Source organism: Streptomyces sp. BK79 (assembly GCF_044142145.1).
Taxonomy (GTDB): Bacteria; Actinomycetota; Actinomycetes; order Streptomycetales; family Streptomycetaceae; genus Streptomyces.
In genome coordinates, this window is record NZ_JBHVOC010000005.1 from 112095 (window position 1) to 166967 (window position 54873).

Sequence of the window (54873 nt, forward strand, 5' to 3'; positions counted from 1 at the left end):
ATGGTCCGGCCCAGTTCCTCCACCGGCTGACGCACCGTAGTCAGGGGCGGGTTGGTGTGGCGGGCCAGGACGGAGTCCTCGAACCCGACGACCGCCACCTCGTCCGGCACCCGCCGCCCCTGCCGGCGCAACTCGGCCAGAGCGCCGACCGCCATGAGGTCGGAGGCGGCGAAGACGGCATCCAGATCGGGGGCGCGTTCAAGAAGCAAACGCATCGCGCGCCAGCCGCCCTCCTCGGTGAAGTCGCCCGCCTCGACCAGGAGTTCGTTCGCGGGCACCCCCGCCTCCTCGTGCGCGGCACGCCAGCCGGCGAGGCGGCTGCGGCCAACGTCCATGTCCAGCGGTCCGGTGATCGTGGCGACCCGTCGCCGGCCGCCGCCCAGCAGGTGCCGGACCGCCGCCGCGGCACCTCCGGCGTTGTCGGAGTTGACGTAGCTCAGGCGCTCGCCCGCGTCGCGGCGTCCGGCCATGACGGTGGGCAGGCCCATCTCCTCCAGCATGCCCGGCAGCCGGTCCTGGGAGTGCACGGAGACGAGGAGGACGCCGTCCACCCGGCGGGTGGCCACCGACTCGGTCAGCTGGTCCCGTTCCGCCTGGTCACGGACGAGCATCAGCTGCAACTGGGTCCGGCTCTCGGCGAGGGCGCCGCTGACGCCGCGGATCAGCGCGGCGAAGAACGGCTCCGAGCCGAGCCTGCTCTCCGACTCCGGGATCACCAGGGCGACGGCGTTGGTGCGGTTGGTCACCAGGCCGCGGGCGACCGAGTTGGGGACGTAGTTGAGTTCCTTGATCGCCGCGAGGACCCGGGCCCGCGCGTCGGCACTGACGAGATCCGAGCCGTTGACGACCCGGGAGACCGTGGTGCGGCCCACGCCGGCGCGGGCGGCGACCGTTTTGATCGTGGGACGGCGGTTGCCGGTCATGCACTCCCCCCTCGGCGGCCGCGGCGGCGCTGTCTGCCGCGGAGGTGACCTGCGGCAATTCTTGCAGACACGGCCGTCGGCAAGGCACCCCCGCGAACCCGGGAAGCGGGGGCGGTGACCGGAGTTCGGCGGCAACTTGCGTTCAAGTCATTGACAGATGGGCGCGCTCCCACGAGTCTTCGTTGCGCCGATGGGAACGTGCCCACCCACTGATGGGCACGTTCCCACCGTTCTCGGAGCCGTTGTAGTCATCGCTGCAGTCATCGCAGAACTCGTCACTCCGATGTGTCAGCGCCGTCGCTAGGAGGAGATCCATGGGCACTCTCGGTTCGTTGCGCAGGAAGGCGGTGGCGACCGTCGCCACCGCCGGTGCGCTGGCACTCGTCGTCGGCTGCGGCGGCAGCGACGACTCGGCCACCGGTGGTGGCAAGAAGGACGGCAAGACCACCATCACCATGGGCCTGTACGGCGTGATGGGCATCAAGGAGACGGGCCTTCTCGAGCAGTACGAGAAGGAGAACCCCGACGTCGACATCAAGGCCGAGATCGCCGGTGACGAGCAGACGTACTACACCGCGCTGCAGACCAGGCTCGCGGCGGGCAAGGGCCTGAAGGACATCCAGGGCATCGAGATCGGCCGGGCCAAGGAGATCACCGAGACCCAGGCGGACAAGTTCGCGGACTTCTCCGACGTGCCGGGCACCGACCACTTCCTGCCGTGGAAGGAGTCCCAGATCAGCACCGAGGACGGCAAGGTGCTGGGCCTGGGCACCGACATCGGGCCCATGGCCGTCTGCTACCGCAAGGACTACTTCGAGAAGGCGGGCCTGCCCACCGACCGCGAGGAGGTCGCCAAGCTGTGGGAGGGCGACTGGAAGAAGTACGTCGAGGTCGGCCGCACCTTCAAGAAGGACTTCAAGGGCGGTGACGTGGCCTACATGGACGCGGCCAGCGGCCTGTTCAACGCGATGGTCTACGGCTACCCCGAGCAGTACTACGACGACAAGGGTGAGCTGATCTACGACAAGAACCCCGCCGTCAAGGAGGCGTGGAACCTCGCCGCCGACGCCGGGGAGGACGGTCTGTCGGCCAAGCTCCGTCAGTTCCAGCCGGGTTGGGACCCGGGACTGGCCAACGGCACGTTCGCCACCGCCGTGTGCCCGGCGTGGATGCTCAGCCACATCAGCGAGAAGGCCGGTGCGGCGAACAAGGGCAAGTGGGACGTGGCCCGGGCCCCGAAGGGCGCCAACTGGGGCGGCTCCTTCCTCGGCGTGGTCGAGCAGAGCCCGGTGAAGGAGGAGGCCAAGAAGCTCGTCGCCTGGCTGACCGCGCCCGAGCAGCAGGCCCACATCTTCAAGGAGATCGGCAACATCCCCTCCTCGCGCGAGGCCCTGGACAGCCCCGAGGTGAAGGACGCCAAGTCCGAGTACTTCGCCGGCGCGCCGATCGGCCAGATCTTCGGCGCCGCCGCACAGGAGATACCCGACAAGCAGGTCCTCGGCCGCAAGGACGGTTCCATCAAGGACCTCTTCTCCCAGGGGCTGACCCTGGTCGAGCAGGGCACGGCGCGTGACGAGGCGTGGAAGACCACCGGGGAGCGCATCGAGAAGGCGGTCGGCTGACCGTCGACCCTCCGGGGCCGACCGGGTCCGCCGGCGCCACGCCGGCGGACCCGGGGCCCGGTCCATCCACCCGCTCTCAGGAAGGAAGTCCGGTGGCCTCCTCCACCACCAAGGCCCTGACCGGCCAGGAGCCGCCCGGCGGACCCGGCAGGACGGGCGGCACCGATGCCGCCCGGCGGCGCGGCGCGCTGCTGCACCGGCTTGACGTCAAGGGCGCCCCGTACGCGTTCGTCGCCCCGTTCTTCGTGGTCTTCGCCGCGTTCAGCTTCTACCCCCTCGTCTACACCTCGTGGATCTCCCTGCACGACGTGGAACTGGCCACCCTCGACGTGATGGAATGGGTGGCGTTCGACAACTACGTCGAACTCTGGGGCGACTCCCGCTTCTGGAACGCGCTGCAGAACACGATCACCATCGGCGTCATCTCCACGGTGCCGCAGCTGATGATGGCGCTCGGTCTCGCCCACCTGCTCAACTACCGGATGCGGGCCTCGCTGTTCTTCCGCGTCGCCTCGCTGGTCCCGTACGCCACGTCGGTCGCCGCCGCCGCCCTCGTCTTCACCATGATCTTCGAGCGTGACTTCGGCATGATCAACTGGGCGCTCGGCACGGTCGGCATCGACCCCGTGGACTGGGAGGCCGACAAGTGGCCCGCCCAGGTCGCGATCTCCACCATCGTCATCTGGCGCTGGACCGGCTACAACGCCCTGCTCTACCTGGCCGCCATGCAGGCCATCCCCGCCGACCGGTACGAGGCGGCCGCCCTCGACGGCGCCTCCCGGTGGCAGCAGTTCACCCACGTCACCGTTCCCGGGATCCGCTCCACCATCGTCTTCACCATCGTGCTCTCCACGATCGGCGCCACCCAGCTGTTCGGCGAGCCGCTGATCTTCGGGCAGGGTCCCAACGGCGTCACGGGCGGCGCGGACAACCAGTACCAGACGCTGGGCCTGCTGCTGTACGAGGAGGGCTGGAAGAACTACCAGATGGGCCGCTCGGCGACCGTCGCCTGGGCGATGTTCATGCTGCTGGTCCTCGTCTTCGTCGCGCAGCGCCTGATCAAGCGCCTGCGTTCCCGTACGTCCTGACCTGGAGCCGTCATGACCACTCAAAGCCTCCCGGCCCGGACGGACGCCCCGGGCCGGGCCCCCGCCGAGAAGCCGCCCGGCCGCGGCGGCCGCCGCCTGCTGCGTCAGCGCGCCGGCCGCCAGCACCACGCGGGCCCGCTCGCCTACGTCCTGCTCGCCGTCATGGCGCTGCTGTCCATCTTCCCGCTGTACTGGACGATGGTCGCCGCCTCCACCGACAACACCCGCGTCAGCCAGACACCGCCGCCCTTCCTGCCCGGACCGAACCTGTTCAGCAACCTCGCCCGGGCCTGGGACGAGGCGGCGATGGGCAAGGCCATGGTCAACAGCCTGATCGTGGCCGGCGTGATCGCCCTGTCCACGGTGATGTTCGCGACGCTGGCCGGGTTCGCCTTCGCCAAGCTGCGGTTCAAGGGCCGCAACGCCCTGCTCATGCTGGTGATCGGGACCATGATGGTGCCGCCGCAGCTCGGCGTCGTACCGCTGTTCATGATGATGTCCGAGCTGGGCTGGTCGCAGCAGTTGCCCGCCGTCATCTTCCCCACGCTGGTGAGCGCGGTCGGCGTCTTCTTCATGCGGCAGTACCTGTCCGAGGCGCTGCCGGACGAACTCGTCGAGGCCGGCCGCGTGGACGGGGCGCACTCGCTGCGGATCTTCTGGAGCATCGTGCTGCCCGTCGCGCGGCCCGCGATGGCCGTCCTTTTCATGATCACCTTCGTGCACGCCTGGAACGACTTCTTCTGGCCGTTCGTGGTGCTCGACATGACCAACCCGACGGTCCCCGTCGCCCTCACCCAGCTCAGCGCGGGCTACGTCCGGGACCAGTCGCTCATCATGGCGGGCGCGCTGCTCGGCACGCTGCCGCTGCTGGCGATGTTCATCGTCTTCGGCCGCCAGATCGTCAGCGGCATCATGGCGGGCGCCGTCAAGGGCTGACCCGGCCCCCGCACCCGTACCCATACCGCATCCCCTTCCGGCATGCGCGCGCTCGCGAACACCCTCTCCCGAAAGGACTCACGTGGTCACCGCAGCACAGCAGACCGCGTCCGCCCCGGACGCCGCCCGCACCTTCCCCAAGGGCTTCCTCTGGGGTTCCGCGACCGCCTCCTACCAGATCGAGGGAGCCGCCGGCGAGGACGGCCGCACCCCGTCCATCTGGGACACCTACGCCCGCACCCCCGGCCGGGTCCGCAACGGCGACACCGGTGACACCGCCACCGACCACTACCACCGCTGGCGCGAGGACGTCGCCCTCATGGCCGAACTCGGCCTGGACGCCTACCGGTTCTCCCTCGCCTGGCCCCGCATCCAGCCGACCGGCCGCGGCCCCGCCGTGCAGAAGGGGCTGGACTTCTACCGGCGCCTCGTCGACGACCTGCTCGACAAGGGCATCCAGCCCGTCGCCACCCTCTACCACTGGGACCTGCCGCAGGAACTCGAGGACGCCGGGGGCTGGCCCGAGCGCGCCACGGCCGAGCGGTTCGCCGAGTACGCGGCCCTCGCCGCCGACGCCCTGGGCGACCGGGTGAAGACCTGGACCACCCTCAACGAGCCCTGGTGCAGCGCCTTCCTGGGCTACGGCTCCGGAGTGCACGCCCCCGGCCGCACCGACCCGGTCGCCGCGCTGCGTGCCGCCCACCACCTCAACCTGGCGCACGGCAAGGCCGTACAGGCGCTGCGCGACCGCCTCCGCGCCGACGCCCAGGTCTCGGTCACGCTCAACATCCACCACGTCCGCCCCCTCACCGGCAGCGACGCCGACGCGGACGCGGTCCGACGGATCGACGCGCTCGCCAACCGGGTCTTCACCGGACCGATGCTCGAGGGCGCGTACCCGGAGGACCTGCTCAAGGACACCGCGGCACTGACCGACTGGGCCTTCGTGCGGGACGGCGACCTGGAAACGATCCACCAGCCGCTGGACTTCCTCGGCGTCAACTACTACACGCCCACCGTGGTCTCCGAGGCCGACGGCAGCGGCGCCCACTCCTCGGACGGACACGGCAACAGCGCGCACAGCCCCTGGCCGGGCGCCGACCGGGTCGCCTTCCACCAGCCGCCCGGCGAGACCACCGCCATGGGCTGGGCCGTCGACCCGAGCGGCCTGTACGACCTGCTGCGCCGGCTGTCGTCCGACTTCCCCCGGACGCCGCTGGTCATCACCGAGAACGGCGCGGCGTTCGACGACTACGCCGACCCGGACGGCCGGGTCAACGACCCCGCCCGGATCGCCTATGTACGCGACCACCTGGCCGCCGTCCACCGGGCCATCGTCGACGGCTCGGACGTGCGCGGCTACTTCCTGTGGTCGTTGCTGGACAACTTCGAGTGGGCCCACGGCTACAGCAAGCGCTTCGGCGCCGTCTACGTGGACTACCCGACCGGCACGCGCACCCCGAAGGCGAGCGCCCGCTGGTACTCCGAGGTCGCCCGCACCGGGGTCCTGCCCTCCGCGTGAGCGGGCCGGACCGCCACCCCGAGGGGGCGGGCGCACCACCGGCCCGCCTCGGCCCCGCTCACGCGGAAGCCGGGGCGGGCCGGCCGGTGGTGCGGTTCCGGTCAGTCGAGCGGGTCGAGGGTGAGCTGCGCCTGCGCCGGGTCGCCGTCGTGCACCAGCGACTCGTGGTGGCCGACGTCGTCGAAGGCGAAGGCGTACGCCTTCCCGTCGGCCATCCGGTCGTGGATGACCCGGGCGTAGTGGTTGGTCACCGAGTCCTGGTAGAAGTGCGCCGCCGAGGAGTCGGGCTGGGACGGGTTGCTCAGCAGCGTCGAGCGGTTGAAGCCGGCGCACAGGGTGCGTGAGATCGGCCCGCGCACCTGGTCGTTGGGAGCGTCCAGGAGCTTGTGGCAGCCGAAGACGCTGGAGGCGTCCGGTTTCTGGAAGCTGGTGACGACCGTTCCGGCGCCGTCGGTGAAGTTCATGACGCCGCCGGAGACGCGTCCGAAGTACTTCGTGCCCGGCCGGTCCGCGAACGGTGTGACGGTGAGCGTGTCCGTCGTGTACTTCTGCCAGACGCGGTTGACGTAGTCGTCCATGACCGACGCCGGCAACGCCCCGGTCTCCACCCCGTACAGCGGCGCCAGCGCGCGCAGGGCGGTGCCGTCGGGACGCGTCTGGATCAGTCCGCCCCAGCCGGGCTGCGCCCGCAGCGCGTCGAACACCCCTTTGTAGCCACCGGCCTTGAGCCGTCCCGCACTGGCCACGCTGCCGTCGGCGCGCTGCACGCCGACCGTGTAGGGCGCGGAGAACATGTCGACCTGGGTGCTGTTCAGCCACAGCCCGGAGTCGTTGAGCGTGTACTCGGACCAGTTGAACAGGGTGTCGCGGTTGGGGTCGCTCGGGTTCTGGACGGCCGGCTGCACGAGACCGCCCGTGGCCAGCCGGAAGTCGAGCTTTCGGCCGTACGAGAAGTAGACGCGTCCGGACAGCTTGGGAACGCGGATCGTCTTGGTCTGCCCGGCGGCCGGGCCCGGGATGGACGCGTCCGGGGCGGGAGTGGGGGGATTGCCGCCGGCGGGCCAGGGATGGAAGGTGCCGTCGGCGTCGGCCCAGCCCTGCTGACCCGTCGTCAGGGACGTGCCCAGGGTGTAGATGTGGACGGGCTCGCCGCGACCGGAGTTGTTGGTGATCTTCAGGGGGATGGTGGCCGGCACCGCGGCGTCGGCCGGGGGTGAGCCGCCGAACGTGAGCAGGGCGCCTGCCAGCCCGGCGGCCGTGGCCGCGGCGAGCAGACGGTGTCCGAGGCGTGAAAGCACTCTCCACCTCCGTGCGGGTGTGGGGGGATTGGTCCGTACCGCTTCTGAGAGCGCTCTCAGCGTCACGCTGGGGCGCGTTCATGTCAATGTTTGGGAGCGGGGAAATCCGGGCCGGGCGGCACCACGGGAACCGGGCACCCCGTCCGACCGTCCTCCGGAGGGACACCGCGAGGGGGAGAGGCTCATGGCCGGGGAAGCCGGAGAGGCCGGGGAAGCCGGAGAGGCCGGGGAAGCCGGAGAGGCCGGGGAAGCCGGAGAGGGCGGCGCGTGTCTGGCGTGCGACCTGATGCTGGGGCGGGCGCCGCTGCCGGGCGGGACCCTGCTGCGTACCGGGTCATGGGTGGTGGAGCACTGCGTCGGACCGCTGGGCCTCGGCACCGTGGTCGTCAAACCGGCCCGGCACGTGGTCCATGTCGCCGGCCTGACTCCGCCGGAGGCGGGCGAACTGGGGCCCCTGCTCCAACGGGTGAGCGCCGCCGTCGCCGAGGTCGTGGCACCGGAGCAGGTGTACGTGTGCCTGTGGTCGCACGCTGGAGGAGTTCCCGGCCACATCCACTTCGTCGTGCAGCCCGTGAGCAGGGCGGACATGGACCGGTTCGGCGCCTTCGGCCCCGCCCTGCAGGTGGCCATGGGACAGGCGGGGCGCCTCCCCGGAACGGCGGAGGTGAAGCGCGTCTGCGTCCGGCTGAGGGACGTCCTGGGCCGGACTCCCTCCGGCTGACGCGCCGCGGGCGCGCTCCGCTCAGCCGGGCCGGCCGGCCGTCGCGCCCACCGTGCCGTCTCCCGCCGCCACCGTGTAGTGACGTACGTCGGCCGCACCTCGCCGTACCGCGTCCGGCCAGAGGCAGTCCAGGACCGACGCGGACGGCGGGAAGAGCGAGGAGGGGACGGCCGCGCGGGCGAACCACTCCCAGCGCACGATCTTGTCCGGCTCGGTGACCCGGGGCGTGCCCGTCGCCCGGTCGGTGACCGCCGCGGCCGTCACCCGGGTCAGCCCGCCCCGGCCGTCGACGAGCACCGCGCACACCCGTACGCCCGAGGCGGGCACGGTGAGGCCGGTCTCCTCCGCCAGCTCCCGGGCGGCGGCCGTCTCGAAGTCCTCCCCGGCGTCGACCTTCCCGCCCGGCAGCTCCCAGCGGCCGTCGTGGCCGAGGCCGAGCAGGACCCGGCCGGCGGGGTCGAGGACGGCGAGGCCGACACCGGTGAGGCTGTGGGCGGTGGGGCGGGCGCGTTCGGGGCGCTCGGCGCCGGATGCTGAGGAGTTCACCCGCCCATTCCACACCGCGAAGACCGCCTTGGGCCACCGTCGGGCCTGCCCGGTCGTGTTCTGGTCGTGTTCTGGTCGTGAGCCGCTGCCGTGCCCTGGTCCGTCTCAGCGTTGGGTGAGGGTCTGGGGGTAGTCGGTGATGATGCCGTCGACGCCGAGGTTGGCCATGGTGCGGATGGCGCCGGGTTCGTTGACGGTCCAGACGTTGATGGTCATGCCGAGTTGGTGGATGCGGTCGACGAGGGTCTGGTCGGTGACGGTGTGCTGGGGGTTGATCTGGTCGGCCCATTGGCTGAGCTGGAGGAGTTCGGTGTCGGTGGGGCGGTCGGCGTCGAGGATGCCGATGGGGACGTGGGGGAGGTGGGTGTGGAATTCGTGGGCGTCGTCGGTCTGGAAGGACTGGACGGCGAGTTGGTTGCGGGTCAGGGCGTGGTGGAGGTAGCGGGGTTTGTTCTTGAGGTGGTGGGCGAAGTCGGTGGCGATGGTGGTGTGGTGGGTGCAGGGGCTGATTTCGGCGAGGAGTCCGGTGCGGGTGTGCTGGATGCGGTTGATGACGGTGTCGACGGTGATGAGGGGTTCGCCGGTGTATTCGGGGTGGAACCAGGAGCCGGCGTCGAGGTGGCGGAGTTCGGCCCAGGTGAAGTCGGAGACGCGGTAGCGGGGGCGGTCGGGGTAGATGTCTTCGATGTTGGTGGTGCGTTCCATGGTGCAGTCGTGGAAGTTGATGAGTTTGCCGTCTTTGGTGCGTTGGACGTCGATCTCGACGTGGTCGGCGCGTTGGCGGACGGCGAGGTCGATGGCGGCGGCGGTGTTCTCGGGGGCCATGCCCGAGGAGCCGCGGTGGGCGATGGCGTCGGGTCGTGGTGCGGTGCGGTCGGCGGATCGTGGTGCGGTGCGCTCGGCGGGTCGTGATGTGGTGGTGTCGTCGGCGTGTGCGGCGGTCGAGGACATGGTCAGGGTGATACCGCTGAGCGCGGCCACCACGACACCCGCGCGTCTGCTGCTCGCAAGCTTCACTACGGCCTCCCGGGACCGGCCGGCCGGCCGACGGGGTGGACCGCGCCGTCGGCGGGCGCGGGCAGTGCCCTCAGGACCGCGGTGGCCATCGCCACGGGATCGCCCGATGCCCTGACGGGGTACGGGTCGCGCTCGTGGTTCCAGGCGTTCTCCAGGGCGAACCAGTCGATCGCCACCGGCGGCCGGCCGGTGACCAGCGCCGTGTCGAGGGAGTCGAGGTACGTCGTCCAGCGCATCGCGTAGAAGTCGGAGACCAGCCCCGACCACTCCCGGTTGGCGTAGTCCCGCAGGCCACCCGCGTCGCTGCCGGAGCGGTGGCCCCACGTGGTGAGGATCGAGCGGGCGTCGAACTCGGCGGTGGCCCGCTCCGCCTCCGTGCGGCCCCAGGACTTGGCGTCCTCCAGCCACGGACCGAGGAGGAACCGGGGGTCGGTGGCGAGCAGCCGGTCCAGCAGGGCGAGGTCGCTCTTCCACTCGGCGGCCCGCTCCCGGAAGCGGCCCAGGTCCCCGGCGTCATAGGCGGCCTTGATCTGCGGGAGCAGGGTCCGGCTGCGGTTGGCCAGGGCCTGCCGGGCGACGTCGACCAGGTCGAAGCGGTAGGCGTCGGTGGTGCGCAGCGCCGGCGCGACCTTCAGCAGCTCGGCCAGTGCCCGGTGCACCGTGCTCGGGTCGTAGCGCATGGCGCCGGGACTCCAGCTGGCCGCGTTGGTGGCGGTCAGCCGGGGGCGGGCGGTGAAGAGGCTGTCCTGCGACTCGCTCCAGGTGCCCGACGGTGTGCTGTACGGGCCGGCGCGCAGCAGCTCCCACGCCCTCGCCGCGTGCGGGTCGTACCCTCCGTAACGGCGTTCCGCGTACTGGGCGAACCACGCCCTCTGGTCCAACGGGTCGCTCTGCCACGCGAGTTCAGTGAACAGCTCGTAGGCGACCGGATTGCCGCCCGTGCCCTCCGGCAGATACGCGATGCCCGCGAGGGAGCTGCCCGGTTCGGTGCGCCACCGGTCGAACCGCTCGGCCCACACGGCGGTGTTGGCGCCGATCGTGGTGTGCCCGCCGAAGTTGGGGATCGTGCCGAACGCGTACGGCGCGCCGTGCCAGGTGGCCTCGCGGTCGAGGCCGTCGTACCGGTCGGACAGGCCGTCGACGATGAGCAGCCTGCTCTTGTCGACCGCGTCGATGATCTGTGTGGAGGGGTTGTTCTGCCAGCCGATCAGCGTCCACACGGCGCCGGGCCGGGCCGTCTGGAGGGCGTTCATCACGGCGCGCGCCGCGTCCCCGACCGGTACGTCGCCCGGGCGCCCGCCCTCGTGCAGCAGGTCCATCTTGTACATCGTGGAGTCGCCGAACAGCCTCCGCTGGTGGCGGTAGAACGAGGCGGCCACCCTGGGGAACACCTCGCTGCGCGGGTCGAGCCAGTCGGGTCGCCGGAACCCGACCCAGTCACCCTGCGGGACCACCGGCCCGGTGGGGTTGCGCTCGGTGAAGCCGGGAGGCACGGTGCCGTAGTAGCCGGGCAGCACGGGAGTCATCCCCAGCTGCCGCAGCCGGTCGGCGATCCGGCGGCCGAGTTCCGCCCGCTCCTTCAGCAGCCGCTCGGAGACGGGTCCGCCGAAGCCGGACATGTTCTGCATCAGCCACCACGGCTGGTGCGCCGGGCCGGGGATCCACGACCTCAGCTCGTCCCCGGAGTAGCCGAACTCCTTAAGTGTCTCGTAGTAGACGGCGTCGGCACCCATCTGCACGAAGACCTCGTTCACGCCGTGCAGGGCCAGCAGGTCGATCTGCTTCTCGTACGCGTCCCAGTCGCGGTAGGCGCCGGAGTAGCCGTCGTCGGTGTCGTTGAGCGCGAAGCGGTGCGGGACCGAGGCGTCCTTGCGGACGCTGCCGGCGGGCGCGGGCAGGGTGCGGGGCAGCCTCGCCGTGCTCCGCCCGGGCCACCCGATGTCCACCTCGGCCGTGTACTTGAGATACCAGTTGACGCCGCTGAGGATCACGGCCGGGCTGGTGCCCTGCACGCGTACCCGTCCGGCCCTGCCGGAGACGGTGAAGTAGTCGCCGGAGGCGGGGCGGTCCGCCGCGACGAGCGAGAACTGCGAGACATGGCGCGGCAGCAGCCGGGCGAGGGCGGCCTCGGCGGGGCCGGTGGAGAAGGCGGGCCTGCCCGGTGGGAACGCGGACGAGGACGGAGAGGCGGAGCTAAGGGCCGTGGTGAGAAGGGCGAGGACGGTGGCCGCGCACAGGGCGGCCCAGGGTCTGAGGCCTCTCACTGGTCACCTCTGCGGGAGTTGTCGACGGGGTGCTGGTGAATATGGGGGTGGGCGAGTCACCAGTCAAGGTGGCCTCTCCGCGCGTGGGTGCCTCTTCGGCCACTCGGCGGCCGGGCGGCGTCGACCTACTGCCGGGGGCGGTGGCGGTGAACGGGACGAGGCCGGTGTGCTCCGTGCTGAAGACTGTGGGCATGGAGTTCTTCTGCTATCACCGTGACCGGCCCGGCTCCCTGACGCTGCGTGAGGAGTTGCTGGAGGCGCACTGGTCCTACATGGACGGGTACGCGCGGGAGATGATCGCCCGTGGCCCGACGCTCGCCGGTGACATGCCCACGGGCAGCGTGCACGTGCTCGACCTGCCGGATGTTGCCGCCGCCCGTGCGTTCGCCTTCGACGAGCCCGGCTATCAGGCCGGCGTGTACCGCGACGTGCTGCTGCGCAGGTGGCGCAACCTGCTGGGGCGCACCATGTGGGACTTCCCGGGCGGGCCCGAGGGCGGCGACAGGTACCTGGTGCTCGGCCTCGGTGCCGGCCGGCCCGCCGACCTGGCGGTGCCGCCCCGCCGGGACGAACTGATCGCGTACGGGCCCCTGCTGGCCGACGACGGCGTCACCTGGCTGGGTACAGCGGCGCTGGTGCGGGCCCCCGGCGGGGACGCGGCCCGCGCGGTGCTCACCGAGGACCGGTACGCCGACGTCGAAGTGCACGACTGGCAGTTCGGCGGGCGGTCCTGACCGGCCGCCGCGCGCGCCGCCCGCCCCACGTCATCGGCAGGGCGGCTCGGTCCGCCGACGTCCCCGAGGAGCTGGGGCTGGTCGGCGGCGGCGAACAGGACGGCGCACGCGGTGTGTGCTCGGGGAGGGGGTGAGAGATCGCTCTAAGGTGATTCGATGCGACATGTCCCCAGATGGGTCCTGCTCTCCTCGGGGTGTGCGCCCGTCCTGCTGATCGGAGGCTGGACGGGCGCGGCACTGTTCGAAGGACCCGCCTACGACCCCGCCACCGAGACCATCAGCGCCCTGGGCTCCTACGGAGCCGACGGTTTCTGGATCATGACGACGGCGTTCCTGGCGCTGGGCGCCTGCCACCTGCTGACCGCGTGGGGTCTGCGGGCAGCCGCCACCGCCGGACGGCTGGCACTGGGCGGCGGGGGCCTCGCGGCGCTGGCCGTGGCGCTGCTTCCCGCACCGAGCAGCGGGGGATCCCTGGGGCACGGCACGGTGGTGGCGGTCGGCTTCACGCTGCTGGCGGTCTGGCCGGTGCTGGCCGTCCACGGCGGCGCCGCCGCTCCCTGGGCTCTGCGGCTCGCGCCGTCGATCGGGGTGACCGTGCTGATGGCGGCCGGTGGAGCGTGGTTCCTGATCGAGATGCACCGGCAGGGCGGCGCCGGCGTCGCGGAACGGGTCGTGACGTTCGTGCAGTCGGTGTGGCCCTTCGTGGTCGCCGTGTCCTGTGTCCGCCGCTCCCAGGCGCGGGACGGGCGAGCCCTCGGGCGAGGGGACGACGCGTCCGCCGGGGACACCGCCGGGAGGCTCGGGCCACGGGACTGACCCCGCACCCCTGCCGGTCCAGATGCGGGGGGGGGGGGGGGCATCGGAGGCGTGCGTCCGGTGACCGGTCAGGAGGAGCCGGTCACGTACCGCGGCCGCCCGGCGGGCCGGTAGACCTGGATGGTGACGCCGCTCGGGGTGGAGCGCGAGTCGAGCAGGTCGAGCGCGGCGTCCGGCCCGGTGTCGGGGAACAGCCGTGTGCCCTGGCCGATCACCACGGGGTAGACGAGCAGGATGATCTCGTCGACCAGGCGACTGTCGAGCAGCCGGCGGACCAGGGCGCCGCTGCCGTGCACCTGCAACTCGCCCGTCCCGCCGGCCTTCAGCTCACCGACGGCCGTCACGAGGTCGCCGGACAGGACCGTCGTGTCCGCCCACCGCGGCTCGGTGAGCGTGGTCGATGCCACGTACTTGGGCCGCGTGTTCAACGCGTGGGCGATGGGGTTGTCCGGGTCCGTCACCGCTCCCCAGTGACCGGCGAAGATCTCGTAGGTCCGGCGGCCGAACAGGAACGCGTCGGCGCGCCCGTAGACCTGGCCCAGGAACGTCTGGGCCTCGTCGTCGAAGAGCGGCAGGGCCCACCCGCCCCGCTCGAATCCGCCCCTGCGGTCCTCGTCCGACGCGCCGAGCCCCTGCATCACCCCGTCGACGGAGACGTTGGTCGTGGTCGTCAGTTTCACGGGTCGCCCCTTGCCTCGTACGGTCTCGTGGTGGTGACCGGAACGAGGCGCACGACTCATCGGTCGCGGTGCCGCTCGGAGCGGGGCCGGCCGTCCCACCGCCAGGTGGTCCGGCGAGGGCGGCCCGGCAGTTCGGCGCGTCCGGTGGCCCACAGCAGGGTGGGCCAGGGATCCGAGGACGAGGGCGCGTCCGGGAAGAGCCGGGCGAGCACCCGCGCGCACAGGTCGGCGGGCGGTTCCCACGCGAGCGCCATGCCCTGGGCCAGGTCGTGCGTGTGCACCAGGGTCTCCACGACGCCCATCGCGGCGAAGCCCTCGGGGTCCGAGAGCCCGAAGACGTGGTGGGCGCGCGTGTCCGGATGCCGCGTGCGGACCATGGCGGCCAGCAGCCCCCCGCAGGACTCCAGGACCCGGAGCAGCCCCGAGGGCCCCGCCGCGCGGTCCGCGTGGATGACGTTCGCGGGCCCGCCGGGACGCCTGCTCTCCCACACGAACGGCACCTCGGCGTTCAGGGGCGGTGCCTCGGGGCCCAGTTGGGCGGCGTAGGCGAACAGGTCGTCGCCGAGGTGCTCGACCGTCTCCCAGCAGGTCCATTCCAGCGTGCCGGCCCTCGTGTCCCAGGCGGCGGCGGGCGCCTCGCGCAGGAGGGCCACGGCCAGCCGTACGGCGAGGTCGAGGTCGTCCGCGGTGACGGGGTCGATGACGGTGTCGGTGAAGGTGGCGGGGCGCGGACCGGATGATCGGGACATGGCAGGACCGTACCGCGCCGGGGGAAGCCCTGGCGCTCCTTCGGTCACTCCGCCGCCCCACTCCCGGCGGCACCGGTGCGGGAAAGTCTGAATGGTGGTTCACTTCTTTCATGGCCTACCGCAAGACCCCCGCCGAGATCAGCCGGCTCGAAGCCGCGCGAGAGCGCCTCGTCGCCCATGCCACCTCCGTCGTGGCGGAAGTGGGCTGGGCGCAGGCGTCGGTGACCGCCGTCGCGGACTCGGCGGGCATCGCGGCCGGCTCCGTCTACCAGCACTTCCCCTCCAAGGCCGCGCTCGCCGTCGAGGTGTTCCGCCGCGCCGCCGGGCGCGAGGTGGAGGTGCTCGGCGAGGTGCTGCACGGCGAGGGCGACCCGGTCGGACGACTCGGCCGCGGGGCCGAGGTCTTCGCCCGCCGCGCCCTGGAGAACCGGGGCCTGGCCTACGCGCTGCTCGCCGCCCCCGCCGAACCCGCGGTCGGCGCCGAGCGCCTGGACTTCCGGCGCCGCTACCGCGCCCTGTTCGCCGAAGTGGTCCGCGAAGGCGTGGCCGCGGGCCTGCTGCCGGCGCAGAACGCCGAGGTCACCGCCGCCGCCCTCACCGGCGCGATCGGCGAGGTGCTCGTCGACCCGCTCGCCACCCCCGACGAGAGCGCCACCGAGGCGCTGCTCGCCGACCTCACCGCCACCGCGCTGCGCTGCGCCGGGGCCCCGACCGCCTGACCCACCCCCGCTCCCGGAGGACGCCCCATGCCCATCACCGGCTTCGTCACCCACGAAGTGACCAACCAGGCACCGCCCTTGACCGGCCACGACGCCGCCGACGACCCGGTGCTCCTGGAGGGTGTGCGCCGGGAGCGAGCCGCGTGGCACCTGGACGAACTGCACCGGCTCGGCCGTCTGGTCGGCGGCGAGGAGGCCCAGCACTGGGCCGACCAGGCCAACCGCCACGAGCCCGAGCTGCGCACCCACGACCGCTACGGCCACCGCGTCGACGAGGTCGAGTTCCACCCCGCCTACCACAGCCTGATGAGCACCTCGGTGAGCGCCGGCATCGCGGGCGCCGCCTGGGCCGACGAGCGCGCCGGCGCCCACGTGGCGCGGGCCGCGAGCTTCATGCTGGCCGCCACGCTGGAGGCGGGACACCTGTGCCCGGTCTCCATGACGTACGCCGTCGTCCCCGCCCTGCGCCACGCCCCCGACCTCGCCAAGACCTACGAACCCCTCCTCACCAGCCGCGTCTACGACCCCGGCCTGCGTACGCCGGCCGGCAAGCGCGGCCTGCTCGCCGGGATGGGCATGACGGAGAAGCAGGGCGGCACCGACGTCCGCGCCAACACCACCACCGCCACCGAAGCGGCCGACGGGACCTGGCGGTTGCGTGGCCACAAGTGGTTCACCAGCGCCCCCATGAACGACCTGTTCCTCGTGCTCGCCCAGGCACCCGGCGGACTGTCCTGCTTCCTGGTCCCGCGCGTCCTGCCGGACGGCAGCCGCAACACCTTCCGCATCCAGCGGCTCAAGGACAAGCTCGGCAACCGCTCCAACGCCAGCAGCGAACCCGAGTTCGACGACACCGTGGCCTGGCTCGTCGGCGACGAGGGCAAGGGCGTACGGACCATCATCGACATGGTGACGATGACCCGGCTCGACTGCGTCCTCGGGTCCGCCGCCGGCACCCGTGCCGCCCTCGGTCAGGCCGCCCACCACGCCCGGCACCGCTCGGTGTTCGGCGCCAGGCTGATCGACCAGCCACTGATGCGCAACGTCCTGGCCGACCTCGCGCTCGAGTCCGAGGCCGCCACGACCCTGGCCCTGCGTATGGCGGGCGCCGCCGACCGGGCCGTGCGCGGCGACGGGCGGGAGCGGGCGTTCCTGCGCCTGGCCACCGCCGTCGGCAAGTACTGGGTGTGCAAGCGGCAGCCCGCGGCCGTTGCCGAAGCCCTGGAATGCCTCGGGGGCAACGGCTACGACGAGGCGTCCGGCATGCCGCGCCTCTACCGCGAGGCCCCCCTCAACGGCATATGGGAGGGCTCCGGCAACGTCAACGCCCTCGACATGCTCAGGGCGCTGGCCCGGGAACCGGAGTCCCTGGAGGCATTCCGTACCGAGATCGAGTCGGCGGCCGGGGCCGATCGCCGGCTGGACGCCGCCTGGCGGGACCTCCAGGGTGAGCTGACCCTCACCGAGGACGCCCCGCTGCGCGCCCGCCGGGTCGTCGAACGCGCCGCCCTCGTGCTGCAGGGCTCGCTCCTGGTCCGGCACGCGCCCGCCGCCGTCGCCGACGCGTTCTGCGCGTCACGGCTCGCGGGCGACCGGGGTCTCGCCTTCGGCACCCTGGAGCCGGGCACGGACTTCGCGGGACTGCTGGAACGGCTGCCGGTGTGACGGCCGGGGCGGCCGCGTGCTCCCTGTGCTCCCGGTACCCCCGGGCTCCCGGGACGCCCGGTGCTCCCGCCCCCGCTCCTGACCCCGGACACGTGCGCCCGGCCCCGGTCACGCGCGGGCGGGTCACAGCTCGGCGGCCCCGGCCGTGTCGAACGCGTCCAGCATGACCGACGGGTCCGGCGGCTCGTCGTCGAGCCGCTGCTCGGCCCAGATGGTCTTGTCCTCGCGACTGTGCCGGACGCCCCAGCGGGAGCTGAGCCGCATGACGATGTAGAGGCCGCGGCCGCCCTCGTCGCAGTCCCGCGCGTGGCGCAGATGAGGACTGGCGCTGTTCGCGTCCGTGACCTCGGACAGCAGCCGGCCCCGGTCGTGGATGAGCCGCAGCCGGACCGGTCCCTCGCCGTATCGGATGGCGTTGGTGACCAGCTCGCTGACGACGAGTTCGGTGGTGAAGACCGCCTCGTCGAGACCCCAGAAGGCGAGCTGCCGGTCGACGAGCCGGCGCGCCGTGCCCACGACGGAGGCGTCCGCGGGCAAGGTCCAGTCGGCGACCCGCTCCGGCGGCAGGGCGCGGGTGCGCGCCAGGAGGAGGACCGCGTCGTCGCGACGAGAGGGCGCCATGCGGTACACGGCGGTGTCGCACAGCTCCTGGAGGGGGCGCGTGGTGGAGGCGAGGGCGTGTTCCAGGCGGCGGACGGCCGTCGTCCGGTCGTGGCCGGCGGCGGTCAGCAGACCGCCGGTGGTGTGGGCGAGCAGACTGCCCGGGGGCAGTTCGACCACGGCCGGGGTGAAGGCGCGCTTGTCGCCCGCTCCCAGCGCCGGGCCCTCGGGGACGTCCACGGTGAGAGGGGAGCCGTCGGGGTCGATGAGGACGGGGGCGGGGTGCCCCGCGCGGACCATGGTGCAGCGCCGGGAGACGGGGTCGTAGACGGTGACCGCGCACGTCGCCACATGACCGTCGGTGGTGGGCGCCGACGTCTGCGCGAGCTGGGCGGCGACCTCGTCCAAGTGGGTCAGCAACTCGTCCGTCTCCAGGTCCTGGAGGACGAGCGTGCGCAGGGCCACCCGGAGCTGCCCCATGGTGGCCGCCGCCTCGATGCCGTGACCGACGACGTCTCCGACGACCAGGGCGACGCGCGTGCCGGACAGGGGGATGACGTCGAACCACTCACCGCCGGCGCTCTCGGGCAGGTACACGTGGGCCGTCTCCACCGCCGAGAGTTCGGGGACCGTGCCCGGCTGGAGCCTGCGGTGCAGCGCCGTGGCCACGGTGTGCTCGCGGTCGAAGCTGCGCGCGTTGTCCAGGTGCGCGGCCGCGGTCGACGCGGCCTGCCGGGCCACCTCCAGATCCTCCTCCTCGAAGGGGTCCATGCGGTGCCGGTACAGGGTCAGCAGCCCGAGGACGGCACCCCGGGCCGTCAGCGGGGCGACGATCATGGAGTGCACGTCGGCTCTGATCAGCGGAGCGAAGCCGTCCGGGTCGGCGGACAGCCACGGCGATGTCGGTGAGACCCGCACGAGGCGGGCCCGCCGGTCGTTGAGGACCTGCGTGTAGGGGGTGGGGAAGGGGAACGGGCGGCTGTCGTCCCGCTTCCTGCTGGTCTCGGCGCTCCGCGGCGCGAAGGACACCCGCCGCAGCGGAGCACTCGCCGGCGGGGGAGCGGCCCCGGGCGCGGATCCGCCGGGAGGGTCGTCCAGCAGGTCGACCCCCGCCGCGTCGGCGAAGGCGGGCACCAGGGCCGCCACCAGCTCGTCGGCCGTGGTCGCCGTCTCCAGCGTGGACCCGACGGCCGCGTGCACCGCGCCGAGCACGGCGAGCCGGTCCGCCGCGGCCTGCCGCTCGGTCACGTCCTCGACCACACCCACCAGCCCCGGTCCGCCGCCGTCCGGGTCCGGCACGGGGAAGAGGGACACCTCGACGGCGAGCGCGCGGTGCGGGTCCGAGGGCGAGCGGCCCCGGACCAGCCGCCCCCGCAGCGGCTCGCCGGTCCCGAGGACCTCGTCGATCAGCGCCCTGAGTTCGCCCGCCTCGAAACCCGGGGCGAACTCCTCCACGGAGTGGCCGAGGATGTCCTCGGCGGGGACCCTGCGCACCCCGCGCCCGGCGGGGTTGTAGCGCGTGACCCTCTGTTCGGAGTCGAAGACGAACAGACCCTGGGGCGAACCGGAGAACAGCGCGTCCAGCACCGCAGCGTCGTCGATGGAACCGCCTGCCACCGCAAGCTCCCTTCGCGGCCTTCGCGGACCGTCCTCCTCACCTTCTCGCATCCGTCGCGGGCGGCAACTCGGCCGGTGCCGCGCACCGGCGGATCCGACGGCGTCACCGCACCCGCCGGGTCCGATGGCGTCACCGCACCCGCCGGGTCCGACGGCGTCACCACGCCTCCGTGTCCCTGGCGCCCTCGGCCGCGCCCGGCGGGCCCGCCCGCCCGCCGTCCTTCGACCGCAGCCGCGTCGCGACCAGCGGCAGCACGAGTACGGAGACCATCGCGCCGCCCACCAGCGCCGCGGCCCGGTCCGTGCCCAGCAGCTCCTGGTCGACACCGATGGTCGTGATGGCGACGACCAGGGGCAGGCAGGTCGAGGCGAACAACGCGAGGGCCGTCCGGTCCGCGCGGCGCAGGTCCCTCGGGGCGAGCAGGTACACCGGCCCGCCGCGCACCAGCAGGAACAGCAGGAGGAAGACGGGCACCAGCAGCAGGGCGGCCGGATCGTCGAGCAGCGCGTCCAGGTCGAACTCGATGCCGGTGACCACGTAGAACAGCGGAACGAGGAAACCGAAGCCCAGGGCCTCCACCCGGCCCAGCACCGCCTCGCTGCTCGCCGGTGCGGCCCGGTGCAGCACCAGGCGGGTCAGTACACCGGCGGCGAAGGCGCCCAGCAGCACGTCGAGGCCGAACACCTCGGCCAGGCCCAGCATGCACGCCAGCAGCAGCATCACGAACCGGACGGCGAACTGGCCGCTGCTGTGCAGCGTCCGCTCCGTCAGCTCCCCGAACCACGGGGGGCGCGGGCGCAGCGCCCACAGGACGGCCGCGGCGGTGACCGCTGCGAACGCGGCCAGCAGAGCGGCGGACTCGGCGGGCCTGCGTCCGCTGAGCAGCAGCGCCATGGCGACGACCGGGCCGAACTCACCGACCGCGCCGAACGCCGAGACCACCGTCCCGAAGCGGCTGCGCAGCTCACCGCCGTCCCGGAGCATCGGCAGGACCGTCCCCAGCGCCGTGCTGGTGAGCGCGGTGCCCACGACGAACGCCTCGAACACCGCGCCGCCGCTGAACAGGAAACCCAGACCGATCCCCAGGGCGAGCGAGACGGGCCAGGCCCACAGGGAACGCCGCAGGGTGTCACCGCGGACCGCGGCGAACTCGATCTCGTAGCCCGCCAGGAAGATCAGCATCGACAGACCCAGGTCGGCGAGCGTGTCGACGACCTCGTCCGGGTGCGCCCACCCCAGGACCTGCGGTCCGATCAGGATGCCGAGGACGATCTCGAAGATGACCAGCGGGACGCGGACCCGGCGGCCCGTGGCGTGGACCAGGAGCGGCGCCAGGACGGCCGCGGCCATGATCAGTACGAGGGTGCCCGGTTGGGTCACGACGCGCCGCCGCCGTACCGTCCGGTCACGGAGCGACGAGGGCGGGGCCGGGGCCCGGAGCGCCGAGCCGGCCGAGGAGTTCCGTGCGCCCTGCCGGGTCACCGGTGACCTCGACGCCCCGGACGCGGGGGGCCGCCGCGACCGCCGGCTCCGCGGGCCTGGTTTCCGTGGTCCGAGACATCGGCGACTCCCTCGCGGACGGTACGCGGCGGCCTGGGCCCCGCGCGCGGTCAGTGCCACCCTCGCCCGCGCGGGCGACGGGGACTACCGGGTGTACGCCGTCCAGGGGACGGGACGGGACGGGACGGGACGGGGCGGGACAGGGCGGGAGGGGACGGGGTGGGGGCGGGACCTCGCACGCCGCATGCCCTCCGGCACGCGTCGTCCGGCTCACCCCGCAGGCGGGCCGCCGTCCCGGTGCGTCCGGTCGGAGCCGGGGTTCAGCGGGGGCGCGGTGACGGCGCAGTGCGTGCGGCAGTCCGGGCGCGGCGGGGGAGCGGCCTCGGGCGCCCGGGCGGGCCTGCGGAGCACGGAGAAGGAGAGGAGGGCCGCCGCGGCGAGAGTGGCCGCGCACAGGACCAGCGCGTGCCCGTAGGCCGTGTCGAACCGGCCCGGCTCGTGGTACGTGTCCGGCCCCATACCGGTGAGCAGCGGCAGAGCGGCGACGGCGATCAGACCGGCGGCCCGCGCGGTGGCGTTGTTGACGCCGCTGGCGATACCGGCGCGGTCCTCGTCCACGGACCCCAGGACCGTGGCGGTGAGCGGGGCGACGAGGGCGACCATGCCCAGGCCGAGGACGACCAGTCCGGGGAGTACGTCGGTCAGGTAGTCGGCGTCGGGGCCGGTGCGGCGCATGAGGAGCATCCCGGCCGCGGCGAGGAGGCAGCCGGTCGTCAGCGGTGCGCGGGGCCCGACGCGTTCACCGAGCGCGGCCGAGCGCCCCGACAGGGTCAGCATCAGCAGCGTCGTCGGAAGCAGTGCGGTGCCCGCGGCCAGCGCCGAGTAGCCGGACACCACCTGGAGTTGCAGGGCGATCAGGAAGAAGAAGCCGCCGAAGGCGGCGTAGACGAGCAGCGTGACGAGGTTGACCGAGGTGAACACCCTGGAGGAGAACAGCCCCGGAGGCAGCATCGGTGCCTCGTGGCGGCGCTCGGCCCACACGAAGAGCGCGCCCGCCACGACGCCCAGCACACCGGTCGCCCAGTCGGTGGCGATGAGGGCGTACGTCACCAGGGCGAGGGACAGGGCGCCCAGCAGCGCCCCCGACACGTCGAACCGCCGGGGCACGACCCCGGCCCGGCTCTCGGGTACGTGCCGGAGGGCGACGGGGACGCACACGGCGGCCAGGGGCAGGTTGAGCAGGAACACCCACCGCCACCCCGGCCCGTCGACGAGCCAGCCGCCGAGGAACGGGCCGACGGCCGCGCCCACGCCGCCCAGGCCGGACCAGATGCCGACGGCGCGCGCCCGGTCGTCGGGATGGAAGCTCGCCTGGATCAGCGCGAGCGAGCCCGGCGTCAGCAGGGCGCCCCCGACGCCCTGGAGCGCGCGGGCGGCGATGAGGGTCTGCGTGTCGGGCGCGAGGCCGCAGAGCAGGGACGCCGCGGCGAACCACACGATGCCCACCACGAACACCCTGCGCCGCCCGAACCGGTCGCTCAGGGCGCCACCGAGCAGGATGAACGCGGCGAGGGTGAGCAGGTAGGCGTTGGCGGTCCACTGGAGCCGGCCGAGGTCCGCGCCGAGGTCGTCGCCGATGTGGGGCAGCGCGACGTTGACGACCGTGGAGTCCAGGAGCGCCATGGAGGATCCCAGGACGGAGGCGAGGAGGATCCACCGCCCGGTGGCCGTCCTGATCCGGACGGCTCCGGGCGTCCGCCGCGCCCCGGCTTGCGCGGCGCCCGTCTCCCGCCCGCCGCGGTCCGACGTCATGGCAGAGGCGTCCCGCCGGTCGCGTTGAGGATCTCCGCGGTGACGTAGCCGGCTTCCTGCGAGGCCAGGTAGACGTACGCGGGTGCCAGCTCGGCCGGCTGCGCGGGACGTCCCAGCGGGCTCTGCTTGCCGAACTCGGCCGTGTCGGGCAGCGTCGCCGGGATCAGCGGGGTCCACACCGGCCCCGGCGCCACCGCGTTCACCCGGATGCCGCGTTCCGCGAGCATCTGGGCCAGACCCTGGGTGAAGGTCACGATCGCGCCCTTGGTCATCGCGTAGTCCAGCAGGTGCGGGCTGGGCTTGTACGCCTGGACCGAGGTGGTGTTGATGACGCTGCCGCCCGCGGGGATGTGCGGCAGGGCGAACTTCGTCAGCCAGAACATGCCGTAGAGGTTCGTCCGCATGACCCGGTCGAACTGCTCCGTCGGGATCGCCTCGATGCCGTCCGGCTGGGACATCTGGTAGGCCGCGTTGTTCACCAGGACGTCGATGCCGCCGAACTCCGACACGGCCCGGTCGATCAGCGCGCGGCAGTCGCCCTCCTCACGGATGTCGCAGGAGACGGCCACGGCCTTCTGCCCCGCCTCCTCGACCAGACGGGACGTCTCCCGCGCCTCGTCCCGCTCCTCGTCGAGGTGCGTGAACAGCACGTCGGCCCCCTCCCGGGCGAAGGCGAGGGCCACCGCCCGTCCGATGCCGGAGTCACCGCCGGTGATCACGGTCCGGCGTCCCGCCAGCCGGCCCGATCCGCGGTACGACTCCTCGCCGTGGTCGGGCGGCGGGTCCATCGGCCCGGTCCAGCCGGGGTGCGGCTGGTCCTGTGCGGCGAAGTCGGGACGGGGGTACTGGTCGGTCGGGTCCTGCTGGGCGCGCTGGTCGTCCGCCACGTCTGCCTCCTGTGTCTCACGGCGAGCGGTCAGCGACCGTGTTCCCTGGCCGACCCGTCCGAAAAGCCCGGTCCGGCCGAACCGGGGGGCGGTGCGGGAACGGGCCCCCGGGCCGGCGGCCCACGGGGCCACCCCGCCCCGGCCGGCTCCGCCCGGGTGGCGGGCCCGCCCGCGGTGGCGTCCGTTCGCGCGGCCCGGCGGGTGCGCGGCGCGCTCGTGGAGTACGACGGCTACAACGACGACGCCGCAGACGTACCCGCCCGCACACGGCGGCTGCGTCTGCGGCGTCTCCACCGCCGTCTTCGACGCCTCACTCCCGGGAGTGGCCGCATGCTCAACCGTCCCACCCGACACCGGGGCCCCGCCCCGCGCCGCGGCCCGCGGTACCCGCACGCGCTGGGCACCACGGTGTGCCTGCTCGCGCTCGGCGGCACGGCACTGGCCGCGGCACCCGCCCCGGCCGACGCCGTCACCCCCTCGCCCGCCTCGGAGACCTGGCGCCCCGACCTGTCCCGGCCCGGGGCCGACGACGTCAACGTCGCGTACGGCGCGGGCGCGCTGCGTGTACGGGACGCCTCCGTCACCCCTGCCTCCCTCGCCCGGGACCGCGGCTACGCCTCGGCGGTGCTGGAGGCGCACCACCTCGACCGGCCGGTGAACCGGATCACCGCGGACCTCGACGCGACGGTGCCCGCGGCGGCGAGCGTCGAGGTCGACGTGCGGGGACGGGCGGCCGACGGGACCTGGACCGAGTGGCGGCAGGCGGCGGCCGGTGCCGCGGCGGAACTGCCGCGCGACGTCGTCGACGTCCAGGCCCGGCTCACCCTGTGGAACGCGGAGGACGGGGCGACCGCCGTGGTGAGAGCGCTGACGCTCACGGCCGACGACACGGCGGACCCCCCGGTCGAGCCCACGGAGAAGGCCGCCTCCCCCTTCTCCGTCCGGGTGTACGCCACTCGCGAGGGCCTGGTCGGGCACACCACCGCCAACGGCCACGTGATCCGCGAGAACGACCACTTCGTGGCGCTCCCCTCGCGCCGGGCGCTCTCCCCCCAGGGCAGTGACCAGTACTCCGTGCAGGTGTGCGGCCCGGCCCGCTGCGAGACGGCGCCCGTGTGGGACGTCGGCCCGTGGAACACGCACGACGACCACTGGAATCCGTCCGCGCAGCGCGAGCAGTGGAAGGACCTGCCGCGCGGCCTTCCCGAGGCGCAGGCGGCGTACGAGGACGACTACAACGGCGGACGGGACGAGTTCGGCCGGCAGGTGGCCAACCCGGCCGGCATCGACCTGGCCGACGGCACGTTCTACGACGTCGGCCTCTTCGACAACGGCTGGGTCACCGTGACCTACCTGTGGACCGGCGGCGACACGGCCCAGCCCTAGGGGGTGTCGTTTGGATCAGGCCGGCTCCGAGCCACGGTGCCTTGCTGCCGACCCGAGCGGGGTCTGGTGCGTGCAGCTGCAAGGCGGAGGAGGACGACAACGCGATGGGGGTCCCCCCGCGCGAGCGCAGCCGAGCGTGGGGGGAGTTGGCAACCGACGACAACGCCGCAGATGCGCGTGCCAGACCCCGCGACCCCGGAGTGATCCAAACGACACCGCCTAGGGGATTCCCGCCAGGCGGAGCAGCGCTGTCGCCGTTGCCGCGCCGACGACGACCACCACGAACGGCGCCTTGCGCCAGGCGAGGATGCCGCCGAGGAGGACGCCCGCGGGTCGCGCCCAGCCCGCGAAGCCCTGGCCCTCGGTCAGCGCGCCCGTGGCGAGCAGGGCGACGAGGAGCACGGTGGCCCCCACGGTGAGCAGTTCCTGGACACGGGCGGGCAGTTCCGCGCGCCCGTGCAGCACGGGTCCGGCCAGGCGGAAGGCGTACGTGCCCGCGGCGAGGACGAGGACGCAGGCGAGCGTGGCGTTCACGAGGCGCTCCCGGGGGCGGTGGTGCGGGGACGGCGGGGGCCGCGGCGGGCGGCGAGCAGGCCGAGCAGGGCGAGGAGAACCGGCACCCCGGCGGGCAGCAGCGGGGCGGCGGCGACCGCGATGACCGCGCCGGCGGCCGACGCCCGCCGTGCCGCGCTGTCGGCGCGCAGCGCGGGCAGGACCAGGGCGAGAAGGATCGCGGGGAACGCCGCGTCGAGCCCGAACCGGTCGGTGTCGCCGAGCGCCGTGCCGGCGAGGGCGCCCGCGAGGACGCTGACGTTCCACGCCAGGAACAGGCCGATGCCGGATATCCAGAACGCGGCCTTGCGCGCCCTGCCCTCGTCCTGCGCGAGCACGAAGGCGGCCGTCTCGTCGGTGATGAGGTGCGCGCCGATCAGCCGTGCCGCCCAGGAGCGGCCGAGGTCGTCGGCGAGGGCCAGGCTGAACGCGGCGGTACGGGAGTTGAGGAGCAGCCCGGTCACCGCCGCGGCCACGGGGCCGCCGCCCGCGGTGAGCAGTCCGACCGCGCTGAACTGGGCGGAGCCCGCGTACACGAGCAGCGACATGAGGACGGGGACCCAGAGGGGGAGCCCGCCCGCGACGGCGATCGCGCCGAAGGAGACGCCGACGACGGCGTCGGCGAGCCAGACGAGGGCGATGTCGCGCAGGACGCCGGGTGGGAGGTCGGAGAGGCGGACGAGGGAGGCGCCCGCGCGCGTCGTTCGGTTTGGCGGATCGTTTGTTCGGTGTGGCGAACGCATGCATCGTAGGATGGGCAGTGCGGGGTGCGTTCGTCAAGGCGAACGAAATAGCCTTGTGCAGCGAACGATGTGCGAAACGAAGCGTCCTCGATCAGGAGCGAAAGCGATGACCAACGGCATCGGCCCCGGTGGCGCCCAGCCGTCCCGCATGCCCCGCGAGTGGGTCGCCGCGGCGCTGCGCCGCGAGCGCGCGAGGGCCGGGATCTCCCTCTCCGAGCTGGCCAAGCGCGCGGGGATCGCGAAGTCCACCCTCTCGCAGCTCGAGGCGGCCACCGGTAATCCCGGCATCGAGACGATCTGGGCGCTCGCCGTGGCGCTCGGGGTGCCGTTCAGCGTCCTGGTGGAGTCGCCCGCGCCCGCCGTGACGGTGATCAGGGCGGGCGAGGGCCCGACCATGCACGCGGAGAACTCCTCGTACGCGGGCACCCTGCTCTCCGCGGGGCCGGCCGGGGTGCGGCGGGACATCTACCACGGGGCGCTGGAGCCGGGTGCCCCGCGCGAGTCGGATCCGCACATCCCGGGCTCGATGGAACACCTGGTCATCAGTACCGGCCGCCTGCTCGCGGGCCCGCGGGGCGAGGCCGTGGAGCTGGGCCCCGGTGACTACATGTCGTACCGGGGGGACGTGCCGCACTCCTACGAGGCCCTTGAGCCGGGTACGACGTTCGTGATGGTCATGCAGCACGTCTAGGCCTTGTCGTTCGCAGGCCCTAGCCCACCAGCTCGCGCAGCAGCTTTTCCCGCTGGGCCCCGCGCGGTGTGCCGCCCTCCCAGGCTCGACCCCATTGCGCCATCGCCGCCAGCGTCGTGGCCATGGTGGCGGCACCCTCCGTGAGGCGGGACAGAAGGGCGCGGGACAGTTCGACCTCGGCCTCCTCGTACCCGACGGACGCGGCGGCGTACGCCCCCAGCTCGTGTTCGCCGTCGGACGTCTCCACCCGCACCGTCATCATCGCCGGTCCCTGGTCGACCCAGCCGGGGCCCATGGGCAGGAGCAGTTCCCTCACCGTTCCCAGCGCCAGGTTCCCGGCCGCGCCGACCCGCCGCTTCAGGGATGCCACCGGTACGTCCTCCACCACCAGCCCGCGCACGTCCTCCCACAGGTGGAGGCCGGACTGCCCGTCGCCGAGGGCCAGCACGCCCTCGGGGGTCAGGCGCACCCCGGGAGCCAGTCCGGACGGCTTCGCGCCCACGTACACATCGCCCTCGGCGATCCAGAACAGCCCCACCATGGCCATCGGTTGCTCACTACTCCGGGCAACGTCGCCGTTGCCGTGTCGGCGTCCGTCGAACACCGGGCCGTGGCGGCCCGGGCGGAAGTCCCCGGCCCGGACGCGTACGGCCGGGACGCAGCGTCAGCCTAAGGCCTCCGGGTGCGCCGACCGCCACGCTGGTCGCGTCGGGTGCCGGAACCCTCAGTGACCGGCCGACAGTTCGCCGCTGAGCCTGCCGTGGAGCTGGGCGCTGGGCTGGTCGAGGCCGGTGATCTCGACGGTCTTGCCGCGCAGGGCGTACTTCGTCTCGACGGCGTCCAGCGCGGCGACGGAGGAGGCGTCCCAGACGCGGGCGGCGGACAGGTCGATGACGACCTTGCCGGGATCGCCGGCGTAGTCGAACTGACCGACGAGGTCGTTGGACGAGGCGAAGAACAACTCGCCCGTGACCCGGTAGACCACGGTCGTGCGGTCGGGGTCGGTGACGGCGGTGACGTCGGCGAGGTGGGCGACGCGCCGGGCGAAGACGGCCATCGCGGTGACGGTGCCGACGACCACGCCGATGGCCAGGTTCTCGGTGGCGACCACGACGACCACGGTGACGACCATGACCGCTGTCTCCCCGGCCGGCAGGCGCCTGAGGGTCTTCGGCGCGACGGAGTGCCAGTCGAACGTACCGACGGCGACCATGACCATGACGGCGACCAGCGCGGCCATGGGAATGTCCGAGACGACGGGGCCGAAGACGATGCACAGCACCATCAGGAAGGCTCCGGCCAGGAAGGTCGAGACGCGGGTGCGGGCGCCCGACACCTTCACGTTGATCATGGTCTGGCCGATCATGGCGCAGCCGCCCATGCCGCCGAGGAAGCCCGTGACGATGTTGGCGATGCCCTGCCCGACGGACTCGCGGGTCTTGGAGGAGGGGGTGTCGGTGATGTCGTCGACCAGTCGGGCCGTCATCAGGGACTCCATCAGGCCGACCAGTGCCATCGCGAGGGCGTAGGGGGCGATGGTGGCGAGCGTGTCCAGCGTGAAGGGCACGTCCGGCAGCCCCGGCACGGGCAGGGTCGACGGCAGCTCACCCTTGTCGCCGACGGTGGGCACGGCGATCCCGGCGGCGACGGTGATGACGGTCAGGACGACGATGGCGACCAGCGGTGCGGGAACCACCTTGGTGACCTTCGGGAAGAACACCATCAGGGCCAGGCCGCCGACGATCAGGGGGTAGACCGCCCACGGGACGTCGCGCATCTCCGGCACCTGCGCCATGAAGATCATGAGTGCGAGGGCGTTGACGAAGCCCGTCATCACCGACCGGGGCACGAACCGCATCAGCCTGGCCACGCCGAGCGCGCCCAGGACGATCTGGAAGACGCCGGCGAGGATGACGGTGGCGATCAGGTAGCTCAGGCCGTGCTCGCGGTTCACGGGGGCGATGACGAGCGCGACGGCGCCGGTGGCGGCGGAGATCATCGCACGGCGGCCGCCGACGACGGAGATGGTCACGGCCATCGTGAACGAGGCGAACAAGCCGATCGCCGGATCGACCCCGGCGATGATCGAGAAGGAGATCGCCTCGGGGATCAGGGCGAGGGCGACGACCAGGCCGGCCAGGATCTCGGTGCGCCAGACCTTCGGATCCCGCAGCCACCCGGGCTCGAGGGCACGCAGCCGCGCGGCAGGAGAAAGAACGGAAGAGGACAACGGAACAGCAACCTGTCGTGCTCGGGCACACCCCTCGGACAGCACCGGGGCGCGCGGAAGGACGGAGCGGAGAAGCGGGAGCGGAGAGACGGGCGGAGAAGCGGAAGCGGAGAGACGGGGCGGAGAAAGCGGAGCGGAAGGCCCGGTCCGGCGTTCCGCGACCGGCCCGCCCGGTCACGGGCCGCGGGCCGACGACGGAGCCGGGGGACGTGAGCGTGCGCGCCGGGTTCCGGTCAGGGACGCGGGGTCACGGCGGACAGGCGGCCGCGTCGGCCACCACGGAATCGCGCACGTGTCTCTCCTGCGTCGCCATGTCTCGTCGGGAGCGGCGTCGGCCGCGCGGCAACTCTACCCGGGGCGAGCACACGCAGGCTTCCCGACCGCCTCCCGGGGGCCGCGGAGCCGACGTAGGGTCGGCGCGTGAGCGGGAAACGACAGGACCAGTCACCCTGCCCGGAGCCGTCCGCGGAGCCGGTCGCGTTCCTCGACGGGCAGCAGATCACGAACACCCAGTGCGGCCAGTGCGGGACGGAGATCGCGGGCGTGAACGGCCGCTACGCCTGTGGCGTCTGTGGCTGGACGAATCACTGGTCGGAGGGGAACCGGCCGTTGCCGACGGCGGCGGACGACGTCCAGACGTAGCAGACGTGGCGGACGTAGCAGACGTAGCCGCGCGAGGTGAGCGCACCAGGCGTCCGGAGCGATGAGTTCCGGCGCGATCGCCGGTCTGTACGGACAGGACGCGATCACGCGATCATCCGCACGCGAGGAGAGCATCATGGCCGCCACCTACACGTTCGACGTGTTCTCCAGCCTCGACGGCTTCGGCGCCGCCGGCGGCGACTGGACCGGCTACTGGGGCAAGCAGGGCCCGGAGCTGCTCGACCACCGGCTCGCCCTGTACGGCGAGGAGCAGCGCATGGTCCTGGGAGCCCGTACGTACCGGGCGTTCGCGCGGATGCTGGCCACCAGCACCGAGGAGTCCGACGACGTGCGTGACCCCTGGGTCACCCGGATGCGGAGCCTGCCGGCCACGGTGGTGTCGACCACGCTGGAAGCACCCCTCGACTGGCCGGACGCGACCGTCGTCAGCGGGGACGCCGTCGATGTGGTCGCCCGGCTCAAGGAGGAGTCGCCGGTCCCGTTGCGCTCGCACGGCAGTCTGTCGATGAACCGCGCGCTGATGGCCGCCGGCCTGGTTGACCGCGTCCAGGTGACGCTGTTCCCCGTGATCACCGGCCGGACCGGACAGGACCCGGTCTTCCAAGGCGCGGCCGACTTCGACCTCGAACTGATCGAGCACCGGACACTCGACGGCCGTACCCAGGAACTCGTCTACCGGCCCACTCTGCACGCCTGAGCCCCTCCGGCGACCGGCCGTGACCGAGCGGACCGCCACGCACCTAACCGGTATAGTAGTAACGGTATTGTAATTGGTTGCGTGAGAAGGGCGCCGCATGATCGAGATCCTGAACCCCACCCTGCTGAGCCGAGCCAGGGGCACGGGTGCGCTCGTCGCCGACATCCTCCAGGCCCTGAAGGGCCGCAGCGCGGTCGGCGTGAACCTCCTGGACCTCGACCGGTGGGCCAAGGCCATGATCGTCGAAGCGGGCGCCACCTCCTGTTACGTCGACTACGAACCGTCCTTCGGGCGCGGGCCGTTCGGTCACTACGTCTGCACGGCCGTCAACGACGCGGTGCTCCACGGGCGGCCGTACGACTACACGCTCGCCGACGGCGATCTGCTGACGCTCGACCTCGCGGTCTCCCGGGGCGGGGTCGCCGCGGACGCGGCGATCAGCTTCGTCGTGGGCGACGCGCGGCCCCCGGCGAGCCTCGCGATGATCGCCGCGACGGAGCGCGCGCTGGCCGCGGGCATCGCCGCCGCCGGTCCGGGGGCGCGCATCGGTGACGTCTCGCACGCCATCGGGACGGTCCTCCGGGAGGAGGGGTACCGGATCAACACCGAGTTCGGGGGGCATGGCATCGGGTCGACGATGCACCAGGACCCGCACGTTCCGAACACCGGGCGGCCGGGCCGCGGATACAAGCTGCGCCCCGGACTGCTGCTGGCGCTGGAGCCGTGGGTGATGGAGGACACCGCCGAACTCGTCACAGATGCCGACGGGTGGACGCTTCGCAGTGCGACGGGCTGCCGTACGGCGCACAGTGAGCACACCATCGCCATCACGGACGACGGAGCCGACATCCTCACCTTGCCCAACTGACCGTGCGGGTCAGCGACCCGCGTCCGTCAGTACCGTCTCCAGCAGGCCGAGGGCCGCCAGGATCTCGTCCTGCTGGGCCGCGCCGAGACCCGCGGTGGTCAGGCGCTCCAGTTCCGCCCACGCGCCGTCCACCTTCTCGCGCAGCGCCAGGCCGGCCTCCGTCGCCTCGACGATCACCGCGCGCCCGTCCGTGGGTGACGGGCTGCGGCGGACGAGTCCCGCCTTCTCCAGCCGGGAAATGCTGCGCGCCATCGTCGGCGCGTCCGACTCCACCGCCTCGACCAGGTCCACCTGCCGCTGCGGCCCGTGGTCCCACAGGACCATCAGCACCAGTTCCTGCCCCGGGTGCAGTCCGCTCTCCCGCAGCAGCCTGCCCGCGAGCGCCTTGTGCAGCCGGGCCACCCGGAAGATCGCGTGGCTGACCGGTCCCGCTCCCAGGGGGGCGACCTGCTCCGTCGAGTGTTTCCGCATGCCGCGAGCGTACCCGGAAAAAAAGTTGTCCGGCCAAGGAATGAACTCCGAGGATTTAGTTGTTCGGCTAACTGTCTGATCGTGCTGATCCTCAGGAGGAGGACCCCATGTCCACTGCGTTCGAGCCCCTGGCCGCCGGCGACCTGAAGCTGCGCAACCGCATCGTGATGGCGCCGATGACGCGCAGCCGCGCCGACGGCACGCTGCCCACGGCCGGCACCGCCGCCTACTACGCCCAGCGCGCGACCGCCGGACTGATCGTCACCGAGGGCGTCCAGCCCTCCGTGATCGGCCAGGGCTACCCGTTCACGCCCGGCCTGCACTCCGCCGAGCAGGTCGCCGCGTGGCGGCCGGTGACCGACGCCGTGCACGCGGCCGGCGGAACGATCGTCGCCCAGCTCATGCACACCGGCCGCATCGGCCACCCGAGCACCACGGAGGCCGTCGGGCACGGAGCGCTCACCCCGGTCGGGCCGTCGCCCGTCAAGGCGGCCGGCCAGATCTTCACGCCGACCGGACCGCGGGAGCACGTCGTACCCGACGAGCTGACCGAGGAGCAGATCGCCCGTACCGTCGCCGACTTCGCGAGCGCGGCGCGCCACGCCGTCGCCGCCGGGTTCGACGGCGTAGAGGTCCACGGCGCCAACGGCTACCTGCTCCACCAGTTCCTGGCCACCAACGCCAACCGGCGCACCGACCGCTGGGGCGGCTCCCCCGAGAACCGCGCCCGCTTCACCCTGGAGGTCACCAGGGCCGTCGCGGCGGCCATCGGTTCCGGCCGTACGGGCATCCGGCTCTCCCCGGCCAACGGCCTCGGAGACACCGCCGAGGACGACCACGCCACGCTGTACCCCCTGCTGGTCGCCGCACTCGACCGGCTCGACCTGGCCTACCTGCACCTCGTCGAGGCCGGCGACCCCTCCCTGACCCCGGCCCTGCGGGCCGCCTGGTCCGGCACGTTCATCCTCAACCCCGCCGACGCCGACGCCGACGGCGCCGGACAGCAGGGCCGGCTCGGTCTGGTCGGCAGCGGGAAGGCCGACGCCGTCTCCTTCGGCCGGCTGTACATCTCCAACCCGGACCTCGTCGCCCGCCTCGCGGCCGGCGCCGAGCTCGCCGAGCCCGACCTGAGCCGGGCCTACGGCGGCGACCACCGGGGCTACACCGACTACCCGACCCTCGACGGCACCCCGCCGGTGCTCTGACCGACCTCCGCGCCGAAAGGAACACGAACATGCGTGCCTACGCTCTGAACGCCTACGGGCCCACGGGTCTGACCCTCACCGACGTGCCCGAGCCGGAGGTGGGACCGGGCCAGGTCAAGGTCCGTGTCGAGCACATCGCGGTCAACCCGCTCGACTGGAAGCTCCGCGACGGCCACCTCGCCGAGATGATCCCGCTGCGGCTGCCCGCCGTCATCGGCACCGACATCGCCGGGACCGTCCTGGAGGTCGGCGACGGCGTCGACGACCTGGCGCCCGGCGACCGGGTGGCGGGCTTCGCCGACTCGGGAGCCTTCGCCGCCGTCGCGGTCACCCGCCGCCGGCGCGTCACGAAGGTACCGGCCGGGCTCGGCCTCCGGCTCGCCGCGGCCGTCGTCACCTCGGCCGAGACCGCCCAGCGGGTCATCGGCCTCCTCGGCCCCGCCCCCGCATCGACCATCGCCGTCAACGGCGCCGCCGGAGCCGTCGGCAGCGCCGTGACCCAGCTCCTGGTCGCCGCCGGACACCGCGTCGTCGGTACGGCGAGCGAGGCCAACCACGCCTACCTGCGCGGCCTGGGCGCCGTACCGGCCGACTACGGCCCCACGATGCCGGACGCCCTGCGCGCCGCCGCCCCGGACGGCATCGACGGCGCGGTCGACACCGCTGGCCGGGACTTCGTCACCCGCGTGGACGGGCTGATCCGCCCCGACCGCGTCGTGACGATCGTCGACTTCGCGGCCGGCGCCCGCGGTGCCGTCGTCGCGGCCGGCGATCCGACGCAGCTCACGGCCGACACCGTCGGCACGGTCCTGAACCAGGTGGCCGGGGGCACGTTCACCGTCGCGATCGACGCGGTCCACCCCTTCGAGGAACTCGACCGTGCGCTGGCCCGCAGCCAGGCGGGACACCTGCGCGGGAAGCTCACCGTCACCGGGGCACCGTCATGACCGCGGCCGCCCCGGCTCGCACAGGGCCGGGGCGGCCGCTGCTGACGGGGCCTCAGTACTTCGCGGGCGGCCCGGCTGCGGTGCTGCCGCGCACGACCAGCCGGTGCGGGATCGTCAGGTCCGAGGCGGGTACGTCGTTCTCCGGGCTGTAGATCCGGTCGGCCAGGCACTGCAGGGCACGTTCGGCGATCTGGCGCTTGTCGGGGGAGACGGTGGTCAGCGACGGATGGCTGAAGCGGCCGTCGTCGATGTCGTCGAAGCCGACCAGCGCGAGATCCTCGGGTACCCGCACACCCCGCGTGTGGGCCATGTGCAGGGCTCCCAGGGCCAGTTCGTCCGTGAAGGCGAACACGGCGTCCGGGCGGTCCCCGTCGTCCCCGTCGAGCAGTTCGGCCATGGCCCGGGCACCGTCCTGCCGGTGCAGCGCGGTGACCGGGCGCTCCCACCGCGGCCTCGGCGTGACCCCCGCCCGGAGCAGGGCCCTGCGGTAGCCCTCGGCGCGCTGCTCCGCCGTGCCGTTGTGCAGGTGCGGCTGCAGCCCGATGGCGGCGACGCGGCGACGCCCGAGTGCCAGGAGGTGGGTGGTCGCCTCGTCCGCGGCGGCCACGTTGTCCACCGCCACCCGGTCCGCCAGACCCTGGGGGCTGCGCTCACCGAGCAGCACCACGGGCAGCGGACGAGCGGTCGCCGCCACCTCCTGCGCCTCCAGTGCCCACGGGCTGATGATGAGACCGTCCATGGCCCGGCCGGCGTCGCCGGTCAGCAGCCGCCGTTCCGCTTCCGCGTCGCCGTGCGTCTGGTCGATGACCACCGTCCAGGAGCGGCGCCGGGCCTCGTCGACCAGGAGGCCGGCGAGTTCGCCGAAGTAGGGCGAGTGCAGCTCGGGGACGGCCAGTCCGATGACGCCGGTACGGCCCGCCCGCAGGCTGCGGGCGGCGAGGTTGGGGCGGTACCCGAGCTCGTCGATCGCCTCCTGGACCCGCTGCCGGGTGGGCTCGGAGACCCGGGCAGAGCCGTTGACCACGTTCGACACGGTGCGCGCCGAGACCCCGGCGCGGGCGGCTACGTCTTTCAGGCTGCTGCTCACCCGCACATCGTGGCATGCCGCCCGCGGGGCCGGTGAAGATCCCCTCCGAAAGGTATTGCAACGTTGAATTCAACGATGCAACATGTCCCGGACAGTTCAGCTGCACGTGCAAGGAGGCACCCATGAGTCCGCACGCCCGCCCCGGCGTCACCACGGCCGACCTCGACGTGGACGTGACGTCCGACGTCGAGGCCCTGTACTCGGACGGCATCACCGCCCGCAAGGGTGCCTTCACTCCCGACTGGGCCGACCGGCTCCGCGAGGACATCGACGTGGCCTTCCAGGAGGCGCTGGCACGGCCCGGTGGCGCCGTCGGACGCGGGCCGCACCGCTACTACGTGGAGATCCACCCCGAGCAGCTGCGCGGCTTCGTCGACCTCGTCGACCATCCCTGGGTGCGCTCCGTCTGCGCCGCCGTGCTCGGCCCGGACTACCGCATCGTCGAGCTGGGCTTCGACGTGCCGCTCGAGGGCGCCGTCAACCAGCCCTGGCACCGGGACTTCCCCATGCCGGAGGAGACCCGCGCCGAGCGCCGGCTGACCTCGCTGGCGTTCAACGTCACCGCCGTCGACACGGAGGAGGACATGGGCCCCTTCGAGATCGCGCCGGGCACCCAGTGGGACGACAGCCCGGAGTTCGGCCACGGCATGTTCCCGCCCCGGCCGCACTACCCGCGCTACGAGGAGCGGGCCGTGCGCAAGTACCCGAAGCGGGGCGACATCTCGGCCCGTACGGCACTGACCATCCACCGCGGCACCAAGAACAACTCCGCCAAGTCCCGGCCCGTCCTGGTCCTCGGCGTCGACGGTCCCGAGGCCACCAACGGCGACCGGCACGACACGGCGGTGACCCGCGCCTACTGGGAGTCCCTGCCCGAGCGGGTCCGGCGGCACCTGGACTGCCCGATCGTCGACGAGCTGAAGCCGATCACGCAGAAGCACACCATCGAGGGTCTGGTCATGGGCGATGCCTGAGCTGACCGAGGCGCCCGGACGCGCCGGGGCGCCCGTCGGAGACCGGCACAAGGCGCCGGCCATGGTGTACGCGGTCGCGGCCGTGTCCGCCCTGGGCGGCCTGCTCTTCGGCTACGACACCGGCATCATCTCCGGCGCCCTGCTGCACCTGCGCGAGGACCTGGACCTGTCGTCCCGGCAGCAGGAGATCGTGGTCAGCGTGATCCTGCTCGGCGCGATGGCCGGCGCGCTGCTCGCGGGGCGGCTGGCCGTGCGGCACGGACGCCGCAAGGTCGTCATCGGCGTCGCGGTCGTCTTCGCCCTCGGGGCCGCGGCGGCCGCCGCGGCACCCGGCGTGGGCAGCCTCGTCGCCGCGCGCTTCGTGCTCGGACTGGCCGTCGGCGGCGCCTCCAACATGGTGCCCGTCTACATCGCGGAGGCCGCCCCCGCCGCGATCCGCGGCCGGCTCATGGTGCTGTTCCAGCTGATGGTCGCCTGCGGCCAGCTCATCGCCTACCTGTGCGGCTGGGCGCTGTCGGGCAGCGGCGGCTGGCGCACCATGTTCGCCCTGGCGGTCCTGCCCGCCGTGGTCCTGGGCGTCGGCATGCTGTTCCTGCCCGAGAGCCCGCGCTGGCTCGTCGAGCGGGGCCGCCGGGAGGAGGCCGTGACGGTACTGGCCCGGCTCCGGCCGGCCGGCACGGACGTCCGCCGGGAGATCGACGAGATCACCGAGGTCGCCGCCGCCACTCCCGCCGGCGGCTGGCGCGACCTGCGGCAGCGCTGGATGCGCCCCGCCCTGCTGATCGCCGTCGGCATCGCCGCCTTCTCCCAGCTCACCGGTATCAACGCCGTCGTCTACTACGCACCGACGATTCTCGTCGACGCGGGATTCGGCGACTCGGCGGCCCTGCTGACCGGGGTGGGCATCGGCGTGATGCTGGTGGTGGCCGGAGTGGTCGGGGCCATCGCCGTGGACCGCGTCGGCCGCCGCCGGACGATGCTGTGGTTCCTGCCGGGCTCCGGTCTCGCCATGGTGGTCATGGCGCTGGCCTTCCTCGGTCCGGAGGGTTCGGCGGCGCAGCGCTGGACGGTGATCGTGGCCCTGTTCGCGTACATCCTCTTCAACGGCATCGGGATACAGGCGGTGGTCTGGCTGATCGGCCCGGAGATCGTGCCGCTGAGCGTGCGCGGCCCGGCCACCAGTCTGGCCACCGTCACGCTGTGGGGCGTCGACCTGCTGATCGCGGTGACCGCCCTGACCGCCATCCAGGCCATCGGCCGCTCCGGCACGTTCCTCTGCTACGCGCTGATGAACCTCGCGTGCATCGCCTTCGTCGCGGCGAAGGTGCCGGAGACCCGGGGGAAGTCGCTGGAGAGCATCGAGCGCGCGTTGCAGCGTGGCGGATCGTTCCGCGAGGAACTCGGGCGGACGTGACGGCGGGGCGGGGAGCGCCCGTGCCCGGCCTCGGGCCGAGTGCTCAGACCAGCGCGTTCTTGTAGAAGATGCTGGAGCGCCGGTCGCCCTCCACTCCCGTGGCGAAACCGATGAAGAGGCGGGCCTCGCCGCCGTCGGTGCGGTAGATCGCCAGGCCCTCGGGCTCGCGGTGGTGGAGGGTCGAACCGGCCTTGGTGAGGACGGGACCCTGCTTCACGGTGCCCGTGTTGATGTCGACGCTGGTGACGTAGGAGTTGCCGTCGCCGGTGGGGGTGCCGTCGCCCGGGTACGCGTCGCCCGTCAGGAAGTACATGTACGACCCGTAGAGCGTGTAGCCCTGCGGGGTGCCGGGGATCGACGGCTGCTTGAAGTCGACCAGGGGCGAGCCGAAGTCGCGCGTCGTGAAGGCGGAGAGGGGGAACACGGCGATGCGCTTGCCGCCGCTGGTGTGGTAGCGCACGATCATGCGCTGGTGGACCGGGTCGACGGAGCAGGTGTACTCGGTGGCCCCGGAGATCGGACGGTAGGCGGCCGAGGCGGCCGGCGAGCCCATGGTGGTGCCGCCGGCGTACCGGATGGGGGCGAGCGCGGTGCCGTACCCGTTGGTGTTGGCGGCGCACTCGATCCACAGCTCGGTGCCGGAACCGCTGGGCAGCGCGGCGAAGGCGACACCGTGGCCGAAGCCGTCGAGGTGCATGTACGAGAGGTAGTTCCCGTCGAAGTCCATCTTGTTGATGCACAGGTCACCGGCGGACTCGGCGCTGCCGCTGCGCTTGGTGGCCACGAACAGGAACTTGTTCACCCAGTCGAAGGCGAAGCTCTGCTGGACCCGGGCACCGTGCGTGTCCTTCGACCGGAACAGGTCGTACGACGGCTGCGTGAGATCGAACCGCTTGGTGGCGGCCACCGCGGCGGAGGCGGCCCCGGCGCCGACGCCGATCCCGAGGGCGGCGAGCGAGGCACCGGCACCGGTCCGTATCAAGCCGCGACGGGAGAGGGGGCGGCCAGGAGTGCGGTTCATGGGGGGACTCCGAGGTACGGGGGCAAGGACACGTGATGCTATCCCGCGCGGTGGTGCTGAGCATGACAGGTCAGCCGGGTCCGCCCGGTCCGCCAGGTCCGCCCCGGACCGGCGGCGCGGGGCCGACGGGCATGGGGGAGGGCGCGCGGCCTCATCCCCCTGGTGTCACTCCGGGGCGCAGTGCTCCTCCAGGTAGGCGGCAGCCAAGGCGCTCGCGCGGCTGAACCAGTCGTGGAGGACGGCGACTTCCTCCGCCGAGTAGTCGGCGAAGAGGGCGTTCATCCGGGCGTGGTACGGCTCGTAGATCTCCCGCACCCGGGCCAGGGCCGCCGGCTCGGCCGCCACGCGTACCCGCCGGCGGTCGGACGGGTCGGGGCGGCGGGTGATGTAGCCGGCGCGTTCCAGGCGGTTGAGGACGCCGGTCACCGCGCCCGTCGTGATGTGGGCGCGGGCCGCCAGGTCGCCGGCGGTGAGCAGGTCGTCACCCGCCTCGACGACGAACGTGAAGCAGGTGAGGTCGGTGACGTTGAGGCCTGCCTGCTGGGCGATCTGGTGCTGGCCGACCAGGTGGGTCGCGACGAGGTGGTTCATCGCCGCCAGTGCCTGCTCGGGGGTGGCGGGCGGGCGCGACGCGGCATGCATGGCGACTGATTCCTTAGTTCGTGAGTTTTTCTGATGTAAAACGCTTAGCATCTAAGACGATGGGGGCGGCCCGGAGGTGGGCCGGCCGACGGGTGGCGGGACGATGGGGGTGTCGTGGTGAGTGCTCATCAGTATGACGAGGGGCATACTCTCGCGGGTTGGACGGGTTTCGGCGTCGGTACCGTCGCGGCCGCTCTGGCGGGGCTGGGGGTGTGCACGGCCTCCTGGCCGGTCGTCGTCGCGGGGGCCGGGATCGGGGCGGCCGGCCTGGTCGTCACCTGGACCCTGCACCTCGCCGGGTGGGGCAAAGGGCCGGGGAGCCGGCCCAGGGATCAATGGGCTTGGCGGGTAAGGGACTTGGGTGCGCGGAGCGGGCATCCCGGGTGCCTCGGCTGCCGGTTGGCCGGGCGGCGTGGAGCGGCGGCCACGGCGGCGGCCCGCACGCGGTGAGGGCGGCCCTCCCGCCGCCCGGGGTCCGGTGATCAGTCGGCGGGAGTCCCGGGCGGGCGGCCCTCGTCCCTTCCTGTCCCGCGGAGCTGGTCCGCGCGACGGGTGAGGGTGTCGATACGGGCGGCCAGCTCCGCGTGGCCGGCCGGGAGGAGGTCGCGGGCCTCGGCGAGCGGAGCCAGGAGGTTGGTGGCGTCGTCGTGGCCCAGGGCCCGTACGACGGGGGTGCGCGCCTCTGCGGGGAGGCCGGTGAGGGCCGCGATCTGACCGGCGAGCTGCCGGAGGCCGGCGGCGTTGCCCCGGGCCCAGGCGGTGACCGCGCGATCGGCGGCACGACGGTCCCGGGTGGCCTGCACGCGTTGTTCGCCGGTGGTGCCGGGAGCCCCGGGGCGCAGACGCAGATACCGGCGTTCCGCGGCCTGCCGGCTGGCGACGCCGAGGGGGCGGGCGAGGTCGGCCCAGCTCGCCCCGGCCTCGCGGGCCGTCTCGATCAGGCCCGTCTCCCACCCCGCGAGCTGGTCGCGCACCTCGCGCAGGAGCAGCAGCGCGGCGAGCGCCTGGTCGGAGCTGACCTCGGCGCCGGGCTGCCCCGCGGGGCGCGGGGTCTGCGCGGTGTGGACGGCCTCCTCGATGGCCGCCAGCGCCGCCTGGGCGGCCAGGAAGGACGAGGGCCGCGTACCGGTCTCCTGCGGCTCTGCGGTCATGAGCACCTCCGCTCCGTGCTGTCCTGCTGTCATCCATTCGATGACGCCCTGCTTGTCATCGTTCCGATGACATGCTACAAGAAATACAGGAACCAGCGCATGAGCGATCCGCTCGAGTTGGAGGTGTTCACGATGCTGATGCGCACCGACCCCTTCCGTGAGTTCGACCGGCTCACGCAGCAGTTGTTCGGCAGTACGTCCGGCACCTGGTCCCGGCCCTCGGCCATGCCCATGGACGCCTACCGGGAGGGCGACGCGTACGTGATCGCCCTCGACCTGCCCGGTGTCGACCCGGACGCGATCGACATCGACGTCGAACGGAACATGCTGACGGTCAAGGCCGAGCGCCGGCCGGTCCCCAGGGGCGACGACATCCAGATGGAGCTGGCGGAGCGCCCTCTCGGTGTCTTCTCCCGCCAGGTGATGCTGGCCGACTCCCTCGACACCGAGCACATCAGTGCCGACTACGACGCGGGTGTGCTCACCCTGCGCGTCCCGATCGCCGAGCGGGCCAAGCCGCGCAAGATCTCCATCGGCGGCGGCGCCGAACGCAGGGAGATCTCCGGCTGAGGACGAGGAGGAGTCACCCGGTGACGGAGGGCGGACCGGCTTCCCCCGTGCCCGTCCTCCGCCCGCCGGCCCGACCACCGGGCAAGGAGGATCCGATGGCCATGCACTGGGACGCGTTCCTCGACCGGGTCCAGGAACGCGGCGAGTACGAGACCCGGGCAGAGGCGGACCGCGCCGCCCGCACCGTGCTGGCGCTCCTCGGGGCACACCTGGTGGGCGAGGTGCGCGCGGAGCTGGCCGCACGGCTCCCGGAGACCTTCGCCCTGATCCTGCTCAACCCGCTCCAGGCGGCCGAACCCCTCTCCGCCGAACGGTTCGTACGCGCCACGGCGGCATGGATCGAGGGGGCCACCGAACAGACCGCGGCCTGGGACGTCGGCGCCGTGTTCAGCGTGACCGCCGACGCGGCGGGCGAGGCGCTGACCCGTCAGATCCTGCTCCAGCTCCCGCCCGGCTACGACCTGCTCTTCGGCCGGCCGCAGGACGCCACGTCCTCGGGCGCGGCCGTCCGGCCGTCCGGCGACTGAGCCCGTCCCCACGACCGGCGTACCCCAACGAGATCCGAGGACCGAGATACCGACGAACGAACAAGTCACCGACGACCGAGATCCGACGACCGAGATCCCACGACCGAGATCCCACGAGTGAGAAAGGCACCCTTCACCGATGCAGTCCCTGACGACTGAGGCCCCGGCGGCGACGAGCACCACCCGGCCGGCCATGACGTTCGCCGAGATGCTGGAGCAGGTCCGCTACAACGGCGCCTATCCCACCCGTGAGCGGGCCGAGGTCGTCGTCACCGCCGTTCTCGCCGCCCTCGGCCGTCGCGTCACCGGCGAGGAACGCGTCGAGCTCGCGGCCCGCCTGCCCCGCGAGGCGGCACAGATCTTCGCCGCCCAGATTCCCGCGACCGACTCCATGACCGGCTGGTCCTTCGTCAGAGACCTCGCCGCGCGCACCGGCGGCACCCTGGCCACCACACGCTGGGACGTCGGTTCCGTCCTGGGCGTCGTCGCCCGCCTCGCCGGACCGGACCTGCTCGACCGCATCCTCGGCGGGCTCCCCTCCGGCTACGCGATCCTCTTCGGCCGCGCGGAACTCACCCAGGCGGCCTGACCGCGCCGGGAACGGTGAAAGGGACGCCCGTCCGTCGTGCCCGGACACCGCCGAACGTACGGCGGGCGCCGCTGAATTCACCTGCCCGCCCGAGGGGCAACACCTAAGGTGTGCGGCATGACGCTGCAACTTGTTCAGGTGAACTTCAAGGCCCGGGACGACTCGGCGCTCGGCCGGTTCTGGGCGGAGGCACTCGGCTGGGGTCTGTCCAGCGAAGGGCCCGGTGTCACCAACCTGGAACCCGTGGGCTTCGACTGGCCGGACCCGTCCGCCGTCTGCGTCGACCTCGTCCGCGTCCCGGACCCGGAGACGGTGAAGTGCCGCGCCCACATCGAGCTGGCCACCACGTCCGAGACGCATCGGACGGAGCTGATCGCCCGCCTGACGAAGCTCGGGGCGTCGCTCGTCGAAGAGGGCCGGGGCGACGTGCCGCGGACGGTGATGGCCGACCCGGAGGGCAACGTGTTCAGCGTCCTGGAACCGCGGGAGCTCTACCGGGACACCGGGCCGATAGGCGCGGTGGTCGTCGACTGCGCCGACCCACGGGCCATGGTCCGCTTCTGGGGCGAGGCGATCGACTGGACCGTCCACGAGCTGACCGACGACCGTGCGCTGCTGCGCTCGGTCAAGGGCGTCGGCCCCTACCTGGAGTTCCGCCGCACGCCCGACGACGAGATCGTGTGGAACCGCGTCCACCTCGACGTGATGTCCGACCCCGTCGAGGACCAGGCGAGCGAGGTCGCCCGGCTGGAGGGCCTCGGCGCGACCCGGGCCGACGTGGGCCAGGGTGACGTCTCCTGGGTCGTCATGGCCGACCCGGCGGGCAACGAGTTCTGCGTCCTGGGCCGGGGCATCTGAGCCCTCGCCCCGTCCGCTGTTCCGCCGGCGGACCGGGGCACGCCGTCACCGCCGGTCTCACGCGGCATCCCCGGTGTCCTCCGGCGCGGCCGTGGACGCCCGCTCGACCAGCGCCGCGAACTCGCGCCGCACGGAGGGCTCCGTGCAGGCCCGGCCGAAGTGCCGCAGGCTGCGTTCGGCCAACCGCGTGATCCTGGACTCGACAGCGGCCCGCGCCCCCGTACGTTCCAGTGCCGCACGCATGCGGCGCACGGTGTCGCCGGACACGGACGGGGGCGCCCCGGGGACGAGTACGTCCAGGGCGTCCTGGTCACCGGACGCCTCGGCCAGCCGGGAGCCGACGGCGAGCAGGTACGTGAGCTTGCGCGTGCGCAGGTCGTCGTCGGCCGGCTTGCCCGTGACCGCCGGATCGCCGAAGGCGCCGAGGAGGTCGTCGCGGAGCTGGAAAGCCAGGCCGGCGCACCGTCCGGCGGCGCGCAGCGCGTCGAGGGCGGTCGCGTCGGAGCCGGCCAGTACCGCGCCCATCGCGAGCGGACGCTCGACCGTGTACAGGGCACTCTTGAGGGTGGCGATGGTGACCGCCTCGTCCACGCCGGACGCACGGGTGGCCTGCGCGTGGAGGTCCCGGTACTGACCGGCGACCATCTCGCCGCGCATCGCCTGCCACTCACGGTGCAGTCGCGTGCCGTGCGGCGAGCCCAGCGCCGTCTCGGTCAGCAGGTCGTCCGCCCAGGCCAGGGCCAGATCGCCGGCGAGGACGGCCGCGGAGGTGGCGAACGCCTCGGAGGAGCCGGTCATGCGGGCCTCCGCGTGCAGACGCGCGAGGTCCACGTGCACCGCGGGTGCGCCCCTGCGCAGGGGCGAGCCGTCCATCACGTCGTCGTGGACGAGCGCACACCCCTGGACGAGTTCGAGGGCCGCACCCGTGCGCAGGACCGCCGTCGCGTCCCCCGATCCTCCGGCGGCCCGCCACCCGCACCAGACGAACGCCGTGCGCAGCCGCTTCCCGCCGCGCAGGACCAAGGACGCGACACGGTCGGCGATGTCACGGGCGAACACCGGGTCCGTGCCGCTCGCCTGCCTCAACCTCGCATCGAGGACGCGCCGGAGCTCCGCCTCGGCCTCCCGGGCCGCCTCGTGGGCCGTGAGCGGGCCGTCGACGGGCCCGCCCGCTTCGGCCACTGTCGGCCGCAGTCCCAGCATGCACAACCCCTTCTCACCATCGGTAACCCGCACACCAGTGCTTCGGCCGAGTACCCCTCCCCGGATGCGCCGACCGGCGTGCGGTGTGCGGCTGCCGCGCGGCGCGTCCCCGCTCAGTCGCGGCCACGGGCGTGTCTGAAGCGCGCCAGCCCGTCGGAGAGGCCGATCAGCGGTTCGGGGTAGTCGAGGCGGGCACGCCGGACCGGCGGGAGCCGCCAGGGTTCGTGCACGAACCGGTCCTCAACGTCGCGCAGTTCGGGTACCCAGCGGCGCACGTAGGTTCCCCGCGGGTCGAAGCGCTTGCCCTGGACGGTCGGGTTCAGGACGCGATGCGGTCGGGTGTCCGTGCCCGTGCCGGCGACCCACTGCCAGTTGAGCTGGTTGTTGACGATGTCGCCGTCGACAAGGAGGTCGAGAAAGTGCCGGGCGCCGATCCGCCAGTCCACGTACAGCGTCTTGGTCAGGAAGCTCGCCGTCAGCAGACGCGCCCGGTTGTGCATCCAGCCCTCGTGGCGCAACTGGCGCATGGCCGCGTCGACCACCGGATAGCCCGTACGGCCCTCCCGCCAGGCGGCGATGTCCTCGGCCGCGTCCTTCTCACCCCGCCAGCGGTCGTGCCGGGTGCGGTAGTCCCGCACCGACGCCTCGGGGCGCGCCGCCAGCACCTGGTGGTGGAAGTCACGCCAGCACAACTGCCGTACGAACGCCTCCGCACCGGGACCACCGTGCGCGCGGGCCCGCTGTACGAGCTCGGACGCGGACAGGGCGCCGAAGTGCAGGTACGGCGACAGCCGTGACGTCGCGTCGCCGGCCAGGTCGTCGTGCCGTTCCCCGTACCCGGCCAGCCCCGACCGTGCCCAACGGGAGAACCACTCCCGGCCGGCCTTCTCACCTCCCGCCGGGAGGCCCGGGGAGAGACCACGCAGGGCGTCGCGGGTCGGAAGCGGCTCGCCGCGCACCCCGTCCGGAACGCGCACGGTGCGCGGCGCCGGGCACACCTCGCGCAACCGCTCGGCGGACCAGCGGCGGAAGTAGGGGGTGAAGACCGCGTAGTGGTCGGAGCCGGAGGGCGTCACCCGGCCGGGCGCGACGGCGGTGGTCACGGTGTCGTGCACGTGCAGGGTGACGCCCAGAGGCCCGAGGAGGCCGCGCAGCCGCTCCTCCCTCCGGTGGCCGTAACCCGTCACCGCTTCGGCCATGTGCACCTGCGTGGCACCGCACTCGCCGACGACCGCGCCGACCTCCCGGGCGACCGGGCCGCTGCGCACGACCAGCCGGCCGCCGCGCCGGCGCAGGGAGGAGTCGAGGTCCGCCAGGCAGTCGGCGAGGAACGCGGCGCGGTTCGGGGCGTCGAAGCGCACGGCGTGCACGCCAGGATCGAGCACGAAGACGGGCACCACCTCCTCGGCCGCCGCGAGCGCGGCGCGCAGCGGCGGATGGTCGTGCAGGCGCAGGTCGGAGGTGAACAGGACGACCGCGGGGGTCATGTCGTCGCTCCTGGTGAGGTGGCTGGGTGGTCGGTGGCCGGTGGTCGGCGGGCATGTGGTGAGGGGGCGCGAGAGCGTACTGACCGGTCAGGAGCCAAGGCGTTTTCGGGGGCGTGCGCGCCCGGTGCGCGCCGCGTGTCCGCGTGGGCTCATGCCCTTGGCGGCGGTCCGCGCGATGTTGCGGGCCATGCCGCCGAAGACGACGGCGTGGAACGGCGACACGCTCCACCAGTAGGCGTGGCCCAGCAGCCCGCGAGGATGGAACAGGGCACGCTGGCGGTAGCGCGTGCGGCCGTCGGTGTCCGTCTCGGCGTACATCTCCAGCCAGGCCAGTCCGGGCAGCCGCATCTCGGCGCGCAGCCGCAGCAGGCGGCCCGGTTCGATCTCCTCGACCCGCCAGAAGTCCAGTGAGTCACCGACCCGCAGGCGCTCGGCGTCGCGTCGGCCGCGGCGCAGGCCCACCCCGCCGACGAACCGGTCGAGCCGGCCCCGGACCGCCCAGGCGAGCGGGAACGAGTACCAGCCGTTGTCGCCGCCGATGCCCTCGATGACCCTCCACAGCGCCGCGCGCGACGCGTCGACCGGCAGGTGACGTTCGTCCCGGTAGAGACTGCCGCCGGCCCAGTCGGGGTCGGTGGGCAACGGGTCGCTGGGGGCGCCGGGTACGGCCGCGGACGACCAGCGGGTGACCACCTGGGCGTCCCGGACCTTGCGCAGCGCCAGCGCCAGCGCCTCGTCGAACGGCAGCGGACGGCCCGGAGGGTCGGGCACGTGGCGGGCGATGTCGTGTTCGTGGCAGACGACCTCGTGCCGCAGCGACTCGGTCAGGGGGCGGGCGATGGACGCGGGCACCGGGGTGACCAGGCCCACCCAGTGGCTCGAGAGCCGCGGGGTGAGGACCGGCACCGGCACGATGAGCCGTCGGCGCAGTCCGGCGACGGCGGCGTAGCGACGCATCATCTCCTGGTAGGTGAGGACGTCCGGCCCTCCGATGTCGAAGGCCCGGTCGACGTCGGGCGGCAGGGTGGCCGAACCGACGAGGTAGCGGAGCACGTCGCGGACTCCGATCGGCTGCGTGCGGGTGTGCACCCAGCTGGGGGTCACCATCACGGGCAGGCGCTCGGTGAGGTAGCGCAGCATCTCGAACGAGGCCGACCCCGAGCCGATGACGACCGCCGCCCGGAGCACCGCGGCCGGCACCGGGGAGTCCAGGAAGACCCGCCCGACCTCGGCCCGGGAACGCAGGTGGGGGGAGAGGGAGCGCTCGGGTACGCCCGCGGGGGTGAGCCCGCCGAGGTAGACGATCCGCCGTACCCCGGCGACGTGCGCCTGCTCGGCGAAGACCTGGGCGGCCAGGCGGTCCGTGTCCTCGAAACCGGAGCCGGTGCCGAGGGCGTGCACCAGGTAGTAGGCGACATCGATCCCGCGCATGGCCTCGGCGACGGAGGCGGCGTCCGTGACGTCACCGCGGACGGTCTCGGCGTCCCGCGCCCAGGGGTGGTCGCGCAGCTTGCCGGGGGAGCGGGCCAGGCACCGGACCCGGTGGCCGGCCCCCAGCAGTTCCGGCACCAGTCGTCCGCCGATGTATCCGGAGGCCCCGGTGACGAGGCAGCGCAGCCGCTCGCCGGTCCGCTGTCCGTCCTTGTCCGTCACGAGTGTTCCTCTCACGGGTCCGGTACGACGTCCCTCTGGTGTCCGATCATGGGTGCGGCGGTGTGACCGCGCCCGCCGCGCCTGCCGCGCCCGCCATGTCGCTGAGCCCGCCATCGCGGGGTCCGGCTTCGGCAGGAGCGGCTCACGCACGCCGTGGCGAGGGGAACGGGACGGATCTCGCGGCCATGCCCACGCGACCACTTCACCGGCCACCGGGCCCGCGGATGCACCCCGGCCCGCGAACGCGCCCACCGCCCTCCTCGGCTGACGGGCGGACGGACACGTGCGCCCGGCCGGACCGCGTTCGCTCAGCGGCGCCGGGATCGGGAGGCCGCGTGGTCGGCGCGGCCGCCGGCGCCGAGGAGTCCCGTGGCCTCGAACGGTTCGGCGGCGGCGAGACGCGGCAGTTCGCGTCGCGACAGCATCGTCACCACCGCGGGCATCGCGGCACGCACCAGCTGGGCCGACCGCAGCCAGTGGGGCACGTAGACGGCCGGACGGCGCCGTTCGACCGCGGTGACCAGGCGGCCGGCCACGTACTCGACGGGGTAGACCTTGCGGGCCGGCGGCGGCATGTGACCACGCAGCTCCCGCAGTACCGCGTGGTCGTCCGCGTCGCGGACCATGTCCGTGTCGGTCCAGTTGATATAGGCGATACCGACGCCCACGCGCCGGTGGGCGACCTCCGCCCGCAGCGCGTGCGCGAACGACTCGACCCCCGCCTTCGAAGCGCAGTACGCGCTCATCATCGGTGCCGCGCCGATCGAGGCGAGCGACGCCACCTGGAGGAAGTAGCCGGAGGTGTCGAACAGATCCCGGATGAACGTCCGGGCGGTGGCGGCGCTGCCGATGAGGTTCACCTCGACCACGCGGCGCCACACCGCCGGATCGGACTCGGCGAACGGGCCGCCCTCGGCCACACCGGCGTTGGCGACGACGACGGAAGGGGGGCCGAGGCGGGCCCGGATGTCCGCCGCGGCCGAGGCCAGGCCCCGGTCGTCCGTGACGTCGACCTCCCAGCACGCGCCGACGCCCGGCAGCGAGTCCATGACCCGCCGCAGCGTCCGTTCCTCACGTCCGATGAGCGCCACTCTCGCCCCGCGCGCGGACAGTTCCCGTGCCATCGCCGCGCCGAGGCCGCGTGCCGCTCCGGTGACGACGGCGGTCCTTCCACGCAGCGGGCTCCCGGCGACCGGCATGCGACGGCTCCTCTCCGGCGGCGGCGTCCGTCCCGCTCACGGTAAGCACCGGCGACGGCGACGGCACCCCGGGGGAGAGCCGGGCGTTCGCACACGCGACGCGAGCCAGTGCCCCACGCCCACCGAACAGGCATCCGCCGGCCCGGCGGCGCGGCGGACGCCCGCGGGCGGAAGCACTTGCCATGATCCGTTGAGGAGCAGGCGGAAACGGGCGGACCCGCGCGGACGGCATGCGACGCACACAGCGATCAGGAGCTCACATGAACACCTCACCCCGTCCGAGCGTGCGCATGGAGGTGGTCGACGCCTACCGGGAGCACCTGCGGGCGCTGGCCGAGGGCGACACCGCCGCTCTCGACACCCTGCTGGACGACGCTTTCACCCTCACCCACACCACGGGCCACGAGCAGCCGAAGGACGAGTGGCTGGCACAGATGCGCGCCGGGCACCTCGTGTACCACGGCATCGACGAGAAGACGGTGACCGTGCGGGTGGACGGCGACACCGCGCGCCTCGTCGGACGCATGGTCGCGGACGCGACCGTGGACGGCTCGCAGTCCGACCAGCGTCTTCAGCTGACCATGGACTACGCGCGGGTCGGTGCCACGTGGACCGCACTGCGGTCGGTGGCCAGGCACTGGTAGGTCTCTTCCGGATAATCCACCTCGGATCGAAGTGCTCTACGCTGGCGGGCATGACCGCCATGACTCCCGCGCGCACCGAACCGGACCTGTCGTACCTCCTCGACCACACCAGTCACGTCCTGCGGAGCAGGATGTCCGCCGCGCTCGCCGAGATCGGCCTGACCGCCCGGATGCACTGTGTGCTCGTCCACGCCCTGGAGGAGGAGCGCACGCAGGTCCAGCTCGCCGAGATCGGTGACATGGACAAGACGACCATGGTGGTGACCGTGGACGCCCTGGAGAAGGCGGGCCTGGCCGAGCGCCGTCCCTCCAGCACGGACCGGCGCGCTCGGATCATCGCCGTCACCGACGAGGGTGCCCGCGTCGCCGGACGGAGCCAGGAGATCGTCGACCGCGTGCACCGCGAGGCCCTGTCCACGCTGGCCGACGCGGACCGTGAGGTGCTCCTGCGGGCCCTCCGTCACCTGGTGGACGACGGCCTGGCGACTCCCGTCGAGGCTCCGCGCACCGCCCGCCGGGCGCGCCAGTCCAGGTAGCCGCGTGCGCGGTCCCGGTTTCCCGGGGCGGCCAAAGTAAGTCCGAAAAAAATAGTCTGCAACAAAACCATCTGCTACGGTCTCTCCTGTCGCCCAACTGACAGGAGAGACCGCATGCTTGCCGTATCCGACCCCGCGCCGTCGCTCGCTCCTCCGACCCCGCGTACACGCCGCCTCGCCCTCGGGGTCGTCGCCACCGGGATGCTGATGATCATCCTCGACGGCTCCATCGTGACCGTGGCGATGCCGGCCATCCAGAACGACCTCGGGTTCACCCCCGCCGGCCTCAGCTGGGTCGTCAACGCGTACCTCATCGCGTTCGGCAGCCTGCTCCTCCTGGCCGGCCGGCTCGGCGACCTGATCGGCCGCAGGCGCATGTTCCTGGCGGGCACCGCCGTCTTCACCGCCGCCTCGCTGCTGGCCGCCCTGGCCACCTCGCCCGCCCTGCTGATCGCCGCCCGCTTCCTCCAGGGCGTCGGCAGCGCGATGGCCTCCGCCGTCGGCCTGGGCATCCTCGTGACGCTGTTCACCGAGCCGGGGGAGCGGGCCAGAGCCATCGCCGTCTTCAGCTTCACCGGCGCGGCGGGCGCGTCCATCGGCCAGGTGCTCGGCGGCGTACTCACCGACGCGCTCACCTGGCACTGGATCTTCTTCATCAACCTGCCGATCGGCGTCGCCACCCTCGCGATCGCCGTACGTGTCCTGCCCCGTGACCGCGGAATCGGCCTCGGGGCGGGCGCCGACGTCCTCGGCGCGGTCCTGGTGACCGCGGGCCTGATGCTCGGCATCTACTCCGTCGTCAAGGTCGAGGAGTACGGCTGGGACTCGGGCCGCACCCTCGGCCTCGGCGCCCTCGCCGCCGTACTGATCACCGCGTTCCTCGTGCGTCAGGCCACCGCGACGAACCCGCTGATGCCGCTGCGGATCCTCCGCTCGCGCAGCGTGTCCGCCGCGAACCTGGTCCAGGTCCTGATGGTCGCCGCGCTCTTCTCCTTCCAGATCCTCGTCGCCCTCTACCTCCAGAAGGTGCTCGGATACGGCGCCGCGGAGACCGGCCTCGCGATGCTCCCGGCGGCGGCCGTCATCGGTGCCGTCTCCCTGGGAGTCTCCGCCCGGCTCAACACCCGCTTCGGTGAGCGCAACGTCCTGCTGGCGGGCATCGTGCTGCTGGTCGGCGTCCTCGGTCTCCTCACCCGCCTTCCCGTCCGGGCCGACTACGCCGTCGACCTCCTCCCCGTGATGCTGCTCGCCGCGGGCTTCGGCCTCGCGCTCCCGGCGCTGACCGCGCTCGGCATGTCCGGTGCGGACGGCAAGGACGCCGGTCTCGCGTCCGGCCTGTTCAACACCACCCAGCAGATCGGCATGGCCCTGGGAGTGGCGGTCCTGTCCACCCTGGCCGCCTCCCGCACCGAGACCCTCGCGGCGGAGGGCGGCCGGTCGGCGGCCGAGGCGCTGACCGGCGGCTACCGGCTCGCCTTCGCCGTGGGGGCGGGGCTCCTGGTCCTCGCCTTCGCCGTCGCCCTCGCGATGCCGCGCCGCCCCGAGACGCCGGCCGCCCGGCAGCCGGACGCCGACACGACGGCTCCCGCCCTCGGCACCACCGTCTGACCCGCCCCCGCCCCCGCCCTTGCGCTCCGCGACCACCCTCCCGCTCCGCGACCACCGAAAGGCCGATCCCCATGAGCCAGAACGCCACCCCTGCGACCACCCCCGCCACCGCCGAGAACGACGGCCCGGCCCCTCGTGTCCTCACCGACGAGGAACTGTCACGACTGCTGGGACGGCAGGGTTTCGGCGTACTCGCGAGCGTCAGGAGCACCGGTCACCCGCACCTGTCGACCGTCCTGTACGACTGGAACGCCGAGGAGCGCGTCCTGCGTGTCTCCTCCACCGCCGACCGTCTCAAGGTCCGCCAGCTCAGACGCGACCCGCACGCCTCACTGCACGTCAGCGGCCCGGACGTCTGGTCGTTCGCCGTGGCCGAGGGCGAGGCCGAGATAGTGGACCCGGCCGACGGGGCGCCCGCCGGCGAACAGCCGCTGCCCGACCGGCGCGTGACGATCCTGGTCCGGGTCTCCCGCCTGTACGGCACCGCCCTGGACGTCCCCGCCCAGGACTGAGCCGTGCGCCCGGCGGCGGCGCGCGGTCACCACGCCTCGATGACCGGGGCGTCGGGCTCGTACCGCCGCCAGGCCTGGTTGAGACGTCCGAGCCGGTCCGCGGCGGCGATGCCGCACAGCGACGTGACCTTGCCGTCGCCGACTTCGAACACCACGGCACCCACGACCCGGTCGCCGACCACGGCCAGGACCGCCGGAGAGCCGTTGACCGGCGCGATGTGCATCGCGGGGGAGCCGCCGGCCAGCCGCCGCTTCGCCGGCGTGGGCCGGAAGCCGGCCCGCACGAAGGAAGCGACCCGTTCGGGCGTCCGGTACCGCAACAGCCGCCTGCTCAGTCCCGCACCGTCCGAGACCGCCGTCACGTCGTCGGTGAGCAGCGCGACCAGCCGTTCGGTCCGCCCCGACGTGGCGGCGGCGAGGAACTCCTCGACGACCCGGCGGGCGGACGCGGGGTCCCTCGCGGCGCCCTCGTCGCCGCGGCGGCGCTCGGCCCTGACCCGGGTCCGGGCCCGGTGGACGTGCTGCTGGCTCGCGGACTCGCTGATGTCGAGGATCCGGGCGATCTCGGCGTGACTGTAGGAGAAGGCCTCACGCAGGACGTACACGGCCCGCTCGACCGGCGAGAGCCGTTCCATGAGGGCCAGGACGGCCAGGGACACGGACTCGCGCTGCTCGAAGGTGTCGGCGGGGTCCAGCATCGGGTCGCCTTCGAGGAGCGGCTCGGGCAGCCAGGCGCCGGCCACCCGCTCGTGGCGCGCCCGCGCCGAGCGGAGCCGGTCCAGGCAGAGGTTGGTGACGACCTTGGTCAGCCATGCCTCCGGTACCTCGACGTGGGCGCGGTCCGCGGCCTGCCAGCGCAGGAACGTGTCCTGCACGGCGTCCTCGGCGTCGGCGGCCGAGCCGAGCAGACGGTACGCCAGGGAGGCCAGCCGGCCCCGGCTGGCCTCGAACCGGTCGAGGGCCACGCTGTCCATGCGGAACACCCTATGCGGCGACCCGCACCCCGGGCAGGACCTGCGAGCCGGCCAGGCGGCGCCTGCGCTTGGGCATGCCGAAGGTCGGGTGGTCGATGCCCCAGCCGGCCCCCTTGAGCACGCCCGACTTGAGTCGCGCGGCACTCCGGCCGCCCAGGTACCAGGACCTGGCCCGGGCCTCCTCGTCCACCATCTGGAAGATCGCGTCCCGCCGCCCGAGGCTGATGTGGTTGCCGAAGTACCTCAGCCCGGTGACCGGTACCTCGCGGCCCGTCAGGCGCGCGATGATCGCGGCGGTCGCCTGCATGTTGGTGAGGCCGGCCGAGGCGCACGACATGGGCAGCGGCCGGCCGTTCTCCCCGATCGCGTAGGCGCAGTCACCGGCGGCGTAGACGTCCGGGTGCGAGAGCGAGCGCATGGTGCGGTCGACGACGATCCGGCCGTCCCCGGCGACCTCCAGGCCGCCGGCGGCCGCGAGGGGATGCACGGCGAACCCGGCCGCCCACACGGTCACGTCGGCCGGGAGGGATCTTCTGCCGGCGGCGATCGCCCGGGCCGGCTCGACGGCCTCGACGCGGGTGTGCTCGTGGACGGTGACGCCGAGCCGGTCGAAGGCCCGGCGCAGGTGACGGCGGGCCTTCGGGGAGAGCCAGGCGCCCGGCTCCCCGCGGGCGGCGAGCGCGACCGACAGACCGGGCCGGGACTCGGCCAGCTCGGTGGCGGTCTCGATGCCGGTGAGCCCCTCGCCGACGACCAGTACGCTGCCGCCCTCGTCCAGGGCGGCCAGGCGCTCGCGCAGACGCAGCGCCGAGGACCGGCCGGTCACGTCGAAGGTGTGCTCGGCCGCGCCGGGGACGTCCTGGTGGGCCACGGAGCTGCCGAGCGTGTAGAGCAGCGTGTCGTACGCGATCAGGCCGTCGCCGTCCTCGCCGGTCACGGCGACGGTCCTGCGCCCGGGGTCGATGCCGGTGACCCGCGCCAGGCGCAGGCGCACCCCGGTGCCGGCGAAGACGTCGGCGAGTCCGCGGAAGGCGATGTCCTGGCCGGCGGCGAACTGGTGGAGCCGCATGCGTTCGACGAAGTCGGGGGCGGCGTTGACGACGGTGATCTCGGTGTCGGCGGGGGAGAGCCGGCGCGCCAGGTTCCCGGCGGCGAAGGCCCCGGCGTATCCGGCACCCAGTACGACGATGCGGTGCTTCATGGCAGTGCTCCCTGTCTCGTTCGCGTGCCCCTTGAACGGGACGGCGCCCCGATTGCTGACAGGGGTCACGTGTGATCTGGGTCACTGTTCTCGGTGGCGGGGCGGGCCGGGGAGGGCGGGCGGACACCCGGGTCCTGTCCGGGGTCTGGCATGGCCACCGCGGAGGCGGGTACGACCCCTGCCGTACGGACGTCGCGGAAGCGGCCGACGAGCGAGGAGAGCCGGAAGTGATTCGAAAGCTGCAAGCGGTCGCGCTGGACTGCGCCGACCCCGTACGGCTCGCGGAGTTCTACGCGGAGCTGCTCGGCGGGCGGGTGGTCAAGGACCCGGACGACGCCGACTGGGTCGAGGTGCACGGGTTCGAGGGGGTCCCCCTGGCCTGCCAGCGGGTGGACGGCTACCTGGCACCCGAATGGCCCGGACAGGAGCGCCCGCAGCAGCTCCACCTGGACTTCGACGTGGACGACCTGGAGGGCGAGGAGAAGCGGGCGCTCGCCCTCGGCGCGACCGTGCTGGAACGGACGGACCAGCTCCACCCGGAGGCCAACTGGCGCGTCTACGCGGACCCGGCCGGCCACCCCTTCTGCCTCTGCCTCCACTGAGCGCGGCCTGAGGGGCGGCACCGGGGCGGACATGCCGGGGCCCGGCTCACCCGTACGCGGGGAGCCGGGCCCTGAGCTGGACCGCTGAGACTCGAGCGGGACCGCCGGACTCAGGAGGCCGAGGACGTGGCGGCCTTCGGGGCCTGCTCCCCGCCGGCGGTGCCGACTGCGCCGTCGCCCTGGGAGACGTCGCCCTGGGACGCGTCGTCCAGGGAGTGGTCGTCGAGGGAGAGGTCCTTCGTCTCCTTGCC

The 54873-nt window shown here is 73.0% G+C and carries 56 protein-coding genes (2 of these 56 running past the window's edge); 28 read left to right on the forward strand and 28 right to left on the reverse strand.

The window, feature by feature from the left end; genetic code table 11:
• Nucleotides 1-923, reverse strand: the 5' portion of a protein-coding gene (locus ACFIF2_RS07725) for a LacI family DNA-binding transcriptional regulator (protein WP_395571768.1). The gene continues 91 nt to the left of window position 1, outside the view; the window shows 923 of its 1014 coding nt (coding positions 1-923); it begins with the start codon at nucleotides 921-923; its stop codon lies off the left edge, out of view.
• A 314-nt stretch (nucleotides 924-1237) separates the two neighbouring features.
• On the opposite strand from ACFIF2_RS07725, the gene ACFIF2_RS07730 reads away from it, so the two are divergent.
• The 4 genes from ACFIF2_RS07730 to ACFIF2_RS07745 all read left to right on the forward strand — a co-directional run bounded on the left by ACFIF2_RS07730 (nucleotide 1238) and on the right by ACFIF2_RS07745 (nucleotide 6091).
• Entirely contained in the window at nucleotides 1238-2545 is a 1308-nt protein-coding gene (locus ACFIF2_RS07730; RefSeq protein WP_395571769.1) for an ABC transporter substrate-binding protein, read from the forward strand.
• Nucleotides 2546-2637: 92 nt separating this feature from the next.
• On the forward strand, nucleotides 2638-3633 hold the full coding sequence (locus tag ACFIF2_RS07735; protein WP_395571770.1) for a carbohydrate ABC transporter permease: 996 nt from the start codon (nucleotides 2638-2640) through the stop codon (nucleotides 3631-3633).
• Between the two features lie 12 nt (nucleotides 3634-3645).
• A complete protein-coding gene (locus ACFIF2_RS07740; protein WP_395571771.1) occupies nucleotides 3646-4569 on the forward strand; it encodes a carbohydrate ABC transporter permease in 924 nt (307 codons plus the stop codon).
• An 82-nt stretch (nucleotides 4570-4651) separates the two neighbouring features.
• Complete coding sequence (locus ACFIF2_RS07745; RefSeq protein WP_395571772.1) at nucleotides 4652-6091, forward strand: GH1 family beta-glucosidase; 1440 nt, start codon at nucleotides 4652-4654, stop codon at nucleotides 6089-6091.
• A 101-nt stretch (nucleotides 6092-6192) separates the two neighbouring features.
• On the opposite strand, the gene ACFIF2_RS07750 is transcribed toward ACFIF2_RS07745, so the two are convergent.
• Nucleotides 6193-7389, reverse strand: a complete 1197-nt coding sequence (locus tag ACFIF2_RS07750) for a glycoside hydrolase family 64 protein (RefSeq protein ID WP_395571773.1) — start codon at nucleotides 7387-7389, stop codon at nucleotides 6193-6195.
• A gap of 184 nt (nucleotides 7390-7573) precedes the next feature.
• Between ACFIF2_RS07750 and ACFIF2_RS07755 the strand changes: the two genes are divergently transcribed.
• Complete coding sequence (locus ACFIF2_RS07755) at nucleotides 7574-8110, forward strand: hypothetical protein (protein WP_395571774.1); 537 nt, start codon at nucleotides 7574-7576, stop codon at nucleotides 8108-8110.
• A gap of 21 nt (nucleotides 8111-8131) precedes the next feature.
• Here ACFIF2_RS07755 and ACFIF2_RS07760 read toward each other — a convergent pair whose 3' ends face one another.
• The 3 genes from ACFIF2_RS07760 to ACFIF2_RS07770 all read right to left on the reverse strand — a co-directional run bounded on the left by ACFIF2_RS07760 (nucleotide 8132) and on the right by ACFIF2_RS07770 (nucleotide 11937).
• Nucleotides 8132-8656, reverse strand: coding sequence for an NUDIX hydrolase (locus tag ACFIF2_RS07760; RefSeq protein ID WP_395571775.1), 525 nt, complete (start codon nucleotides 8654-8656; stop codon nucleotides 8132-8134).
• A gap of 105 nt (nucleotides 8657-8761) precedes the next feature.
• Nucleotides 8762-9673 carry a glycerophosphodiester phosphodiesterase gene (locus ACFIF2_RS07765; protein ID WP_395571776.1) on the reverse strand — a complete coding sequence of 304 codons (912 nt, stop codon included), beginning with the start codon at nucleotides 9671-9673 and terminating at the stop codon, nucleotides 8762-8764.
• Entirely contained in the window at nucleotides 9673-11937 is a 2265-nt protein-coding gene (locus ACFIF2_RS07770; protein ID WP_395571777.1) for an alpha-N-acetylglucosaminidase, read from the reverse strand. The genes ACFIF2_RS07765 and ACFIF2_RS07770 overlap by 1 nt, the downstream gene beginning before the upstream one ends.
• Nucleotides 11938-12128: 191 nt before the next feature.
• On the opposite strand from ACFIF2_RS07770, the gene ACFIF2_RS07775 reads away from it, so the two are divergent.
• Nucleotides 12129-12671, forward strand: coding sequence for a YciI family protein (locus ACFIF2_RS07775; protein WP_395571948.1), 543 nt, complete (start codon nucleotides 12129-12131; stop codon nucleotides 12669-12671).
• 156 nt (nucleotides 12672-12827) lie between these two features.
• Nucleotides 12828-13487: a DUF998 domain-containing protein gene (locus ACFIF2_RS07780; protein ID WP_395571778.1), complete on the forward strand. Its 660-nt coding sequence runs from the start codon at nucleotides 12828-12830 to the stop codon at nucleotides 13485-13487.
• A gap of 68 nt (nucleotides 13488-13555) precedes the next feature.
• Here ACFIF2_RS07780 and ACFIF2_RS07785 read toward each other — a convergent pair whose 3' ends face one another.
• Nucleotides 13556-14167 carry a dihydrofolate reductase family protein gene (locus tag ACFIF2_RS07785; RefSeq protein WP_395571779.1) on the reverse strand — a complete coding sequence of 204 codons (612 nt, stop codon included), beginning with the start codon at nucleotides 14165-14167 and terminating at the stop codon, nucleotides 13556-13558.
• A gap of 56 nt (nucleotides 14168-14223) precedes the next feature.
• A complete protein-coding gene (locus ACFIF2_RS07790) occupies nucleotides 14224-14916 on the reverse strand; it encodes a hypothetical protein (RefSeq protein WP_395571780.1) in 693 nt (230 codons plus the stop codon).
• Between the two features lie 110 nt (nucleotides 14917-15026).
• On the opposite strand from ACFIF2_RS07790, the gene ACFIF2_RS07795 reads away from it, so the two are divergent.
• Both ACFIF2_RS07795 and ACFIF2_RS07800 read left to right on the forward strand, forming a co-directional pair.
• Nucleotides 15027-15635: a TetR/AcrR family transcriptional regulator gene (locus ACFIF2_RS07795; protein WP_395571781.1), complete on the forward strand. Its 609-nt coding sequence runs from the start codon at nucleotides 15027-15029 to the stop codon at nucleotides 15633-15635.
• Between the two features lie 27 nt (nucleotides 15636-15662).
• Nucleotides 15663-17300, forward strand: coding sequence for an isovaleryl-CoA dehydrogenase (locus ACFIF2_RS07800; RefSeq protein WP_395571782.1), 1638 nt, complete (start codon nucleotides 15663-15665; stop codon nucleotides 17298-17300).
• A 123-nt stretch (nucleotides 17301-17423) separates the two neighbouring features.
• On the opposite strand, the gene ACFIF2_RS07805 is transcribed toward ACFIF2_RS07800, so the two are convergent.
• From ACFIF2_RS07805 to ACFIF2_RS07825, 5 genes are all read right to left on the reverse strand, one after another.
• Complete coding sequence (locus ACFIF2_RS07805; protein ID WP_395571783.1) at nucleotides 17424-19517, reverse strand: SpoIIE family protein phosphatase; 2094 nt, start codon at nucleotides 19515-19517, stop codon at nucleotides 17424-17426.
• 157 nt (nucleotides 19518-19674) lie between these two features.
• The gene (locus ACFIF2_RS07810) at nucleotides 19675-20898 is read right to left on the reverse strand and encodes a cation:proton antiporter (RefSeq protein WP_395571784.1); all 1224 of its coding nucleotides are present in this window, start codon (nucleotides 20896-20898) and stop codon (nucleotides 19675-19677) included.
• 25 nt (nucleotides 20899-20923) lie between these two features.
• Nucleotides 20924-21079, reverse strand: a complete 156-nt coding sequence (locus ACFIF2_RS07815) for a hypothetical protein (RefSeq protein ID WP_395571785.1) — start codon at nucleotides 21077-21079, stop codon at nucleotides 20924-20926.
• A 209-nt stretch (nucleotides 21080-21288) separates the two neighbouring features.
• Entirely contained in the window at nucleotides 21289-22830 is a 1542-nt protein-coding gene (locus ACFIF2_RS07820) for an MFS transporter (RefSeq protein WP_395571786.1), read from the reverse strand.
• Complete coding sequence (locus ACFIF2_RS07825; protein WP_395571787.1) at nucleotides 22827-23717, reverse strand: SDR family oxidoreductase; 891 nt, start codon at nucleotides 23715-23717, stop codon at nucleotides 22827-22829. The genes ACFIF2_RS07820 and ACFIF2_RS07825 overlap by 4 nt, the downstream gene beginning before the upstream one ends.
• 330 nt (nucleotides 23718-24047) lie before the next feature.
• Between ACFIF2_RS07825 and ACFIF2_RS07830 the strand changes: the two genes are divergently transcribed.
• Nucleotides 24048-25103 (forward strand): hypothetical protein, encoded by a 1056-nt coding sequence (locus ACFIF2_RS07830; protein WP_395571788.1) that lies wholly within the window; start codon nucleotides 24048-24050, stop codon nucleotides 25101-25103.
• A gap of 219 nt (nucleotides 25104-25322) precedes the next feature.
• Here ACFIF2_RS07830 and ACFIF2_RS07835 read toward each other — a convergent pair whose 3' ends face one another.
• Nucleotides 25323-25637: an AzlD domain-containing protein gene (locus tag ACFIF2_RS07835; RefSeq protein WP_395571789.1), complete on the reverse strand. Its 315-nt coding sequence runs from the start codon at nucleotides 25635-25637 to the stop codon at nucleotides 25323-25325.
• Nucleotides 25634-26398: an AzlC family ABC transporter permease gene (locus ACFIF2_RS07840; protein ID WP_395571790.1), complete on the reverse strand. Its 765-nt coding sequence runs from the start codon at nucleotides 26396-26398 to the stop codon at nucleotides 25634-25636. Before ACFIF2_RS07840 ends, ACFIF2_RS07835 begins: the two co-directional genes overlap by 4 nt.
• Before the next feature lie 106 nt (nucleotides 26399-26504).
• Between ACFIF2_RS07840 and ACFIF2_RS07845 the strand changes: the two genes are divergently transcribed.
• A complete protein-coding gene (locus ACFIF2_RS07845) occupies nucleotides 26505-27089 on the forward strand; it encodes a helix-turn-helix domain-containing protein (protein ID WP_395571791.1) in 585 nt (194 codons plus the stop codon).
• Nucleotides 27090-27108: 19 nt separating this feature from the next.
• Here the strand turns inward: ACFIF2_RS07845 and ACFIF2_RS07850 are convergent, their stop codons facing one another.
• Both ACFIF2_RS07850 and ACFIF2_RS07855 read right to left on the reverse strand, forming a co-directional pair.
• Nucleotides 27109-27636, reverse strand: coding sequence for a hypothetical protein (locus tag ACFIF2_RS07850; RefSeq protein ID WP_395571792.1), 528 nt, complete (start codon nucleotides 27634-27636; stop codon nucleotides 27109-27111).
• Between the two features lie 177 nt (nucleotides 27637-27813).
• Entirely contained in the window at nucleotides 27814-29319 is a 1506-nt protein-coding gene (locus tag ACFIF2_RS07855) for a SulP family inorganic anion transporter (RefSeq protein WP_395571793.1), read from the reverse strand.
• Nucleotides 29320-29739: 420 nt separating this feature from the next.
• On the opposite strand from ACFIF2_RS07855, the gene ACFIF2_RS07860 reads away from it, so the two are divergent.
• The 3 genes from ACFIF2_RS07860 to map all read left to right on the forward strand — a co-directional run bounded on the left by ACFIF2_RS07860 (nucleotide 29740) and on the right by map (nucleotide 31547).
• A complete protein-coding gene (locus tag ACFIF2_RS07860; RefSeq protein ID WP_395571794.1) occupies nucleotides 29740-29961 on the forward strand; it encodes a hypothetical protein in 222 nt (73 codons plus the stop codon).
• A gap of 136 nt (nucleotides 29962-30097) precedes the next feature.
• The gene (locus ACFIF2_RS07865) at nucleotides 30098-30679 is read left to right on the forward strand and encodes a dihydrofolate reductase family protein (RefSeq protein ID WP_395571949.1); all 582 of its coding nucleotides are present in this window, start codon (nucleotides 30098-30100) and stop codon (nucleotides 30677-30679) included.
• Between the two features lie 97 nt (nucleotides 30680-30776).
• Complete coding sequence (map, locus tag ACFIF2_RS07870) at nucleotides 30777-31547, forward strand: type I methionyl aminopeptidase (RefSeq protein ID WP_395571795.1); 771 nt, start codon at nucleotides 30777-30779, stop codon at nucleotides 31545-31547.
• Between the two features lie 9 nt (nucleotides 31548-31556).
• Here map and ACFIF2_RS07875 read toward each other — a convergent pair whose 3' ends face one another.
• Nucleotides 31557-32018: a MarR family winged helix-turn-helix transcriptional regulator gene (locus ACFIF2_RS07875; protein WP_395571796.1), complete on the reverse strand. Its 462-nt coding sequence runs from the start codon at nucleotides 32016-32018 to the stop codon at nucleotides 31557-31559.
• A gap of 107 nt (nucleotides 32019-32125) precedes the next feature.
• Between ACFIF2_RS07875 and ACFIF2_RS07880 the strand changes: the two genes are divergently transcribed.
• Nucleotides 32126-33223: an alkene reductase gene (locus tag ACFIF2_RS07880; protein WP_395571797.1), complete on the forward strand. Its 1098-nt coding sequence runs from the start codon at nucleotides 32126-32128 to the stop codon at nucleotides 33221-33223.
• Nucleotides 33224-33252: 29 nt separating this feature from the next.
• The gene (locus tag ACFIF2_RS07885) at nucleotides 33253-34170 is read left to right on the forward strand and encodes an NADP-dependent oxidoreductase (RefSeq protein WP_395571798.1); all 918 of its coding nucleotides are present in this window, start codon (nucleotides 33253-33255) and stop codon (nucleotides 34168-34170) included.
• A gap of 52 nt (nucleotides 34171-34222) precedes the next feature.
• On the opposite strand, the gene ACFIF2_RS07890 is transcribed toward ACFIF2_RS07885, so the two are convergent.
• Nucleotides 34223-35257, reverse strand: coding sequence for a LacI family DNA-binding transcriptional regulator (locus ACFIF2_RS07890; RefSeq protein ID WP_395571799.1), 1035 nt, complete (start codon nucleotides 35255-35257; stop codon nucleotides 34223-34225).
• A 122-nt stretch (nucleotides 35258-35379) separates the two neighbouring features.
• Between ACFIF2_RS07890 and ACFIF2_RS07895 the strand changes: the two genes are divergently transcribed.
• Complete coding sequence (locus ACFIF2_RS07895; RefSeq protein ID WP_395571800.1) at nucleotides 35380-36231, forward strand: phytanoyl-CoA dioxygenase family protein; 852 nt, start codon at nucleotides 35380-35382, stop codon at nucleotides 36229-36231.
• Nucleotides 36224-37645, forward strand: a complete 1422-nt coding sequence (locus tag ACFIF2_RS07900; protein ID WP_395571801.1) for a sugar porter family MFS transporter — start codon at nucleotides 36224-36226, stop codon at nucleotides 37643-37645. The genes ACFIF2_RS07895 and ACFIF2_RS07900 overlap by 8 nt, the downstream gene beginning before the upstream one ends.
• 43 nt (nucleotides 37646-37688) lie before the next feature.
• Here ACFIF2_RS07900 and ACFIF2_RS07905 read toward each other — a convergent pair whose 3' ends face one another.
• Together ACFIF2_RS07905 and ACFIF2_RS07910 are read right to left on the reverse strand one after the other, a co-directional pair.
• Nucleotides 37689-38666 (reverse strand): teichoic acid biosynthesis protein C, encoded by a 978-nt coding sequence (locus tag ACFIF2_RS07905; RefSeq protein WP_395571802.1) that lies wholly within the window; start codon nucleotides 38664-38666, stop codon nucleotides 37689-37691.
• Between the two features lie 165 nt (nucleotides 38667-38831).
• Nucleotides 38832-39308, reverse strand: a complete 477-nt coding sequence (locus ACFIF2_RS07910) for a MarR family winged helix-turn-helix transcriptional regulator (RefSeq protein ID WP_395571803.1) — start codon at nucleotides 39306-39308, stop codon at nucleotides 38832-38834.
• A gap of 117 nt (nucleotides 39309-39425) precedes the next feature.
• Between ACFIF2_RS07910 and ACFIF2_RS07915 the strand changes: the two genes are divergently transcribed.
• Nucleotides 39426-39758 (forward strand): HGxxPAAW family protein, encoded by a 333-nt coding sequence (locus ACFIF2_RS07915; RefSeq protein ID WP_395571804.1) that lies wholly within the window; start codon nucleotides 39426-39428, stop codon nucleotides 39756-39758.
• Between the two features lie 32 nt (nucleotides 39759-39790).
• Here ACFIF2_RS07915 and ACFIF2_RS07920 read toward each other — a convergent pair whose 3' ends face one another.
• The gene (locus tag ACFIF2_RS07920; RefSeq protein ID WP_395571805.1) at nucleotides 39791-40459 is read right to left on the reverse strand and encodes a type III effector protein; all 669 of its coding nucleotides are present in this window, start codon (nucleotides 40457-40459) and stop codon (nucleotides 39791-39793) included.
• A gap of 132 nt (nucleotides 40460-40591) precedes the next feature.
• On the opposite strand from ACFIF2_RS07920, the gene ACFIF2_RS07925 reads away from it, so the two are divergent.
• The 4 genes from ACFIF2_RS07925 (at nucleotide 40592) to ACFIF2_RS07940 (ending at nucleotide 43003) form a co-directional block, all read left to right on the forward strand.
• Complete coding sequence (locus tag ACFIF2_RS07925; RefSeq protein ID WP_395571950.1) at nucleotides 40592-41029, forward strand: Hsp20/alpha crystallin family protein; 438 nt, start codon at nucleotides 40592-40594, stop codon at nucleotides 41027-41029.
• A gap of 95 nt (nucleotides 41030-41124) precedes the next feature.
• The gene (locus tag ACFIF2_RS07930; protein ID WP_395571806.1) at nucleotides 41125-41556 is read left to right on the forward strand and encodes a DUF2267 domain-containing protein; all 432 of its coding nucleotides are present in this window, start codon (nucleotides 41125-41127) and stop codon (nucleotides 41554-41556) included.
• Between the two features lie 139 nt (nucleotides 41557-41695).
• On the forward strand, nucleotides 41696-42145 hold the full coding sequence (locus ACFIF2_RS07935) for a DUF2267 domain-containing protein (protein ID WP_395571807.1): 450 nt from the start codon (nucleotides 41696-41698) through the stop codon (nucleotides 42143-42145).
• Between the two features lie 117 nt (nucleotides 42146-42262).
• Nucleotides 42263-43003, forward strand: a complete 741-nt coding sequence (locus tag ACFIF2_RS07940) for a VOC family protein (protein WP_395571808.1) — start codon at nucleotides 42263-42265, stop codon at nucleotides 43001-43003.
• Between the two features lie 57 nt (nucleotides 43004-43060).
• Here ACFIF2_RS07940 and ACFIF2_RS07945 read toward each other — a convergent pair whose 3' ends face one another.
• From ACFIF2_RS07945 to ACFIF2_RS07960, 4 genes are all read right to left on the reverse strand, one after another.
• A complete protein-coding gene (locus tag ACFIF2_RS07945; protein WP_395571809.1) occupies nucleotides 43061-44206 on the reverse strand; it encodes a polyprenyl synthetase family protein in 1146 nt (381 codons plus the stop codon).
• Between the two features lie 113 nt (nucleotides 44207-44319).
• Nucleotides 44320-45693, reverse strand: coding sequence for a cryptochrome/photolyase family protein (locus ACFIF2_RS07950; protein ID WP_395571810.1), 1374 nt, complete (start codon nucleotides 45691-45693; stop codon nucleotides 44320-44322).
• A gap of 87 nt (nucleotides 45694-45780) precedes the next feature.
• Nucleotides 45781-47346: an SDR family oxidoreductase gene (locus ACFIF2_RS07955; RefSeq protein WP_395571811.1), complete on the reverse strand. Its 1566-nt coding sequence runs from the start codon at nucleotides 47344-47346 to the stop codon at nucleotides 45781-45783.
• A gap of 308 nt (nucleotides 47347-47654) precedes the next feature.
• Nucleotides 47655-48545, reverse strand: a complete 891-nt coding sequence (locus ACFIF2_RS07960) for an SDR family oxidoreductase (RefSeq protein WP_395571812.1) — start codon at nucleotides 48543-48545, stop codon at nucleotides 47655-47657.
• Between the two features lie 260 nt (nucleotides 48546-48805).
• Between ACFIF2_RS07960 and ACFIF2_RS07965 the strand changes: the two genes are divergently transcribed.
• From ACFIF2_RS07965 to ACFIF2_RS07980, 4 genes are all read left to right on the forward strand, one after another.
• Nucleotides 48806-49189: a nuclear transport factor 2 family protein gene (locus tag ACFIF2_RS07965; RefSeq protein ID WP_395571813.1), complete on the forward strand. Its 384-nt coding sequence runs from the start codon at nucleotides 48806-48808 to the stop codon at nucleotides 49187-49189.
• 50 nt (nucleotides 49190-49239) lie between these two features.
• A complete protein-coding gene (locus tag ACFIF2_RS07970) occupies nucleotides 49240-49725 on the forward strand; it encodes a MarR family winged helix-turn-helix transcriptional regulator (protein WP_395571814.1) in 486 nt (161 codons plus the stop codon).
• A 114-nt stretch (nucleotides 49726-49839) separates the two neighbouring features.
• Nucleotides 49840-51333: an MFS transporter gene (locus ACFIF2_RS07975; protein WP_395571815.1), complete on the forward strand. Its 1494-nt coding sequence runs from the start codon at nucleotides 49840-49842 to the stop codon at nucleotides 51331-51333.
• 71 nt (nucleotides 51334-51404) lie between these two features.
• Nucleotides 51405-51845, forward strand: coding sequence for a pyridoxamine 5'-phosphate oxidase family protein (locus ACFIF2_RS07980; RefSeq protein WP_395571816.1), 441 nt, complete (start codon nucleotides 51405-51407; stop codon nucleotides 51843-51845).
• Between the two features lie 26 nt (nucleotides 51846-51871).
• Here ACFIF2_RS07980 and ACFIF2_RS07985 read toward each other — a convergent pair whose 3' ends face one another.
• Complete coding sequence (locus ACFIF2_RS07985) at nucleotides 51872-52819, reverse strand: sigma-70 family RNA polymerase sigma factor (RefSeq protein WP_395571817.1); 948 nt, start codon at nucleotides 52817-52819, stop codon at nucleotides 51872-51874.
• A 10-nt stretch (nucleotides 52820-52829) separates the two neighbouring features.
• Nucleotides 52830-54020 (reverse strand): NAD(P)/FAD-dependent oxidoreductase, encoded by a 1191-nt coding sequence (locus tag ACFIF2_RS07990; RefSeq protein ID WP_395571818.1) that lies wholly within the window; start codon nucleotides 54018-54020, stop codon nucleotides 52830-52832.
• A gap of 227 nt (nucleotides 54021-54247) precedes the next feature.
• Here ACFIF2_RS07990 and ACFIF2_RS07995 point away from each other — a divergent pair, with 227 nt between their 5' ends.
• Nucleotides 54248-54622 (forward strand): VOC family protein, encoded by a 375-nt coding sequence (locus ACFIF2_RS07995; RefSeq protein ID WP_395571819.1) that lies wholly within the window; start codon nucleotides 54248-54250, stop codon nucleotides 54620-54622.
• Between the two features lie 110 nt (nucleotides 54623-54732).
• On the opposite strand, the gene ACFIF2_RS08000 is transcribed toward ACFIF2_RS07995, so the two are convergent.
• Nucleotides 54733-54873, reverse strand: partial view of an MFS transporter gene (locus ACFIF2_RS08000; RefSeq protein WP_395571820.1) — the end only. Its footprint extends 1317 nt past the window's final position; 141 of the gene's 1458 nt are visible here — the last part of the coding sequence; its start codon lies off the right edge, out of view; its stop codon occupies nucleotides 54733-54735.

Excerpts from the sequence above, each read along its gene's own strand:
- ACFIF2_RS07730 (WP_395571769.1), top strand. The coding sequence starts at position 1,238 with ATGGGCACTCTCGGTTCGTTGCGCAGGAAGGCGGTGGCGACCGTCGCC.
- ACFIF2_RS07740 (WP_395571771.1), top strand. The coding sequence starts at position 3,646 with ATGACCACTCAAAGCCTCCCGGCCCGGACGGACGCCCCGGGCCGGGCC.
- ACFIF2_RS07755 (WP_395571774.1), top strand. The coding sequence starts at position 7,574 with ATGGCCGGGGAAGCCGGAGAGGCCGGGGAAGCCGGAGAGGCCGGGGAA.
- ACFIF2_RS07775 (WP_395571948.1), top strand. The coding sequence starts at position 12,129 with ATGGAGTTCTTCTGCTATCACCGTGACCGGCCCGGCTCCCTGACGCTG.
- ACFIF2_RS07780 (WP_395571778.1), top strand. The coding sequence starts at position 12,828 with ATGCGACATGTCCCCAGATGGGTCCTGCTCTCCTCGGGGTGTGCGCCC.
- ACFIF2_RS07790 (WP_395571780.1), bottom strand. The coding sequence starts at position 14,916 with ATGTCCCGATCATCCGGTCCGCGCCCCGCCACCTTCACCGACACCGTC.
- ACFIF2_RS07795 (WP_395571781.1), top strand. The coding sequence starts at position 15,027 with ATGGCCTACCGCAAGACCCCCGCCGAGATCAGCCGGCTCGAAGCCGCG.
- ACFIF2_RS07800 (WP_395571782.1), top strand. The coding sequence starts at position 15,663 with ATGCCCATCACCGGCTTCGTCACCCACGAAGTGACCAACCAGGCACCG.
- ACFIF2_RS07815 (WP_395571785.1), bottom strand. The coding sequence starts at position 21,079 with ATGTCTCGGACCACGGAAACCAGGCCCGCGGAGCCGGCGGTCGCGGCG.
- ACFIF2_RS07820 (WP_395571786.1), bottom strand. The coding sequence starts at position 22,830 with ATGACGTCGGACCGCGGCGGGCGGGAGACGGGCGCCGCGCAAGCCGGG.
- ACFIF2_RS07830 (WP_395571788.1), top strand. The coding sequence starts at position 24,048 with ATGCTCAACCGTCCCACCCGACACCGGGGCCCCGCCCCGCGCCGCGGC.
- ACFIF2_RS07840 (WP_395571790.1), bottom strand. The coding sequence starts at position 26,398 with ATGCGTTCGCCACACCGAACAAACGATCCGCCAAACCGAACGACGCGC.
- ACFIF2_RS07845 (WP_395571791.1), top strand. The coding sequence starts at position 26,505 with ATGACCAACGGCATCGGCCCCGGTGGCGCCCAGCCGTCCCGCATGCCC.
- ACFIF2_RS07850 (WP_395571792.1), bottom strand. The coding sequence starts at position 27,636 with ATGGCCATGGTGGGGCTGTTCTGGATCGCCGAGGGCGATGTGTACGTG.
- ACFIF2_RS07865 (WP_395571949.1), top strand. The coding sequence starts at position 30,098 with ATGGCCGCCACCTACACGTTCGACGTGTTCTCCAGCCTCGACGGCTTC.
- map (WP_395571795.1), top strand. The coding sequence starts at position 30,777 with ATGATCGAGATCCTGAACCCCACCCTGCTGAGCCGAGCCAGGGGCACG.
- ACFIF2_RS07875 (WP_395571796.1), bottom strand. The coding sequence starts at position 32,018 with ATGCGGAAACACTCGACGGAGCAGGTCGCCCCCCTGGGAGCGGGACCG.
- ACFIF2_RS07880 (WP_395571797.1), top strand. The coding sequence starts at position 32,126 with ATGTCCACTGCGTTCGAGCCCCTGGCCGCCGGCGACCTGAAGCTGCGC.
- ACFIF2_RS07885 (WP_395571798.1), top strand. The coding sequence starts at position 33,253 with ATGCGTGCCTACGCTCTGAACGCCTACGGGCCCACGGGTCTGACCCTC.
- ACFIF2_RS07895 (WP_395571800.1), top strand. The coding sequence starts at position 35,380 with ATGAGTCCGCACGCCCGCCCCGGCGTCACCACGGCCGACCTCGACGTG.
- ACFIF2_RS07900 (WP_395571801.1), top strand. The coding sequence starts at position 36,224 with ATGCCTGAGCTGACCGAGGCGCCCGGACGCGCCGGGGCGCCCGTCGGA.
- ACFIF2_RS07905 (WP_395571802.1), bottom strand. The coding sequence starts at position 38,666 with ATGAACCGCACTCCTGGCCGCCCCCTCTCCCGTCGCGGCTTGATACGG.
- ACFIF2_RS07910 (WP_395571803.1), bottom strand. The coding sequence starts at position 39,308 with ATGCATGCCGCGTCGCGCCCGCCCGCCACCCCCGAGCAGGCACTGGCG.
- ACFIF2_RS07920 (WP_395571805.1), bottom strand. The coding sequence starts at position 40,459 with ATGACCGCAGAGCCGCAGGAGACCGGTACGCGGCCCTCGTCCTTCCTG.
- ACFIF2_RS07925 (WP_395571950.1), top strand. The coding sequence starts at position 40,592 with ATGCTGATGCGCACCGACCCCTTCCGTGAGTTCGACCGGCTCACGCAG.
- ACFIF2_RS07930 (WP_395571806.1), top strand. The coding sequence starts at position 41,125 with ATGGCCATGCACTGGGACGCGTTCCTCGACCGGGTCCAGGAACGCGGC.
- ACFIF2_RS07935 (WP_395571807.1), top strand. The coding sequence starts at position 41,696 with ATGCAGTCCCTGACGACTGAGGCCCCGGCGGCGACGAGCACCACCCGG.
- ACFIF2_RS07940 (WP_395571808.1), top strand. The coding sequence starts at position 42,263 with ATGACGCTGCAACTTGTTCAGGTGAACTTCAAGGCCCGGGACGACTCG.
- ACFIF2_RS07945 (WP_395571809.1), bottom strand. The coding sequence starts at position 44,206 with ATGCTGGGACTGCGGCCGACAGTGGCCGAAGCGGGCGGGCCCGTCGAC.
- ACFIF2_RS07950 (WP_395571810.1), bottom strand. The coding sequence starts at position 45,693 with ATGACCCCCGCGGTCGTCCTGTTCACCTCCGACCTGCGCCTGCACGAC.
- ACFIF2_RS07960 (WP_395571812.1), bottom strand. The coding sequence starts at position 48,545 with ATGCCGGTCGCCGGGAGCCCGCTGCGTGGAAGGACCGCCGTCGTCACC.
- ACFIF2_RS07965 (WP_395571813.1), top strand. The coding sequence starts at position 48,806 with ATGAACACCTCACCCCGTCCGAGCGTGCGCATGGAGGTGGTCGACGCC.
- ACFIF2_RS07970 (WP_395571814.1), top strand. The coding sequence starts at position 49,240 with ATGACCGCCATGACTCCCGCGCGCACCGAACCGGACCTGTCGTACCTC.
- ACFIF2_RS07975 (WP_395571815.1), top strand. The coding sequence starts at position 49,840 with ATGCTTGCCGTATCCGACCCCGCGCCGTCGCTCGCTCCTCCGACCCCG.
- ACFIF2_RS07980 (WP_395571816.1), top strand. The coding sequence starts at position 51,405 with ATGAGCCAGAACGCCACCCCTGCGACCACCCCCGCCACCGCCGAGAAC.
- ACFIF2_RS07985 (WP_395571817.1), bottom strand. The coding sequence starts at position 52,819 with ATGGACAGCGTGGCCCTCGACCGGTTCGAGGCCAGCCGGGGCCGGCTG.
- ACFIF2_RS07990 (WP_395571818.1), bottom strand. The coding sequence starts at position 54,020 with ATGAAGCACCGCATCGTCGTACTGGGTGCCGGATACGCCGGGGCCTTC.